This window comes from Brachybacterium sp. AOP42-C2-15 (assembly GCF_052377065.1).
Taxonomy (GTDB): domain Bacteria; phylum Actinomycetota; class Actinomycetes; order Actinomycetales; family Dermabacteraceae; genus Brachybacterium.
Genome location: NZ_JBQSWK010000009.1, coordinates 57,204 through 114,874 on the forward strand (window position 1 = coordinate 57,204; position 57,671 = coordinate 114,874).

Annotated in this window: 46 protein-coding genes and 1 tRNA gene (2 of these 47 cut by a window edge); 37 read left to right on the forward strand and 10 right to left on the reverse strand. The window is 69.6% G+C overall.

Translation table 11 applies throughout. The features are described from left to right. From lgt to pyk, 4 genes are all read left to right on the forward strand, one after another. On the forward strand, positions 1 to 778 hold the 3' portion of the coding sequence (gene lgt, locus ACT3SQ_RS06975) for a prolipoprotein diacylglyceryl transferase (protein ID WP_441444073.1). Its footprint begins 152 nt before the window's first position; only the last 778 of its 930 coding nucleotides appear in the window; its start codon lies beyond the left edge, outside the window; its stop codon occupies positions 776 to 778. A 117-nt stretch (positions 779 to 895) separates the two neighbouring features. After that, on the forward strand, positions 896 to 5,473 hold the full coding sequence (gltB, locus tag ACT3SQ_RS06980) for a glutamate synthase large subunit (protein WP_441444072.1): 4,578 nt from the start codon (positions 896 to 898) through the stop codon (positions 5,471 to 5,473). Beyond that, entirely contained in the window at positions 5,466 to 6,944 is a 1,479-nt protein-coding gene (locus ACT3SQ_RS06985) for a glutamate synthase subunit beta (protein ID WP_441444071.1), read from the forward strand. The genes gltB and ACT3SQ_RS06985 overlap by 8 nt, the downstream gene beginning before the upstream one ends. Before the next feature lie 104 nt (positions 6,945 to 7,048). Further along, complete coding sequence (gene pyk / locus ACT3SQ_RS06990) at positions 7,049 to 8,518, forward strand: pyruvate kinase (protein WP_441444070.1); 1,470 nt, start codon at positions 7,049 to 7,051, stop codon at positions 8,516 to 8,518. A gap of 137 nt (positions 8,519 to 8,655) precedes the next feature. On the opposite strand, the gene ACT3SQ_RS06995 is transcribed toward pyk, so the two are convergent. Next, a tRNA-Leu gene (locus tag ACT3SQ_RS06995) sits at positions 8,656 to 8,741 on the reverse strand. 110 nt (positions 8,742 to 8,851) lie between these two features. On the opposite strand from ACT3SQ_RS06995, the gene ACT3SQ_RS07000 reads away from it, so the two are divergent. Beyond that, positions 8,852 to 9,502 (forward strand): ANTAR domain-containing response regulator, encoded by a 651-nt coding sequence (locus ACT3SQ_RS07000; RefSeq protein WP_444600982.1) that lies wholly within the window; start codon positions 8,852 to 8,854, stop codon positions 9,500 to 9,502. A 49-nt stretch (positions 9,503 to 9,551) separates the two neighbouring features. Further along, entirely contained in the window at positions 9,552 to 10,922 is a 1,371-nt protein-coding gene (locus ACT3SQ_RS07005) for an ABC transporter substrate-binding protein (protein WP_444600983.1), read from the forward strand. Positions 10,923 to 10,976: 54 nt separating this feature from the next. On the opposite strand, the gene ACT3SQ_RS07010 is transcribed toward ACT3SQ_RS07005, so the two are convergent. Beyond that, positions 10,977 to 11,438 carry a hotdog fold thioesterase gene (locus ACT3SQ_RS07010; RefSeq protein ID WP_441444067.1) on the reverse strand — a complete coding sequence of 154 codons (462 nt, stop codon included), beginning with the start codon at positions 11,436 to 11,438 and terminating at the stop codon, positions 10,977 to 10,979. Between the two features lie 64 nt (positions 11,439 to 11,502). Here ACT3SQ_RS07010 and polA point away from each other — a divergent pair, with 64 nt between their 5' ends. From polA to aroD, 7 genes are all read left to right on the forward strand, one after another. Beyond that, a complete protein-coding gene (gene polA / locus ACT3SQ_RS07015) occupies positions 11,503 to 14,220 on the forward strand; it encodes a DNA polymerase I (RefSeq protein ID WP_441444066.1) in 2,718 nt (905 codons plus the stop codon). Between the two features lie 283 nt (positions 14,221 to 14,503). Continuing rightward, the gene (gene rpsA, locus ACT3SQ_RS07020; protein WP_441444065.1) at positions 14,504 to 16,000 is read left to right on the forward strand and encodes a 30S ribosomal protein S1; all 1,497 of its coding nucleotides are present in this window, start codon (positions 14,504 to 14,506) and stop codon (positions 15,998 to 16,000) included. Positions 16,001 to 16,121: 121 nt separating this feature from the next. Then, positions 16,122 to 16,952 (forward strand): HAD-IIA family hydrolase, encoded by an 831-nt coding sequence (locus tag ACT3SQ_RS07025; protein ID WP_441444064.1) that lies wholly within the window; start codon positions 16,122 to 16,124, stop codon positions 16,950 to 16,952. Positions 16,953 to 17,101: 149 nt separating this feature from the next. Beyond that, positions 17,102 to 18,358, forward strand: coding sequence for a chorismate synthase (gene aroC / locus ACT3SQ_RS07030; protein WP_441444063.1), 1,257 nt, complete (start codon positions 17,102 to 17,104; stop codon positions 18,356 to 18,358). 29 nt (positions 18,359 to 18,387) lie between these two features. Then, the gene (locus ACT3SQ_RS07035; RefSeq protein ID WP_441444062.1) at positions 18,388 to 18,897 is read left to right on the forward strand and encodes a shikimate kinase; all 510 of its coding nucleotides are present in this window, start codon (positions 18,388 to 18,390) and stop codon (positions 18,895 to 18,897) included. Further along, positions 18,894 to 19,976 (forward strand): 3-dehydroquinate synthase, encoded by a 1,083-nt coding sequence (aroB, locus tag ACT3SQ_RS07040; RefSeq protein WP_441444061.1) that lies wholly within the window; start codon positions 18,894 to 18,896, stop codon positions 19,974 to 19,976. Before ACT3SQ_RS07035 ends, aroB begins: the two co-directional genes overlap by 4 nt. Before the next feature lie 8 nt (positions 19,977 to 19,984). After that, positions 19,985 to 20,848, forward strand: a complete 864-nt coding sequence (aroD, locus tag ACT3SQ_RS07045; protein WP_441444060.1) for a type I 3-dehydroquinate dehydratase — start codon at positions 19,985 to 19,987, stop codon at positions 20,846 to 20,848. 10 nt (positions 20,849 to 20,858) lie between these two features. Here the strand turns inward: aroD and ACT3SQ_RS07050 are convergent, their stop codons facing one another. Next, entirely contained in the window at positions 20,859 to 21,764 is a 906-nt protein-coding gene (locus ACT3SQ_RS07050) for a trimeric intracellular cation channel family protein (protein ID WP_442331799.1), read from the reverse strand. Positions 21,765 to 21,817: 53 nt separating this feature from the next. Here ACT3SQ_RS07050 and coaE point away from each other — a divergent pair, with 53 nt between their 5' ends. Together coaE and uvrB are read left to right on the forward strand one after the other, a co-directional pair. Further along, positions 21,818 to 22,453, forward strand: a complete 636-nt coding sequence (coaE, locus tag ACT3SQ_RS07055) for a dephospho-CoA kinase (RefSeq protein WP_442331800.1) — start codon at positions 21,818 to 21,820, stop codon at positions 22,451 to 22,453. A 51-nt stretch (positions 22,454 to 22,504) separates the two neighbouring features. Then, entirely contained in the window at positions 22,505 to 24,607 is a 2,103-nt protein-coding gene (uvrB, locus tag ACT3SQ_RS07060) for an excinuclease ABC subunit UvrB (protein ID WP_441444057.1), read from the forward strand. Between the two features lie 203 nt (positions 24,608 to 24,810). Here the strand turns inward: uvrB and ACT3SQ_RS07065 are convergent, their stop codons facing one another. Further along, a complete protein-coding gene (locus ACT3SQ_RS07065) occupies positions 24,811 to 25,269 on the reverse strand; it encodes a pyrimidine dimer DNA glycosylase/endonuclease V (RefSeq protein WP_441444116.1) in 459 nt (152 codons plus the stop codon). Between the two features lie 197 nt (positions 25,270 to 25,466). On the opposite strand from ACT3SQ_RS07065, the gene ACT3SQ_RS07070 reads away from it, so the two are divergent. Together ACT3SQ_RS07070 and ACT3SQ_RS07075 are read left to right on the forward strand one after the other, a co-directional pair. Further along, positions 25,467 to 25,931, forward strand: coding sequence for a hypothetical protein (locus ACT3SQ_RS07070; RefSeq protein WP_442331801.1), 465 nt, complete (start codon positions 25,467 to 25,469; stop codon positions 25,929 to 25,931). 59 nt (positions 25,932 to 25,990) lie between these two features. Then, on the forward strand, positions 25,991 to 26,584 hold the full coding sequence (locus ACT3SQ_RS07075) for a hypothetical protein (protein WP_441444055.1): 594 nt from the start codon (positions 25,991 to 25,993) through the stop codon (positions 26,582 to 26,584). Positions 26,585 to 26,592: 8 nt separating this feature from the next. Here the strand turns inward: ACT3SQ_RS07075 and ACT3SQ_RS07080 are convergent, their stop codons facing one another. Then, the gene (locus tag ACT3SQ_RS07080) at positions 26,593 to 28,344 is read right to left on the reverse strand and encodes a bifunctional 3'-5' exonuclease/DNA polymerase (RefSeq protein WP_441444054.1); all 1,752 of its coding nucleotides are present in this window, start codon (positions 28,342 to 28,344) and stop codon (positions 26,593 to 26,595) included. Positions 28,345 to 28,367: 23 nt separating this feature from the next. Then, on the reverse strand, positions 28,368 to 29,045 hold the full coding sequence (locus ACT3SQ_RS07085; RefSeq protein WP_441444053.1) for an MBL fold metallo-hydrolase: 678 nt from the start codon (positions 29,043 to 29,045) through the stop codon (positions 28,368 to 28,370). Positions 29,046 to 29,117: 72 nt separating this feature from the next. Between ACT3SQ_RS07085 and uvrA the strand changes: the two genes are divergently transcribed. The 9 genes from uvrA (at position 29,118) to secG (ending at position 40,648) form a co-directional block, all read left to right on the forward strand. Next, positions 29,118 to 31,994, forward strand: a complete 2,877-nt coding sequence (gene uvrA / locus ACT3SQ_RS07090) for an excinuclease ABC subunit UvrA (protein WP_442331802.1) — start codon at positions 29,118 to 29,120, stop codon at positions 31,992 to 31,994. A 7-nt stretch (positions 31,995 to 32,001) separates the two neighbouring features. After that, the gene (uvrC, locus tag ACT3SQ_RS07095; RefSeq protein WP_441444051.1) at positions 32,002 to 33,939 is read left to right on the forward strand and encodes an excinuclease ABC subunit UvrC; all 1,938 of its coding nucleotides are present in this window, start codon (positions 32,002 to 32,004) and stop codon (positions 33,937 to 33,939) included. A gap of 44 nt (positions 33,940 to 33,983) precedes the next feature. After that, the gene (gene rapZ / locus ACT3SQ_RS07100) at positions 33,984 to 34,880 is read left to right on the forward strand and encodes an RNase adapter RapZ (protein WP_441444050.1); all 897 of its coding nucleotides are present in this window, start codon (positions 33,984 to 33,986) and stop codon (positions 34,878 to 34,880) included. Continuing rightward, positions 34,877 to 35,992: a gluconeogenesis factor YvcK family protein gene (locus tag ACT3SQ_RS07105; RefSeq protein WP_442332301.1), complete on the forward strand. Its 1,116-nt coding sequence runs from the start codon at positions 34,877 to 34,879 to the stop codon at positions 35,990 to 35,992. Before rapZ ends, ACT3SQ_RS07105 begins: the two co-directional genes overlap by 4 nt. Continuing rightward, a complete protein-coding gene (whiA, locus tag ACT3SQ_RS07110) occupies positions 35,976 to 36,974 on the forward strand; it encodes a DNA-binding protein WhiA (protein WP_441444048.1) in 999 nt (332 codons plus the stop codon). Before ACT3SQ_RS07105 ends, whiA begins: the two co-directional genes overlap by 17 nt. A gap of 110 nt (positions 36,975 to 37,084) precedes the next feature. After that, on the forward strand, positions 37,085 to 38,089 hold the full coding sequence (gene gap / locus ACT3SQ_RS07115) for a type I glyceraldehyde-3-phosphate dehydrogenase (RefSeq protein ID WP_299303401.1): 1,005 nt from the start codon (positions 37,085 to 37,087) through the stop codon (positions 38,087 to 38,089). Positions 38,090 to 38,234: 145 nt separating this feature from the next. Further along, entirely contained in the window at positions 38,235 to 39,437 is a 1,203-nt protein-coding gene (locus tag ACT3SQ_RS07120; protein WP_441444047.1) for a phosphoglycerate kinase, read from the forward strand. Beyond that, positions 39,434 to 40,207, forward strand: a complete 774-nt coding sequence (tpiA, locus tag ACT3SQ_RS07125) for a triose-phosphate isomerase (RefSeq protein WP_441444046.1) — start codon at positions 39,434 to 39,436, stop codon at positions 40,205 to 40,207. The genes ACT3SQ_RS07120 and tpiA overlap by 4 nt, the downstream gene beginning before the upstream one ends. A 198-nt stretch (positions 40,208 to 40,405) precedes the next feature. Further along, positions 40,406 to 40,648, forward strand: coding sequence for a preprotein translocase subunit SecG (gene secG, locus ACT3SQ_RS07130; RefSeq protein ID WP_441444115.1), 243 nt, complete (start codon positions 40,406 to 40,408; stop codon positions 40,646 to 40,648). A 104-nt stretch (positions 40,649 to 40,752) separates the two neighbouring features. Here secG and pgl read toward each other — a convergent pair whose 3' ends face one another. The 4 genes from pgl to tkt form a co-directional block, all read right to left on the reverse strand. Beyond that, the gene (gene pgl / locus ACT3SQ_RS07135; RefSeq protein WP_442332302.1) at positions 40,753 to 42,471 is read right to left on the reverse strand and encodes a 6-phosphogluconolactonase; all 1,719 of its coding nucleotides are present in this window, start codon (positions 42,469 to 42,471) and stop codon (positions 40,753 to 40,755) included. Further along, the gene (gene zwf, locus ACT3SQ_RS07140; RefSeq protein ID WP_444600984.1) at positions 42,468 to 44,021 is read right to left on the reverse strand and encodes a glucose-6-phosphate dehydrogenase; all 1,554 of its coding nucleotides are present in this window, start codon (positions 44,019 to 44,021) and stop codon (positions 42,468 to 42,470) included. The genes pgl and zwf overlap by 4 nt, the downstream gene beginning before the upstream one ends. A gap of 72 nt (positions 44,022 to 44,093) precedes the next feature. Next, complete coding sequence (gene tal / locus ACT3SQ_RS07145; protein ID WP_442332303.1) at positions 44,094 to 45,203, reverse strand: transaldolase; 1,110 nt, start codon at positions 45,201 to 45,203, stop codon at positions 44,094 to 44,096. Between the two features lie 218 nt (positions 45,204 to 45,421). Beyond that, positions 45,422 to 47,518, reverse strand: a complete 2,097-nt coding sequence (tkt, locus tag ACT3SQ_RS07150; protein WP_442332304.1) for a transketolase — start codon at positions 47,516 to 47,518, stop codon at positions 45,422 to 45,424. Positions 47,519 to 47,880: 362 nt separating this feature from the next. On the opposite strand from tkt, the gene ACT3SQ_RS07155 reads away from it, so the two are divergent. The 11 genes from ACT3SQ_RS07155 to ACT3SQ_RS07205 form a co-directional block, all read left to right on the forward strand. Then, positions 47,881 to 48,831 (forward strand): heme o synthase, encoded by a 951-nt coding sequence (locus ACT3SQ_RS07155; RefSeq protein ID WP_441444041.1) that lies wholly within the window; start codon positions 47,881 to 47,883, stop codon positions 48,829 to 48,831. Next, complete coding sequence (locus ACT3SQ_RS07160) at positions 48,828 to 49,850, forward strand: site-specific tyrosine recombinase XerD (protein WP_442332305.1); 1,023 nt, start codon at positions 48,828 to 48,830, stop codon at positions 49,848 to 49,850. Before ACT3SQ_RS07155 ends, ACT3SQ_RS07160 begins: the two co-directional genes overlap by 4 nt. 178 nt (positions 49,851 to 50,028) lie before the next feature. Beyond that, complete coding sequence (locus ACT3SQ_RS07165) at positions 50,029 to 50,901, forward strand: ParA family protein (RefSeq protein ID WP_441444039.1); 873 nt, start codon at positions 50,029 to 50,031, stop codon at positions 50,899 to 50,901. After that, positions 50,901 to 51,809, forward strand: coding sequence for a pseudouridine synthase (locus tag ACT3SQ_RS07170; protein ID WP_441444038.1), 909 nt, complete (start codon positions 50,901 to 50,903; stop codon positions 51,807 to 51,809). Before ACT3SQ_RS07165 ends, ACT3SQ_RS07170 begins: the two co-directional genes overlap by 1 nt. Beyond that, positions 51,809 to 52,915 (forward strand): prephenate dehydrogenase, encoded by a 1,107-nt coding sequence (locus ACT3SQ_RS07175; RefSeq protein ID WP_441444037.1) that lies wholly within the window; start codon positions 51,809 to 51,811, stop codon positions 52,913 to 52,915. Before ACT3SQ_RS07170 ends, ACT3SQ_RS07175 begins: the two co-directional genes overlap by 1 nt. Before the next feature lie 20 nt (positions 52,916 to 52,935). Further along, entirely contained in the window at positions 52,936 to 55,182 is a 2,247-nt protein-coding gene (gene der / locus ACT3SQ_RS07180; protein WP_441444036.1) for a bifunctional cytidylate kinase/GTPase Der, read from the forward strand. Between the two features lie 55 nt (positions 55,183 to 55,237). Then, on the forward strand, positions 55,238 to 56,044 hold the full coding sequence (locus tag ACT3SQ_RS07185) for an NINE protein (RefSeq protein ID WP_441444035.1): 807 nt from the start codon (positions 55,238 to 55,240) through the stop codon (positions 56,042 to 56,044). A gap of 70 nt (positions 56,045 to 56,114) precedes the next feature. After that, positions 56,115 to 56,405, forward strand: a complete 291-nt coding sequence (locus ACT3SQ_RS07190) for a hypothetical protein (protein ID WP_441444034.1) — start codon at positions 56,115 to 56,117, stop codon at positions 56,403 to 56,405. Positions 56,406 to 56,493: 88 nt separating this feature from the next. After that, positions 56,494 to 56,910 carry an NUDIX domain-containing protein gene (locus ACT3SQ_RS07195; RefSeq protein WP_441444033.1) on the forward strand — a complete coding sequence of 139 codons (417 nt, stop codon included), beginning with the start codon at positions 56,494 to 56,496 and terminating at the stop codon, positions 56,908 to 56,910. Next, positions 56,907 to 57,524 (forward strand): hypothetical protein, encoded by a 618-nt coding sequence (locus tag ACT3SQ_RS07200; RefSeq protein WP_441444032.1) that lies wholly within the window; start codon positions 56,907 to 56,909, stop codon positions 57,522 to 57,524. Before ACT3SQ_RS07195 ends, ACT3SQ_RS07200 begins: the two co-directional genes overlap by 4 nt. A 103-nt stretch (positions 57,525 to 57,627) precedes the next feature. Continuing rightward, positions 57,628 to 57,671 carry the 5' end (the start) of an extracellular solute-binding protein gene (locus ACT3SQ_RS07205; RefSeq protein ID WP_442332306.1) on the forward strand. The gene runs 1,351 nt beyond the window's last position, so only the first 44 of its 1,395 coding nucleotides appear in the window; the start codon lies at positions 57,628 to 57,630; the stop codon falls past the right edge of the window.

Sequence of the window (57,671 nt, forward strand, 5' to 3'; positions counted from 1 at the left end):
CATCATCTTCGTCGCGGTGATCGCCGGCATCATCGGCTCCCGCATCTGGCACGTGCTCACCTCGCCGGCGCCCTTCTTCGGACCCGACGGCGACCCGCTCGCGGTGCTCTACATCTGGCAGGGCGGACTCGCCATCTACGGCGGAGTCGCCGGTGGTGCGCTGGCAGTGTGGATCATGGCGAAGGTGAAGGGCGTCTCCTTCACCGCCCTGGCCGACACCGTCGCCCCCACCCTGATGATCGCCCAGGCGCTGGGACGCACCGGGAACTGGTTCAACCAGGAGCTCTACGGCCCGCCGCTGAACGCCTGGTGGGCCTGGGACGTCACCTGCGTGACCAACGGACAGACCATCGGCGGCTGCGTGCCCGGCACCTACCACCCCACCTTCCTGTATGAGCAGCTGTGGCTCCTCGCCGGCCTGGCCGTGCTGCTGCTGCTCAGCCGCCGCTACCAGTGGGCCGGCGGCAGGATCTTCTGGGCCTACGTCGCGATCTACTCCACCGGTCGCGCCTGGATCGACGCGATCCGCTCCGAGCCGGTGCTGATGATCGGCCCGCTGCGCATCCACACCGTGGTCGCGATCGTGATGGCGCTGGTGGGCGTCGCCATGTTCCTCCTGCTCACCCATCGCAAGCAGCAGCGTGGGGGAGAGGTCGTCGCCGCGGACGGTTCCTTCGAGCTGCCCGCGCAGACGGCGGGCAACGGCCCTGACGAGGACGAGACGGAGAAGTCCGGCACGCCTCCGTCCCCAGCCACGGATCCCTCACCCGGACCGTAGGCACCGCACCCCCGAGCGACGCAGATCGCCAGGACGGGTGGCGAGCCCCGGCACCGGGTGCTCTTCGAATCCGACGAACCCGTCACTGGCCGCCCACTCCGAAGGGCTCTCTGCGTCATGCTCCCGCTCACCTCCCGTTTCTCGTCCTTCCCCGGCCCGCAGGGCCTCTACCACCCCGACTCCGAGGTCGACTCGTGCGGCGTGGCGATGATCGCCACCCTCCGCGAGCCCGGACACCACATCGTCGAGCACGCCCTCACGGCGCTGCGCAACCTCGACCACCGCGGCGCAGTCGGCGCCGAGGAGAACACCGGCGACGGCACCGGCATCATCCTCCAGCTGCCGGACGCCTTCCTGCGCGAGGTCAGCGGGCTCGACCTGCCGCCCGCGGGCTCCTACGCCGCGGGCACCGCCTTCGTGCCGCGCGACGCCGCGGGCCGGGCCGAGGTCCTCGGCGCCGTCGAGCGGATCTCCGCGGAGGAGGGGCTGCAGCTCCTGGGCATCCGCGAGGTCCCCACCACCGACGGGCTCGTCGGCCCCTCGGCGGAGGCCGTGCGGCCGGACATGGTCCAGGTCTTCCTCGCCGATGCGGCCGAGGCGCGCAACGGGCTGGACCTCGAGCGGGCCGCCTTCGCGGTGCGGCGCCGGGTCGAGCACGCCACCGCCGGGTACTTCCCCTCCCTCTCCACGCGAGTGATGGTCTACAAGGGCATGCTCACGCCCTTCCAGCTCGACGAGTTCTACCCGGACCTGCGCGATCCCCGCCTGGCCACCCGGATCGCCGTCGTGCACTCGAGGTTCTCCACGAACACCTTCCCGGCCTGGCCGCTCGCCCAGCCGTTCCGCACCCTCGCGCACAACGGCGAGATCAACACCGTGATCGGCAACCGCAACCGGCTCCGTGCGGCCGAGGGGTCGATGGTCACCGGTGCCTTCGGCGAGGACTTCGCCCGCCTGCTGCCGGTGAACACCCCTGGAGCCTCGGACTCGGCGAGCCTCGACGAGGCGCTCGAGCTGCTCCACCTCAGCGGCCGCTCCCTCGTGCACTCCCTCATGATGCTCATCCCCGAGCCGTGGGAGAACGACGAGTCGATGGACCCGGACCTGCGAGCCTTCTACGAGTTCCATGCCGCGCTCCAGGAGCCATGGGACGGCCCGGCCGCGGCCGTCTTCACCGACGGCACCCGGGTGGGCGCGCGTCTGGACCGCAACGGGCTGCGTCCCCTGCGCTACTGGGTGATGGAGGACGACCTGGTGGTGCTCGGCTCGGAGACGGGTCTGGTGGACCTGCCGCGCAGCGGCGTGGTGCGCACCGGCCGCGTCGCGCCGGGGGAGATCTTCCTGCTCGATCTCGAGCGCGGCGAGATCGTGCCCAGCGAGGAGATCACCCGCGAGGTCGCCACCGAGCACCCGTACCGCACCTGGGTGCGCGAGCAGAAGGTCTCCCTCTCCGAGCTTCCCGAGCGCGAGCACATCACCCACTCCCGCGCTTCCGTGGTGCGCCGCCAGCAGACCTTCGGCTACACCGAGGAGGAGCTGCGCATCCTGCTCGCGCCGATGGCGTCTATGGGCGCCGAGCCGCTCGGTGCGATGGGCACGGACACCCCCATCGCCGTGCTCTCGGAGCGTCCGCGTCTCCTGTTCGACTACTTCACCCAGATGTTCGCGCAGGTGACGAACCCGCCCCTGGACTCCCTGCGCGAGGAGATCGTGACCTCTCTGGGCGTGACGCTCGGTCGCTCACGCAACCTGCTGGACGCGACCCCGCAGCATGCCCGCCAGCTGTCCCTCGACTTCCCGATCCTCGACAACGACGAGCTCGCGAAGATCATCGCGATCGACGCGAACCCGGACACCGCCGACTTCCACACCGTGCGCCTGCGCGGCCTGTACCCCGTGGGAGGCGGCACCGCGGCGCTCGAGCTGCGCCTGCACGAGATCTGTGAGGAGGCGGGCCGCGCGATCGACGAGGGCGCCACCTTCCTGGTGCTCTCGGACCGCGATGCGAACCAGGTCCTCGCCCCGATCCCGTCCCTCCTGCTCACCAGCGCGGTCCAGCACCACCTGGTGCGCACCGGGCGGCGCACCTCTGCGGCGCTGCTGGTCGAGGCGGGCGATGTGCGCGAGGTCCACCATGCCGCGCTGCTGATCGGCTACGGCGCGAGCGCGATCAACCCCTATCTCGCGATGGAGAGCGTCGAGGAGCTCGTCGAGCGCGGCGTGATCAGCGACGTGACCCCCGAGAAGGCGGTCGCGAACCTCAACAAGGCCCTCGGCAAGGGCGTCCTGAAGATCATGTCCAAGATGGGCATCGCGACGGTCGCCTCGTACCGCGGCGCGCAGATCTTCGAGGCTGTCGGTCTCGCCCACGACCTTGTGGAGGAGTGGTTCTCCGGCACCATCAGCCGGATCGGCGGCATCACGCTCGACGTGATCGCTCAGGAGAACGCGGCCCGCCACGCACTCGCCTACCCGGTGGACGGCCAGCGCCCCGCGCACCGCAGCCTCCCCGTGGGCGGCGAGTACCAGTGGCGTCGCGAGGGCGAGCCGCACCTGTTCACCCCCGAGGCGGTCTTCCGTCTCCAGCACTCCACGCGCACCCGTCAGTACGAGGAGTTCCGCCGCTACACCGACGAGGTCGACGACCAGCACGAGCGGTTGATGACCATCCGCGGCCTGCTGCGCCTGCGCACCGGGGCCCTGGAGCCGGTGCCGCTGACGGAGGTGGAGGGGGTCGACGCGATCACCCGTCGCTTCATGACCGGCGCGATGAGCTACGGCTCGATCTCCCAGGAGGCTCACGAGACGCTCGCGATCGCGATGAATCAGCTCGGCGGCATGTCCAACAGCGGCGAGGGCGGCGAGGACCCCGAGCGCCTGCGCGACCCGGAGCGCCGCAGCGCGATCAAGCAGATCGCTTCGGGCCGCTTCGGCGTCACCAGCGAGTACCTCACCTTCGCCAAGGACATCCAGATCAAGATCGCCCAGGGCGCCAAGCCCGGTGAGGGCGGGCAGCTGCCGCCGGAGAAGGTGTACCCGTGGATCGCCCGCACCCGGCACTCCACGCCCGGCATCGGGCTGATCTCCCCGCCGCCGCACCACGACATCTACTCGATCGAGGACCTGGCCCAGCTGATCCACGACGCGAAGTCCGCGAACCCGGCTGCGCGCGTTCACGTCAAGCTGGTCTCCCGCTTCGGCGTGGGCACGGTCGCGTCGGGCGTCTCCAAGGCGCATGCGGATGTCGTGCTGATCTCCGGCCATGACGGCGGCACCGGCGCGAGTCCGCTGAACTCGCTCAAGCACGCGGGCACCCCGTGGGAGCTGGGCCTCGCCGAGACGCAGCAGACTCTGCTGCTGAACGGCCTGCGGGACCGGATCACGGTGCAGGTCGACGGCCAGCTGAAGACCGGCCGTGACGTCGTGATCGCCGCATTGCTGGGCGCAGAGGAGTACGGCTTCGCCTCGGCCCCGCTGGTCGTCTCCGGCTGCGTCATGATGCGCGTCTGCCACCTGGACACCTGCCCCGTGGGCGTCGCCACCCAGAACCCGGAGCTGCGCGCACGCTTCACTGGGAAGGCGGAGCATGTGGTGACCTTCTTCCGCTTCATCGCCGAGCAGGTGCGCGAGCACCTGGCGGCCCTGGGACTGCGCTCCCTCGACGAGGCGATCGGTCGCAGCGACCTGCTTGCCCTGGCCGAGGGTGGGCATGCCGGCACCGCGCTCGGCGCCGCCAAGCGGGAGGGACTGGACCTCGCGGCGATCCTCGCCGCGCCGACCATCCACGAGGGGGACTTCCCCCGTCGTCGACGTGGCCAGGACCATCACCTGGACCGTGCTCCCGACCATTCCTGGATCGCGCAGGCCGACGCCGTGATCGAGGGGATCGAGCGCTCGATCTGCCTCCGCGACACGCTCCGCAACGTGCAGCGCAGCGCCGGCACCCTGCTCGGTCATGAGGTCACGCGCCGCACCGGCGGCGACGGGCTCCCCGACGACTCGATCGTGCTCGATCTCGACGGCACCGGCGGGCAGTCCTTCGGCGCCTTCCTGCCGCGAGGCATCAGCATGCATCTGACCGGGGACGCCAACGACTACGTCGGCAAGGGCCTCTCGGGCGGGATCATCGCTGTGGGCCACGGTGCCGGGACCTCGCCGTCGCTGACCTCCGCACCGATCGCGGGGAACACCTGCGCCTACGGAGCGACCAGCGGCCGTCTGCTGCTGGCCGGCGCGGCAGGGGAACGGTTCGGGGTGCGCAACTCCGGAGCCACCCTCGTGGTCGAGGGCATCGGCGACCACGGCGCGGAGTACATGACCGGCGGTGCGGTGCTGGTGCTGGGCCCGACGGGACGCAACCTCGGCGCCGGGATGAGCGGCGGCACGCTGTTCGTGCTGGATCTGGATCCCAGCCGCCTGAATCCGGCCGACGCCGCCGGCTTCGAGCTCAGCGCCGTCAAGGACGAGCACCGCGAGTTCGTGCTTGAGGCGGTGCGTGATCACGCCGCGCGCACCGGCTCCGACCGGGCGGCCGCGCTGCTCGCGGACGAGGAGGAGCTGTTCGGTCGGCTCACCGAGATCGCGCCGCGCGCCTTCCTCACCATCACCGCGCTCCGTGAGGATGCGGTGGCCCGGGGCAACGACCCCGATGCGAACGATGTCTGGAACGAGATACTGGAGGCCACCCATGGCTGATCCCCGCGGATTCCTGCGCTACCGAGACCGTGAGCTGCCGGCCCGCCGGCCCGTGCCGTTGCGACTGATGGACTGGCGCGAGGTGTACGAGGCTCGTGAGAAGGGCACCCTCGACGTCGTCTCCCGCCAGGCCGGGCGCTGCATGAACTGCGGCATCCCCTTCTGCCACCAGGGCTGCCCGCTGGGCAACCTGATCCCCGAGTGGAACGACCTGGTCTACCGGGAGGATTGGCGGGAGGCGAGCGAGCGCCTGCACGCCACCAACAACTTCCCGGAGTTCACCGGCCGCGCCTGCCCGGCGCCGTGCGAGTCCAGCTGCGTGCTGGGCATCAACCAGCCACCGGTGACGATCAAGAACATCGAGCTCTCGATCGTCGAGCGGGCCTTCGAGGAGGGCTGGCTCGATCCGGTCGAGCCCACCCGCCAGACCGGCCGCTCGGTCGCCGTCGTCGGCTCGGGCCCTGCGGGCCTGGCCGCCGCTCAGCAGCTCACCCGGGCCGGTCACTCCGTGGTGGTGCTCGAGCGCGACGACCGCCTCGGCGGCCTCATGCGCTACGGCATCCCCGAGTTCAAGCTCGAGAAGCGCTTCGTGGACCGACGCCTTCAGCAGATGCGCGCCGAGGGCACCCGCTTCCGCACCGGTATCGACGTGGGCGGCACGGGGGAGGGCGCCTTGAGCGTCGAGGAGCTCCGCTCCCGCTTCGACGCAGTGGTGCTCGCCACCGGTGCGAGCGTCCCGCGCGAGCTCACCGTCCCCGGCCGCGAGGCCACTGGCATCCACCCGGCGATGGAATACCTCACCCAGGCGAACCGTTTGGTGGAGGGGGACTGGATCGAGGATCCGCTCTCGGCCGAGGGCAAGGACGTCGTGATCATCGGCGGCGGCGATACCGGCGCCGACTGCCTGGGCACCGCCCTGCGGCAGGGGGCCCGCTCGGTGACGACCCTCGCGATCGGCACCCAGCCGCCGTCCGCGCGGGACGAGCGCCAGCCCTGGCCCATCCACCCGGTCCTGTTCGAGGTGTCCACCGCGCACGAGGAGGGCGGCGACCGCTCCTATCTCGCCTCGACCACCGGCTTCGAGGTCGACTCCGAGGGCGCGGTCAGCGGGCTCGAGGTCGCACGCACCCGCTTCGTCGACGGCACCCGCGTGCCCACCCCGGACACCGCGACGGTGCTGCCCGCCACGCTCGTGCTGATCGCCATGGGCTTCACCGGTGCCAGTGAGGAGGGGCTGCTCACCACGCTGGGAGTGGACATCACCTCACGCGGCAACATCGTGCACGATGCCGACTGGGCCACCAGTGTGGACGGGGTGTTCACCGCGGGGGACTGCGCACGCGGTCAGAGCCTCATCGTGTGGGCGATCGCGGAGGGTCGCTCATGCGCCGCAGCGGTGGATGAGCACCTGATGGGGGTCACGTCCCTGCCACAGCCCGTGCGCCCCGGCGAGAAGCCTGTCACAGTATGAAAGACTAGGGTTCGACACGCGATGCTGCGGCCCTTGGGCAGCGCACGCGCGCGGGCCCGCTGACTAGGGTCGCGGCCCTACATACGAACTACAGATGGGTTGACATGCGGAAAGCCAAGATCGTCTGCACACTCGGGCCGGCGACCGATTCCTACGAGCAGGTCCGAACGCTGATCGAAGCGGGGATGAATGTCGCCCGGATGAACTTCAGCCACGGAACGCACGATGATCACGCGAAGGTCTACGCGAACATCCGTCGTGCCGCGGAGGACCTCGGCAAGAACGTCGCCGTGCTGGTCGATCTGCAGGGTCCGAAGATCCGGCTCGGAAAGTTCACCGACGGCCCGCACAAGCTCGAGGTGGGCGACAGCCTCACCATCACCACCGATGACATCGAGGGCACCCGGGAACGGGTTTCGACCACCTTCAAGGGCCTGCCGGGCGACTGCCGCCCCGGCGACGTGCTGCTGATCGACGACGGCAAGGTCTCGGTGCGCGTCACCGAGGTGACCGAGACCGAGGTCGTCACCGTCGTCGAGGTCCCCGGACCGGTGTCTAACAACAAGGGCATCAATCTGCCCGGTGTCGCCGTGTCCGTGCCCGCCATGAGCGAGAAGGACGTGGCGGACCTCCGCTTCGGCCTCCGCCTCGGCGCAGATCTCGTCGCGCTGTCCTTCGTGCGTGACGCGCATGACATGGATGACGTCCTGCGGATCATGCAGGAAGAGGGCCGCCGCGTCCCCGTCATCGCGAAGATCGAGAAGCCGCAGGCGGTCCGGGCGCTGCGCTCGATCGTCGGCGCCTTCGACGGCATCATGGTCGCCCGCGGCGACCTGGGTGTCGAGATGCCGCTGGAGCAGGTCCCGCTGGTGCAGAAGCGCGCCATCGAGCTGGCCCGCCGCAACGCGAAGCCCGTGATCGTCGCCACCCAGGTGCTCGAGTCGATGATCGAGAGCCCGCGTCCCACGCGTGCAGAGGCATCGGACTGCGCGAACGCGATCCTCGACGGTGCCGATGCGGTCATGCTCTCGGGCGAGACCAGCGTGGGCAAGTACCCCTTCGAGGCCGTGCGCACCATGGCACGCATCATCACCAACACGGAGGAGAACGGCGCAGACCGCATCCTCCCGCTGGGCACCATTCCGCACACCCGCGGCGGTGCGATCACCCGCGCGGCCGCCGAGATCGGCGATCAGCTCTCCGCGCAGTACCTGGTGACCTTCACCGAGTCCGGAGACACCGCCCGCCGGCTCTCTCGCCTGCGGCCCACCATCCCCCTGCTGGCGCTGACCCCGTACCCCGAGGTCGCCCGCCAGCTGTCCCTGACCTGGGGCATCGAGTCGCACCTGGTGCCGATGCAGAACGACACCGACGCAATGGTCGGCAAGGTCGACGATCTGCTCCGCGAGCAGAAGGGCCTCCAGAAGAACGACCTGGTCATCGTCGCCGCCGGTTCGCCCCCCGGCGTCCACGGCTCGACCAACACCCTGCGCGTGCACCGCATCGGTGACCTCGACGGCACCGAGTCGGCTCGCATCGAGGCGAGCAACATCGCCGCCGGCCCGCAGGGCTGATCCAGCAGGGCTGAGCGACGTTCTGCGAGCTCGCGAGCGGTAGGAGCGCAGCGAGTCAGGAGGGCTGAGCGAGACCCTCATCACGACAATGGCGCCCGCGGCTGTAAAGCCGTCGGGCGCCATTGTGATGTTGGAACTGGTGCCGGGTGCGGGACTCGAACCCGCACGCCCTCACGGACAGCGCATTTTGAGTGCGCCGCGTCTACCATTCCGCCAACCCGGCTGGCCCCCCACGAGGGAGTGCTGGATTAGGATACCGCTGATGACCACCGGCCTCGAACGCGCGGGTGCACGCCACCTGTACGCCAGGCCCACACCGAGACACAGGGCGACATGACTGACGATATGACTTCACTTCCCGACGACGCCCAGGACGAGACTCTGCCCGGTGACGGTGCGCCGCGTCGCACTGCCGTGGTGGCTGAGGACGAGAGCCTCATCCGCATGGACATCGTCGAGACCCTCACCGAGGCCGGATTCGAGGTGCTGGCAGCCGTGGGTGACGGCGAGAGCGCCGTGGCGAAGGCCCGCGAGCTGCGCCCCGATGTGGTGGTGATGGATGTCAAGATGCCGCAGATGGACGGCGTCACCGCGGCCGAGCGGATCGGCGAGGAGAACCTGGCGCCGGTCGTCATGCTCACCGCCTTCTCGCAGACCGAGCTGGTCGAGCGCGCACGGGACGCCGGCGCGATGGCGTACGTCGTCAAGCCCTTCACCCCCGCTGATCTGCTCCCGGCGATCGAGATCGCGATCTCGCGCTTCCAGCAGATCACGCAGCTGGAGTCCGAGATCGCCGACCTCGGGGAGCGCTTCGAGACCCGCAAGCGCGTGGACCGCGCCAAGGGCCTGCTGCAGACCAACATGGGACTGTCCGAGCCGGAGGCGTTCCGCTGGATCCAGAAGACCTCGATGGATCGTCGCCTGACGATGCGCGAGGTGGCGGATGCCGTGATCGATCAGCTGGGCGGTCAGAGCAAGGACTGAGGTCACCAGGGCCGGGGTGGGCCGGGACGAGAAGGGGAGCAGCGGGGCTATGGCGATCTCACGACGTACGCTGGTGCGCGGGCTCGGAGCGGGGATGCTCGGTGCCGGCGCGCTGACGGCCTGCGGCGAAGGCGGGATGCGTCGAGGCCGCCGCCGTGCGACCACGCCCCCGCCTACCGCTGAAGCCCTCTCGGAGCCCGAGACGCCTCTGGTGATCGGCCAGATCGGTGCGAACTACGGCCGGATGGCGAAGTTCGAGGAAGCGATCGCGGTGTCGATCACCATGGCCAGGATCGACGTGAACGCGCGATGGGACGGGCTGTTCGGGTACGAGGTCGAGCTCTCCGACCGGTATGTGATGCAGGAGCCGGGGGAGGATCTCACCCCGGTCATCCAGGGCATGGCCGATTCTGGTGTGACCTGTGTGATCACCTCGATCGATGAGGAGTCGCTGATCGCGGCGATGCCGGCCCTGGTCGAGGCGGGGATTGCGGTGATCGATGTGTTCACCTCCGGACGCGATCTGCGCCAGCCCGAGGTGCAGACGGCGAACCTGCTGGTGCGGCTCTCTCCCTCGGACCTCACGATGGCGCTGCAGTATGCGGATATCGCGCTGGGCAGCACGGCGGAGAAGGCCGGGCCGCAGGGGACGATCGCCTATCTCTCGGAGGACACCCTGCAGGGCCGGAGCCTGCTCTACGAGCTCGAGCAGGAACTCGTCCCACGCAACGGGAGCGTGGTCTCCCAGCAGTTCTACGAGGTCGGGAACTTCGGTGACATCGCGGCCCGGGTGAAGGCGGTGATGGACGCTCCGCCAGCTCTGCTGAACTTCAACGGCGGTGCAGAGGCGGCGCCCTTCCTGTCGGCGCTCTACTCGGCGACCCTAGATCCCGGCCAGCGCCCCAAGGTCGAGTTCCCCAAGCGCCTCGCGCCGGCGGCGACGGTCGACTTCTCGCGGGAGCAGGTGGCGGAGGACCTCGTGCCCGAATGCCTCACCTCGGCGACCAGCTATGAACCCGGCGCAGAGATCACGAAGGAGCACCAGAATATGATGCTCAACCTCAATGCCGACTTCCTGCGCACCGGATACGCCTATTCGCAGCAGGGATACGACGCGTTCACGATGGCCTGCCTGGCAGCTCAGCATGCGCTCTCGGTCGAGGGGACCGCGCTCGCGGGGGCGATCCCGGCGATCTTGACCGGCTCGGAGGCCTGCACCGACTACGGCATGTGCCGGCAGGTGATGAGGACGGGCCTGGAGGCGGAGGAGACTGCGACGGTCGCGTACTCCGGGAGGATGGGGAAGTTCGAGCTGGGGCCTGAGTTCGACGCCCGGCTCGGAGAGCTCCGTGAGTACACTTGGTCAGAGGCCAATGTGCTGGAGCCCGGCACAGCGAAGAACTTCGAGGCGCCCGAGTAGGACGGGCGGGAGCGTGACGCGTCGCATGCCGGCCGGTCAGATCGGTGGGAGGCGTCAGCGTGGTGCGAGCAGCTGGGTGGAGACGGTGATCGTGCTCAGCAGCGTGCCCTGCTCGTCGTGCACCTCCACCAGATAGCTGGCCACCTGGCGCCCGAGGTGGAGGGCCCGGCAGGTTCCCATCACGTTGCCCTGCTTCGCCGAGCGATGGTGCAGAGCGGAGACGGAGGTCCCCACCGCCTGCGCCCCCTCGCCGTGGACCTCACGGGCCCGCAGGATCGCCGAGAAGGACGCGATGGTCTCCGCCAGTGCGATCGTCGCACCGCCGTGCAGCAGCCCGGCCGGCTGCAGGTTGCCCGTCACCGGCATGCTGATCGTCCCGCCCGAGGCATCCAGCGTCAGCAGCTCCATCCCGCACCGCTCCACCAGCGTGCCGCGCAGGAGCGGGGCGAAGTGCGCCCGCAGCTCTGGGCTGAGTGGTGGCGCGGCGGTGTGATCAGGGCGGTTGCTGTCGGTCATGGAAAGAGCGTGCCACAGCCCGGCGGGGGAGCGGGTGTCGGCACGACATGGGAGACTGCTCCCCATGAATGCGAGTGACACCGACGACCAGCGCATCCTCCTCATCGACGGGCATGCCATGGCGTTCCGCGCCTTCTTCGCCCTGCCGGCGGAGGGCTTCAGCGACGGCCGAGGCCAGGCCACCAATGCCGTGTACGGGTTCACCCGCATGATCATCAACGTGGTCGCCTCCGAGCGGCCGACGCACCTGGCGGTGGCGTTCGATCTGCCCGGCGGCACTTTCCGCGACCGCATCTATGACCAGTACAAGGGCGGTCGGGACGAGACCCCCGCCGCCTTCCATGGTCAGATCGCTCTGATCCAGCAGGTCCTGGACGCATTGGGAGTGCGCTGGCTCACCTACGAGGACTATGAGGCGGACGACATCATCGCCACCCTCGCCACGCGCGCCGAGGCGGCGGGCGACGAAGCCCTGATCGTCACGAGCGACCGCGATGCGATCCAGCTGGTCGGCGAGAAGGTCACGCTGCTCCAGCCGATCAAGGGCGTCACCGAGATGCGTCGGATGACCCCGGCGGGCGTGGTGGAGAGGTACGGCATTCCCCCGGAGCGCTACCCGGATCTCGCGGCGCTGGTGGGGGAGGCGGCGGACAATCTCCCCGGCGTCCCGGGCGTCGGACCGAAGACCGCCGCGAAGTGGATCCTCCAGTACGGCGACCTGCCCGGGGTGATCGCCCATGCCGGTGAGATCAAGGGCAAGGCCGGCCAGTCTCTGCGCGACCATCTGGAGGCTGTCGAGCGGAACCGCTTGATGAACGCCGCCTTCACCACCCTGGATCTGCCCGAGGACCCCGCGTACTACGCCCTCGGAGGCGGGGACCGCGCCCGCGTGCTCGAGGTGTTCGACGACCTCGCCTTCGGTGACACCATCCGCCGTGACCTGCCCGCCTCGTTGCTCGGAGAGTCGGTCTCGGTCGCAGCGGCAGAGGAGGAGCAGCAGGTCTCGGAGGTCCTCATGATCGAGGACGTCGCGGGGCTGCAGGAGCTGCTGGACACCGGCGGCGACATCCTCGCCCTCGATGTGGTCGAAGACGTCCGCGGCGGCGCGTTGCTGGGCCTGGCCACACCGGATGCGCGCGGCGCTGTGCAGCTGGAGCGGTTGGACTCGGAGGCCTCCTCCCTGCTCGCCTCCGCCCTTGATCGCGCCACGGAGATCCTGGTCGCCGACGCTCCTGCGGTCCGCTCGTGGCTGGGTGAGCGCGGCTACCGTCCCCAGGCACAGCTGCACGATCTCTCCCTGGCATCCTTCGTGCTGCGTCCCGGCGCCCGCACCTATGACGCGGAAGCGCTCGGCACCGAGTTCGCAGGCGTGAGCTTCGAGCCGCGTCCGCGCAAGCCCGCCCCCTCGACTCTCGCCAAGGAGGCCCCGGAGGTCCGCGCCGAGCACGTCGCCCGCGCGGCGGCCCGCCTCGCGGGAGCCGCTGCCGCGCTCCACCCGGCGGCTGAGGTGCTCGGGGAGAACCTGGCGCAGGAACCCTGGGCGCTGCGCATCCTCGATGAGCTCGAGCGCCCCCTGCAGGCGGTGCTGGAGACCATGCATGAGCGTGGGATCGCTCTCGACGGCCCGGCGGTGGCCACCTTGCGCCAGGAGTTCGAGGGCTTCGTCGCCCAGGCCAAGCGCGAAGCCGGCGAGATCGTGGGGGAGGAGGTCAACCTCGCCTCTCCCAAGCAGCTGCAGGTGGTGCTGTTCGAGACGCTCTCCCTGCCCACCACGCGGAAGATCTCCTCGGGTCACTCGACCGATGCTGAATCTCTGACCGATCTCTCCGAGACCCTGGATCCGGACTCCGCAGGGCATCGCTTCCTCTCCTGGCTGCTGCGCTTCCGCGAGATGAGCAAGCTGACCGGCTACCTGGTGGGCCTGGACAAGGCGGTGGACAGCAGCTCCCGGGTGCACACCACCTTCCAGCAGACCGCTGCGGCGACCGGGCGTCTCGCCTCCACCGAGCCGAATCTGCAGAACATCCCGGTGCGCACCTCCGAAGGGCAGCGGATCCGCGACGTCTTCGTCGCCGGGGACGGCTTCGAGACCCTGCTGACCGCGGACTATTCACAGATCGAGATGCGCATCATGGCGCACCTCTCCGAGGACGAGGGCCTGATCGAGGCGTTCAACTCCGGGGAGGACCTGCACAACTTCGTCGCCTCACGGGTGTTCGGGGTGAGTCCCGATGCGGTGGATCCGGCGATGCGCTCGAAGACGAAGGCCGTCAGCTACGGCTTGGCCTACGGGCTCTCCGCCTTCGGCCTGTCCCGCCAGCTGCGGGTCTCCCGCGCAGAGGCGACGGCTCTGCGCGACGGATACTTCGAACGGTTCGGCGGTGTGCGCGATTACCTCCAGCAGAGTGTCGAGACGGCTCGGACCACCGGCTACACCGAGACCATCCTCGGACGCCGCCGCTATCTCCCCGACCTCACCTCGGACAATCGCCAGCGTCGCGAGAACGCCGAGCGCGTGGCCCTGAACTCGCCGATCCAGGGCAGCGCCGCAGACATCATCAAGCTCGCCATGCTCGCCGTCGAGCGCCGGATGCGTGAGGCCGAGCTCTCCTCCCGGATGCTGCTCCAGGTCCATGACGAGCTGGTGGTCGAGGTCGCTCCCGGCGAGCTCGACAGGGTCCGGGAGATCGTCGAGGACGGCATGGACTCGGCGTATGAGCTGTCGGTGCCGCTCGAGGTCGGGATCGGCATCGGCCGCACCTGGCGCGAGGCAGCACACTGAGGAATCAGGACCTGACCGGCAACTGCGAAAGCAGCGGCGAGAGGCGCGGCGGGAGAAGCGGGGAGAGGAGCAGGACGGAACTCACATCCGCCACTCGCGTTCCGGACCGTCCTGCCCTCGCGGTTCATCGTCCGGGCTGTTAGGCTTTCGAAGGTCTGTGGCCGAGCCGTCACCGTCGTGTTCACCACGTCGAGCACGGCACGGGCACCGACAGGTCCTCTCCGGAGGGCTTGCACGTCCATCGACCCTACTCATTTCCTGTCCCGACGGAGTCCTTACCTACATGACCGACACCACGACCCCCCAGATCGCCATCAACGACATCGGCGGCGCCGACGAACTCATGGCAGCCATCGATGCGACCATCAAGTACTTCAACGATGGCGACATCGTCGAAGGCACTGTGGTGAAGGTCGATCACGACGAGGTCCTCCTGGACATCGGCTACAAGACCGAGGGCGTCATCCCCTCGCGCGAGCTGTCCATCAAGCACGACGTCGACCCCGGTGAGGTCGTCGAGGTCGGAGACGAGATCGAGGCCCTGGTTCTCCAGAAGGAGGACAAGGAAGGCCGTCTGATCCTGTCCAAGAAGCGCGCCCAGTACGAGCGCGCCTGGGGCACGATCGAGCAGATCAAGGAAGACGAGGGCGTCGTCACCGGCCGCGTCATCGAGGTCGTCAAGGGCGGCCTCATCGTCGACATCGGCCTGCGCGGCTTCCTCCCCGCCTCCCTCGTCGAGATGCGTCGCGTCCGCGACCTGCAGCCCTACGTCGGCCAGGAGATCGAGGCGAAGATCATCGAGCTCGACAAGAACCGCAACAACGTGGTCCTGTCACGCCGTGCCTACCTCGAGGAGACCCAGTCCGCGGTCCGCTCGGACTTCCTCCAGACCCTCCAGAAGGGCCAGGTCCGCGAGGGCGCTGTGTCCTCCATCGTCAACTTCGGCGCCTTCGTCGATCTCGGTGGCGTCGACGGCCTGGTGCACGTCTCCGAGCTGTCCTGGAAGCACATCGACCACCCCTCCGAGGTTGTCGAGGTCGGCCAGAAGGTCTCCGTCGAGGTGCTCGACGTGGACATGGACCGCGAGCGCGTCTCCCTGTCGCTGAAGGCGACCCAGGAGGACCCGTGGCAGCTCTTCGCCCGCACCCACGCCATCGGCGAGGTCGTCCCGGGCAAGGTCACCAAGCTGGTTCCCTTCGGTGCGTTCGTGCGCGTCGAGGACGGCATCGAGGGCCTCGTGCACATCTCCGAGCTGGCTCAGCGCCACGTGGATCTGCCCGAGCAGGTCGTCACCGTCGACCAGGACGTCTTCGTCAAGGTCATCGACATCGACCTCGAGCGTCGCCGCATCTCGCTGTCGCTCAAGCAGGCGAACGAGGGCGTCGACCCCGAGGGCGACGACTCGACCTTCGATCCGGCGCTCTACGGCATGGCTGCGGAGTACGACGCCAACGGCGAGTACAAGTACCCCGAGGGCTTCGACCCGGAGACCAACGAGTGGCTCGAGGGCTACGACGCCCAGCGCGAGGTGTGGGAAGGCCAGTACGCGGCCGCCTACGAGCGCTGGACCGCTCACAAGGCGCAGGTCGTCGAGGCAATCAAGGCTGACGAGGAGTCCGCGAACGCTCCGGCGGCCGCCTCCACCTCGTCCTCCTCCTCCTCCACGGAGTCCGCGGCCCCCGCGTCGCAGTCCTCCTACCAGTCGAGCTCCTCGGACGAGGGCACCCTCGCCTCCGACGAGGCCCTGGCCGCCCTGCGCGCCAAGCTCACCGGCAACTGATCCGTTGCTGATCGGCTGATCAGCGATCGACATCGACGACGGGCGTCACCTTCGGGTGGCGCCCGTCGTCGCGTCTCGGGCCACGTCGCGCCCAGTGGCGGTGGTACGGCAGACTGGTGCCATGACCACCGCGCTCGATGACCACCCGATCCACTCCTGGCTCACCGACATGGACGGCGTGCTCGTCCACGAGGATGCCGCACTGCCCGGGGCAGCTGACTTCATCGCTGCGCTGCAGCAGTACGGCCGCCCGTTCCTGGTGCTGACCAACAACTCGATCTTCACCCCGCGGGATCTGCGGGCGCGGCTCTCTCGCAGCGGCATCGACATCCCTGAAGCCGCGATCTGGACCAGCGCCCTGGCCACCGCTCGCTTCCTCGCGGAGCAGCAGCCGGGCGCGGCCGCCTATGTGATCGGCGAAGCGGGCCTGACCAGCGCCATGCACGAGGAGGGGTTCATCCTCGCCGACTCCGATGTCGACTTCGTGGTGCTGGGGGAGACCCGCACCTACTCCTTCGAGGCGATCACCCGCGCGATCCGCCTGATCGCGCGAGGGGCGAAGTTCATCGCCACCAATCCGGACGTCACCGGACCCAGCGCTGAGGGGCCGCTGCCGGCCACCGGCTCGGTCGCGGCGATGATCACCGCCGCCACCGGGATCCAGCCGTACTACGTCGGCAAGCCCAACCCGCTGATGATGCGCACCGCTCTGAACCGGATCGGCGCCCATTCGGAGACCTCGATCATGATCGGGGACCGGATGGACACGGATGTGAAGTCCGGTCTCGAGGCCGGGATGCGCTCGTTGCTGGTGCTCTCGGGATCGACGCAGGCGGACGAGATCATCCGGTATCCGTACCGGCCCACTGCGGTGCTCGACGGCATCGCGGACGTGGTTCCACTGGTCGGAAGGCTCACCCCGATGGAGTCCGTGGAGCTGGGCGAGGACTGAACGCACCGCAGCGGCACGGACGGGATGGGCCAGGGCCGATGTGAGCAGAGAGCGGCCGGGGCCGGTGCGTCGCGGGTCATTCCTCGCCTGCGCTCCCACCGCACGGACATGGACCCTTCGTGCCAGCGCGTCATGACAGAATGAACGCCATGTTGCGCTGGTTCACCGCCGGGGAATCCCACGGCCCCTCCCTGATCTCCCTGCTCGACGGCGTCCCCGCCGGTATCGAGCTGACCAGTGACGACCTGAAGGACGCGCTCGCGCGTCGTCGGCTCGGACACGGCCGTGGCAGCCGCCAGAAGTTCGAACAGGATGTGCTCACCATCCACGGCGGGCTGCGTCACGGACTGACCCTCGGCTCCCCGCTCGCGATCGAGGTCGCGAACTCGGAGTGGCCGAAGTGGGAGAAGGTCATGAGCGCCGACCCGGTGGCCCGTGAGGACCTCCTGGTCGATGCCGGCACCGGGGACGAGCGCGAGATCGCGCGCAACCGTCCGCTCTCGCGGCCGCGCCCCGGGCACGCCGATCTCTCCGGGATGCTGAAGTACGGCTTCGATGAGGCCCGCCCGATCCTCGAACGTGCCAGCGCACGCGAGACCGCTGCCCGAGTGGTGGCGGGTCGCGTCGCCGCCGCGCTGCTCGAACAGGCTGCCGGGATCCGGCTGGTGTCCCACACCCTGCAGGTGGGGAGCGTGCGAGTCCCCGATGAGGCGCCGCTGCCCACCCCGGACGATCTCGCTGCTCTGGACGCCGATCCGCTGCGCTGCTTCGATCGCGGTTCGTCCGCGGCGATGATCGCGGAGGTCGACGCGGCCAAGGCCGACGGTGACACCCTCGGCGGCGTGGTCGAGGTGCTGGCCTACGGAGTGCCCGTCGGCCTCGGCTCCCACACGCAGTGGGATCGCCGCCTCGACGGCCGGCTGGCCCAGGCGATGATGTCCATCCAGGCGATGAAGGGCGTGGAGATCGGTGACGGGTTCGCCACCGCCGGTCGGCGCGGCTCCGAGGCGCATGACGAGATCCTCGCCACCGGCGATTCCGACTCCGGCGCATCGAGGACGTTCCCCCGCGTGACCAACCGCGCCGGCGGTCTCGAGGGTGGCATGAGCAACGGCCAGGTGATCCGCGTGCGCGGCGCTCTGAAGCCGATCTCCACCGTTCCCCGTGCACTGCGCACGGTCGACGTCTCCACCGGCGAGCAGACCACCGCGAACCATCAGCGCTCCGACACCTGCGCGGTGGCGCCCGCCGCAGTGATCGCCGAGGCGATGGTGGCGCTCGCCCTGGCGGACGCGCTGCTCGAGAAGACCGGTGGTGACTCCGTCGCCGAGATCCGCGCCCACCTGGAGGGGACGAACGCTCTGCAGTCGGCACTGACTGACCGCCGACCGGGCCCCGCCTCGTGACGGGCCCGCTCGTCATCCTCATCGGTCCGATGGCAGCGGGCAAGACCAGCGTGGGTCGCGCTCTCGCCTCCCGGCTGGGTGTCGACTTCGCCGATCTGGACGCGCTGATCGTCGAGGCCGCGGGCCGCAGCATCCCCACACTCTTCGCGGAGGAGGGCGAGCCCGCCTTCCGCGAGCTCGAGTCCCGGACCCTCGCCCGCGCGCTCACCGAATGCGACGGGGTGCTCTCCCTGGGCGGCGGCGCCCCCGTGCATCCGGCCTCTGCTGAGCTGCTGCGGGGCCGGCCGGTCGTGCTGCTCGAGGTCGAGGAGCACATCGCGGCCCGGCGCCTCTCCTACGGCGCGGGCCGACCGATGCTCGCGGGCAAAGACCCCATGGTGCGCTGGCGAGAGCTCGCTGAGGAGCGCGGCGGCAACTATCGCGATGTGGCGGCGCACCGCATCGATTCCGGTCACGGCAGCCCTGCGCGCGTGGCCCGCACGATCATCCGCACCCTGCAGCTTCCCCTGCCGACCGACCCTGAGAAGGAGACCGCATGAGCACCACCGTCATCCCGGTGACCACCCCGACCGGCGGCTATGACGTGCACGTCGGCCGCGGCCTGCTGGCCGAGCTGCCCGCTGTGCTGCCCGAGCGTGCGCGCAGGGTCGTGATCATCCACCAGCCGAGCCTGCGCGAGGTGGCGGAGCAGGTCCGATCGATCGTCGCCGAGACCGGACGAAAGGCCTTCGCCGCCGAGGTTCCCGATGCTGAGGAGGCCAAGACGGCGCAGGTCGCCGGGTTCCTCTGGGGCGTGTGCGGACAGGCGGAGATCGGCCGGGGAGACCTGGTGATCGGCCTGGGCGGAGGCGCCGCCACCGATCTGGCGGGCTTCGTCGCCGCGACCTGGCTGCGGGGCATCGACGTGCTCCAGGTCCCCACCACGGTGTCCGCGATGGTGGATGCCGCCGTGGGAGGCAAGACCGGCATCAACACCTCCGAGGGCAAGAACCTGGTCGGTGCCTTCCACCCGCCGATCGCAGTGCTCGCCGACCTCGATGTGCTCGCCGCTCTCGCAGCCAACGACGTCGCGGCCGGCCTCGCGGAGACGGTGAAGGCCGGATTCATCGCGGACGAGCGGATCCTGGAGATCGTCGAGGCAGATCCGGCGGCGGTCCTCGATGTGTCCAGCGATGCGTTCCGCGAGGTGATCGAGCGTGCCATCCGGGTCAAGGCGCGAGTCGTCTCCGCGGATCTGCGGGAGTCCGGTGAACGCGAGATCCTCAACTACGGGCATACGCTCGCCCATGCGATCGAGCGCAATGAGCGCTACCTGTGGCGCCATGGAGCCGCGGTGAGCGTGGGGATGATGTTCGTGGCCGAGCTCTCCCACCTCGCCGGGAAGCTGTCCGAAGCCGATGTGGATCGTCACCGCACGATCCTCACCTCGCTGGGGTTGCCCACCACCTATCGCGACCGCCAGTGGCCGAAGCTCGAGGACGCCATGAAGCGGGACAAGAAGACCCGTGCCGGGCTGCTGCGCTTCGTGGTGCTCGACCGGATCGGGGTGGTCTCCCGGATCGAGGGACCCGACCCGGCCCTGCTGCTGTCCGCCTACGCCGCCATCACCGAGGAGTGAGGACCGAGATGAACCACGAGACCACGCCCGAGAGTGAGAGCTCCAGCCCCGACAGCGTCACCGCGCCGGGGACCGACGTGCGTCGCCGCACCGCCACGGTGCGCGGCATCGAGCTGGGCCGCGCACGGCCGGAGATCATCGTGCCCCTGGTCGAGCCCGACGAGGAGACGCTGCTGGAACAGGCCGCGGCTGCCGTGGGCACCCGGGCCCGGATCGTGGAATGGCGCCTGGACCGCTTCCGGCCGGACCTCGAGGACGTCTCGGACCATCGCGATGCGGTGCTGGCCGCTCTGCCCCGCCTGCGGGGACAGCTGGGGCCGGACAAGGCGCTGCTGGTCACCTTCCGCACCGCAGCTGAGGGCGGAGCCAGGGCACTTTCGGACCGTGACCTGGGAATCCTGCTCGAGAGCCTGATCGGCGGCCGCCGCGCGGGCACCCAGGCCGCGGTCGACCTGGTGGACATCGAGACCTCACGCGATCCGGGGACCGTCTCCCGGGTGATCTCCGCCGCGCACCGTCACGGCACCGTGGTCGTCGGCTCGTTCCACGACATGGACTCGACCCCGTCGGAGGAGACGCTGGTGGAGATCCTGCGCTCCCAGCGCCGGCTCGGGGCCGACGTCCCGAAGATCGCCGTCACCCCGCGCAGCCCGCGGGACGTCCTCACTCTGCTCTCGGCGAGCCTCACCGTTGCCGAGGACCTCTCGGGCCCGCACATCGCGATCAGCATGGGACCGCTGGGTGCGAGCAGCCGCGTCGCGGCCGAGACCTTCGGCAGCGCCGCGACGTTCGCGACCGTCGGCGCCGGCTCGGCCCCCGGGCAGCTCGCCGCGGAGGATGTCTCCCGGATGCTCGAGCTGCTGCGTCCCTGAGCAGAGCTCCTCAGAGTCGTTCCGGGCCCTCGGGGCCGTCGTCGTCGCGTGCGCGGCGCTCGTGCTCGGTCGTCCCCGGCAGCTCCTCGACGTCGGCGTGGGGGAAGATGCGGTCCTCGTAGCCGCCGGCGTCGAGGTCGTCCGCGAAGGAGTCCTCGGCCAGATCATCGGTGCCTGCATCGACCACCGGGATCGTCCCGGTCTCGTGCGCGACACGCTCCCGCTCGCTCTTGCGCGTTCGACGCACCAGCTGCTTGAGCTGGGACGCGGACATCGTCACCTGCCATTCGCTGTGGCCGGGCAGCGTCCAGCGGCGCCAGGCGGCGACCCCGGCGAGCAGGGACCCGATCGTCACCGCCACCAGCACCGTCCCCGAGGGCAGGCCGAGCGCGAAGACGCCCCAGGTCAGCACCGCGGTGACCAGGGCTCCAGTGGCATACAGCGGACCGCCGCCGAAGATCGCCGGGATCCGTCCCACCAGCACGTCGCGGATCACCCCGCCGCCCACGGCGCTCGTGACGCCCAGCAGGATCGCGGGCAGCACGTCCAGACCGTAGGCGAGCGACTTCGCGGTGCCGGTCGCCGCCCACAGCCCCATCGCGGCGATGTCCAGCACCGTCACTGTGCGCCGCCACCAGGGTCCGTCGGTGGAGATGAAGAAGGAGAAGCCCGCGCCTGCCAGGGCGCAGGTCAGATACCAGGGGCCCGAGAAGGCGGCCGGGACGCCGAGATCGAGGATCAGGTCGCGCACGATGCCGCCGCCGAGCCCGGCGGCAATTCCGATGATCGCGAAGCCCACCGCATCGAAGTTCAGCCGGGAGGCCAGCGCCCCGGCGGCAACGCCCATCACGAAGACCCCCACCAGATCCAGGATGCGCAGGAAGTCGTTGGTCACGAGCAGCTCGAGAGGGTCCACAGGTTCGACGGTAGTACGCGCCGGGCAGGAGCGGCGGACCGTACGATCTGGTCATGACCACGCTCACCACCCCGCTGCGCCTGGGGCTCACCGGCGGCATCGGCTCCGGCAAGTCGACTGTCGCCGCGATCTGGGGCGAGGCCGGCCACCGGGTGATCGACCTCGATGCCCACTCCCGCGCCGTGCTGGACGTGCCCGGCGACGGCGTGGAGGAGGCGATCGCCCGTTTCGGCGAGGAGCTCCGCACCGAGAGCGGCACGATCGACCGGGCGGCGATGGCGCGCCTGGTGTTCGCCGACGCCGCCGCCCGGGTAGATCTCGAGCACATCGTGCTATCCCGGGTCGATGAGGCGGTGGCCCGGGAGGAGCAGGAGGCGGCCCGGGCGGGGGAGCGGCTCGTCATCCACGACAGCCCTCTTCTGCTCGAGATGCACCACGACGCGGACTACCGCTCGGTCGTCGTGGTGCTCGCCCGGCGCGAGGACCGCATCTCCCGGGTGATGCGTGACCGCGGGAAGGATCGCGCCTATGTCGAGGCGATCATGACCGCGCAGGTCACCGACCTCGAACGGATCCGTCGCGCCGATCGTCTGGTGCTGAACACCGCGGAGCGGGAGACCCTCTCGGTCCGCGCCCTGCACGCCCTGCAGACGGTCCTCGCCGAGCTCGAGGATTCCGCCCTGCGCTGACGCCGCCGGGCGGGCATGTCGTCCGTCGGCCCTGAGTCGTAGGCTCGGGGGATGCGTCCCGTCACCGATCTGGTCCGCTCCGAGCATCCCTTCGAAGTCGTCTCCGAGTACACGCCCTCGGGTGATCAGCCGACCGCGATCGCCGACCTCACCCGCCGCATCAACGATGGCGAGCAGGATGTGGTGCTGCTGGGCGCGACCGGCACCGGCAAGTCCGCGACCACGGCCTGGCTGATCGAGCAGGTGCAGCGGCCCACCCTGATCATGGCGCACAACAAGACCCTCGCCGCCCAGCTCGCGAGCGAGTTCCGTGAGCTGCTCCCGCACAACGCGGTGGAGTACTTCGTCTCGTACTACGACTACTACCAGCCCGAGGCGTACGTCCCCCAGTCGGACACCTACATCGAGAAGGACTCCTCGATCAACGCCGAGGTGGAGCGGCTGCGCCACAGCGCCACCAACTCCCTGCTCACCCGGCGCGACGTGGTCGTGGTCTCCTCCGTCTCCTGCATCTACGGCCTGGGCACCCCGCAGGAGTATGTGGACCGGATGGTGCAGCTGAAGGTCGGTCAGGAGCTGGACCGGGACGAGCTGCTGACCCGCTTCGTGGACATGCAGTACGACCGCAACGACATCGCCTTCGAGCGCGGGACCTTCCGGGTGCGCGGCGACACCGTGGAGATCATTCCGATGTACGAGGAGCTCGCGATCCGCATCGAGTTCTTCGGGGACGAGATCGACGCGATCTATACCCTGCATCCGATGACGGGAGAGGTGATCCGCCAGGAGGACCACATCCACATCTTCCCCGCCTCCCACTACGTCGCCGGACCTGAACGGCTCTCCCGTGCGATCGGCACCATCGAGATCGAGCTCGCCGAACGGCTCGAGGAGCTCGAGCATCAGAACAAGCTGCTCGAGGCGCAGCGGCTGCGCATGCGCACCACCCACGACCTCGAGATGCTGCGCCAGATGGGCTCCACCAACGGGGTGGAGAACTACTCCCGCCACCTCGACGGCCGTGCGCCCGGCACGGCCCCGAACACCCTCATGGACTACTTCCCCGAGGACTTCCTGCTGGTGATCGACGAGTCCCATGTGACCGTCCCGCAGATCGGCGCGATGTACGAGGGGGACCGCTCCCGCAAGCGCACCCTGGTCGACTTCGGCTTCCGCCTGCCCTCGGCGCTCGATAACCGGCCGCTCACCTTCTCCGAGTTCACCAAGCGCACCGGTCAGACGGTCTACCTCTCCGCCACTCCCGCCGCCTATGAGCTCGGGAAGTCCGACGGCGTGGTCGAGCAGATCATCCGGCCGACGGGCCTGGTCGACCCGGAGGTGATCGTCAAGCCCGTCAAGGGCCAGATCGACGACCTGCGCGAGGAGATCGAGAAGCGGGTCCAGCGCGATGAGCGGGTGCTGGTCACCACGCTCACCAAGCGCATGGCGGAGGATCTCACCGACTTCTTGCTGGAGAACGGCGTGCGGGTGCAGTACCTGCACTCGGACGTCGACACCCTGCGCCGGATCGAGCTGCTGCGCTCCCTGCGGCTGGGGGAGTACGACGTGCTGGTGGGCATCAACCTGCTGCGCGAGGGCCTGGACCTGCCCGAGGTGTCGCTGGTCGCGATCCTCGACGCGGACAAGGAGGGCTTCCTGCGCTCCCGCACCTCACTCATCCAGACGATCGGCCGCGCCGCCCGCAACGTCTCCGGCCAGGTGCATATGTACGCGGACCGGATCACCGACTCGATGGAGTCCGCGATCGAAGAGACCAACCGGCGCCGCGAGAAGCAGGTCGCCTACAACCTCGAGCACGGCATCGACCCCACCCCGCTGCGCAAGCGCATCGCGGATGTCACGGACATGCTCGCCCGCGAGGACATCGACACCGACACCCTGATGTCCACCGACTACCGCTCCGGCAAGGAGCGAGTGGCCCGGGATCGCGCCCGGGCCAACGCCGTCGACGCGGTCAAGGGACGCAGCGTGGACCTCGGCGATGATCCGGTGGGCGCGCTGACCGGCATGATCGATGAGATGACCGCCCAGATGCACCAGGCGGCGGAGAACCTCCAGTTCGAGGTCGCGGGCCGGCTGCGGGATGAGGTGCAGGAGCTCAAGAAGGAGCTGCGGGCGGTGCAGCGCTCCTGAGAGACGCGGTGCGTGCCATACCGGAGAGATCCTTCCGAAACGGTGGCTGATGGGTGCCGCTATCCCACACTGAGCGTCCTATCGGAAGGATGCTTCCGAAGTGCGCAGAGGAGGGGCTCTCGTCTGGTTGCGGCACGGCAGATCTCACCAGATCCGAAGTGTGCTTCTGATGTACAGCCGAGGTGCCTCGAGCGACCCCGCAGTCAACGCTCGCGACGTTCGGGCTCACGCTCCCATGACTCGACAAGTCCTGGAATGACCTCGAACAGCGGATGCACCTCGGGCTGATGGAGCTGACGTTCCTGCTCCCACAACACAGGGCTTCGGCGCTCGAGCTTCGCGAGCAGATGCGTCCACTCGAGCGCGAGCTGGCCGTCCGTCACCGGAATAGGAGCTGGTTGCACGCCCGCTCCCGGCGGGAGATCGATGCGCGTGAGATCGAAGCGGTAGCCCCGCTCGGTCGCTTCCTGCGCGACGGCTGCGAGATAGGCGCCGACGGCGGCGACCGGCTCGGAATGCGCCCGGAACCGCTCCAGCTGCGGGTGCGCGCGGTAGCCCCGTGTCCGTCCAGCGAGCACCGCTTGGGCCAGCAACGATTCCCGCCAGCAGCCGGTGAGGCCCTGGCGATCGAGGTGGCGGGGGTGCAGTGACCACAGACGCATGCACCCATCGTCTCGCATGGATGGTGCGCCTGCGCCTGACCCGTCGAAGGTCATCCACCGCGCCGACGATCGTCGGCGGCGGAAGGCGGTGTCCGCCGGTAGCGTCGTGACCACGTCGACGGCGCGAGTCGACGGCGCGGCCTGCCCTCCCGCACCGAGCACGTCGCGCCACCTTCACGTGATCGAGGAGAATGCCCATGTCCAAGCCCCCAGGTTCTCGGATCCTGACCCACGCCGTCAGCACCGCCGTGACGATCGGCGTCGGAATGATCCCGCTGCACCGCTTGCCACGCCCGGTGCAGACCGGCTACATCGTGGTCCCCGCCGCCGCCACATCGGCCATCATGCTGCTCGCGTTCCAGCACTATGCATCCCGCTCATCCGTGGCCCGACGTGCGGACAGGATCACTGACGAGCCGTCTCGCGGGTCGAGCATGTCGACCGTCTCCCAGTGCGCCCTGTCCCTGGCCTTCGGCGGCGTGGTGGCCGGAGCCGGGGCAGCGAGCATCTGCCTGGACCGCGGGATCGAGAACCTGCTGCGCCGACGGGGTGTGCCCGCTCCCCGCGTGATGATGGGGCTCGCCTCCGGGGCACTGATGCTGGGAGTGAATGCGCTCGGGGACCGCGTGCCCTCGAGCCCGGAGGACGAGAACGCCAGCTGACGATCCGACCGGAGCTCTGACGAGAGCGCATAGGGCCCGGCCCGCGTAGGCTCGACGCCATGCGCGGCGAACAGATCGGCGACCTCGAACAGCACCTTCTGGCCCTCGACGACACCGGCTTCGGGAACACCGAGGGCACCTCCGGGCGCACCCTGCAGCCCTTCAGCATCGCTGCGGCCGAGGGCGCGAGGCAGCTGCTCCGTAAAGCGCTGCTCGCGCTGGCCGACGGTGACGAGGGACGTGCCGCGCGACTCATCGGCCGCGCCGCGCGCCTTCCCCACGACGACCACGAGGATGCGGATCCCGGATATCTCGCCGCACACATGATGCTGTTCGATCTCGTCACCACCGAGATGGAGGAGTCGGTGACCGAGGATGGCAAGGACGATCTCGGCTGGCTTGAAGGCGCCATCGACGTGCTCCGCACCACCGCAGGGCCCGGGCGCTCAGATCTGCGCGACACGCTCCAGGTGATCAGCACCGACTACGAGATCACCGCAACGGAGATGTCCATGATCCGGCCCCTGCTCACCGAGTACACCGAGGGTGACTCGCCCTGGGGGCGGCGGGAACCGGCCGAGGTCCTCGAGCGTCGGATCCGCGCGATCCTGCAGACCTGCCTCGACTACCTCGAAGCTCTCGACGCGCACTGAGCACGAGCTCACTTCTCCGCCGAACGCTCGCTGATCGTCAGGTCCAGCGGGAAATCGATCGGACTGCCGGGGAACAGCAACCTGCCGGCGGCATTCGCGGATTCCCGGATCGCTTCGGCGGCGGCCTCCGCCTGCTCGGCCGGGGCGTGCACGATCACCTCGTCGTGCAGGAAGAACGCCAGGTGCGCCCTTCGTGCGAACACCGGGCCGGAGGGCGCGGCCGCCTGGGACTCCGCCACCTCCGGGAGCGCCGCGAGCTGGAGCCGCAGCGCCGCCATCCAGGACAACGCCCACTCTGCGGCGGTGCCCTGGACAACGAAGTTCCGGGTGAACCGGCCGCGGTCCCGGGCGGAGCGCCGCGCCGCCTCCTGCTGACCGACCCCCGCATCGACCTGGTTCGCGGCGCGCTGCGCCTGCGACCAGGCCTCCTCAGGTGCGGGGGAGGAGCGTCCCAGCCAGGTGGTGACCGTCCCGCCGCGCTCTCCGGTCGCGGCCGCGCCGTCGACCAGCGCCATCGCGTCAGGGAAGTTCCGCCGCAGCCGCGGCACCACCCTTCCGCTGTCCCCGGTGGTGCCCCCGTAGAGCGCTCCGAGCACGCCGATCTTCGCCTCCTGCCGCGTGGTGACAATCCCGGCGTCCACGATCCCGGAGTAAAGATCCTTGCCGGCCCCCGCAGCGATCATCGCCCGATCCCCGGACATCGCGGCGAGCACCCGCGGCTCCAGCTGGGCGACATCCGCGCTCACCAGACGCCAGCCCGGATCGGCGCGGAGCGCCGGGCGCAGCTGGCGCGGGATCTGCAGGGCACCACCGCCGCTGGAGGCCCAGCGCCCGGTGACCACCCCGCCGGGCACATAGACGGGGCGATATCGACCCTCATGCACCCATTCATCGAGCCAGGTCCAGCCGTTGGCGGTGAGCAGGCGGGACATCTTCTTGTACCGCAGCAGCGGCTCGATGGCCGGGTGCTCATGCTGCTGCAGCTCCCACTGCGAGGTGGAGGGCACATCGATCCCAGCCCGGTGCAAGGCCCGCAGCAGCTTCGGCGGGGAGTCCAGCGGCACCAGCGGGTCACCGAGAGCGGCCCGCACCTCGGCCCCGGTCTGCACCATCTGCGCTGGCGGCGTGCCGGGGGAGGGGCGTGGCCCGAGGGCGGCGGTGAGGATCCGGTCGTGATGGGCCACGTCCCAGGGAATCCCAGCGGCCTGCAGCTCGGCGGCGATCAGCGCCCCGGCCGACTCCGCGGCGATCAGGAGACGCAGCCGTGCCGGATCGCTCGCGGTGTCGATCGCGGTGCGCTGACGGACGAACTCGGCCAGCGTCTCCTCCGCGTCGGAGGGGACGCCGCCGGAGCGCGGAGAGGCGACATCGAGCTCGAAAAGGGTGGCGCCCTGAGCCTTCACCGGCTCGTGGGGGTCCAGCGGCGTGTCCCAGCCCGTCGCAGCGCGCAGCGCCTGCGCGAATTGGACGAGCTCCGAGTGACAGAGGATCCGGTGGATCAGCCGCAGGTCATGACATCGCTCGAGGGTCACCCCAGCGGCGAGCAGTCGTGGATACCAGGCTGCCGCGTCGCTCCAGACCCAGCGCGGGGCATGCTCCGCCTCGTACCGGGTGACCAGCGCAGTCAGCCCGTCGGCCGCCACCTCCTCCACCCCGAGCGGCCTGCCTTGCCCATCGAGTGCCACGAGCCGTGTGCGCCCGCCAGCGCCGCGACCGAGGACGCACCACGTGGGCGGGACGGCAGGCAGGGAAGAGGGCACAGACGCCGGTGACGAGGGAGGGGTCACCAGCCCCGCTCACGCCAGGCCGGCAGCGAGGGGCGCTCGGCGCCGAGCGTGGTGTCATCCCCGTGGCCCGGGTACACCCACGTCTCGTCCCCGAGTCGGTCGAAGATCCGCTCCTCGACGTCGTCCATGAGCTGCGCGAAGCGCTGCGGATCCTGCTCCGTGTTGCCCACCCCGCCCGGGAACAGAGAATCTCCGGTGAAGAGGTGATCGCCCTCATCCCCGGCGCGCAGCAGCACCGCGACCGAGCCCGGGGTGTGGCCCCGCAGGTGGATGATCTCGACCTGCTGCTGCCCGAATCGGAGCACGTCACCGTGGGCGAGGGGGAGGTCGATCCGTTCCGTGATCTCCTTGGCATCCGCCTCCCCGGCGGCCGTGCGGGCACCGGTGGCGCCCATCATCTCCGCGAGCGCCCCCACATGGTCGTGATGGCTGTGCGTGGTCACGATGAGGTCCAGCACGTTGTGCTCCCCACCGGCGGCGACCATGCGGCGCAGCGCGTCGGGATCCGCAGCGGCGTCGATCAGCAGCTGAGCTCCCGAGGCCCGACAGGTCAGCAGGTAGGCGTTGTTGTTCATCGGGCCCACGGAGAGCTTGCGGATCTGCAGGTGGCGGAGGTCGCGCACCATCGGCTCGCCTCCGGGTTCAACGTGTCCGGTGTACTCGTGATCGCTCATGGGCCCAGTATGTCGTCCACCTCTCCTCCGAACAACTGTTCGAAGGTGGGTGTTCGCCTCTAGAATGGTCCGGTGACTGAATCTCTGGTCGTCCGTGGTGCGCGCGAGCACAACCTCAAGAACATCGACATCGACATCCCCCGCAACAAGCTGGTGGTGTTCTCCGGCCTGTCCGGGTCGGGCAAGAGCTCCCTGGCCTTCGACACCATCTTCGCCGAGGGACAGCGCCGCTACGTGGAGTCGCTCTCCGCTTATGCCCGGCAGTTCCTGGGTCAGATGGACAAGCCGTCCGTCGACCTCATCGAGGGGCTGTCCCCTGCGGTGTCGATCGATCAGAAGTCGACCAACCGCAACCCCCGCTCGACGGTCGGCACCATCACCGAGATCTACGACTACCTGCGTCTGCTGTTCTCCCGCACCGGCGAGCAGCACTGCCCCGTCTGCGGTGAGAAGGTCAGCTCCTCCTCCGCGGAGCAGATCGTGGACACCCTCCTCGGCGAGGAGCCCGGCACCCGGTTCCAGCTGCTGGCCCCCGTGGTCCAGGGCCGCAAGGGCGAGCACGTGGACCTCCTCAGCTCGCTGCGCTCCCAGGGTTTCGCCCGCGCCCGCATCGACGGGGAGAACCGCCGGCTCGACGAGGAGATCACCCTCGACAAGAAGTTCAAGCACACCATCGAGGTGGTGGTGGACCGCCTCGCCGCGAAGCCGGACTCCCGCCGCCGCCTCACCGACTCCGTCGAGACCGCGCTGCGGCTCGCCGAGGGGATCCTGTCCGTCGACTTCGTGGACCTGGACGAGAAGGATCCGGACCGGATCCGCCGCTTCTCCGAGAAGCGCGCCTGCCCCAACGACCACCCGCTCGCGATCGACGACATCGAGCCGCGCACCTTCTCGTTCAACGCGCCCTACGGCGCCTGCCCCGAGTGCACCGGGCTCGGCCAGCGGCTCGAGGTCGACCCCGAGCTCGTGATCCCGGATGAGGACCTCACCCTCGCCGAGGGCGCGATCGCGCCCTGGACGATGGGCTCCACCGACCGTCACCTCGAGGTGATGGCCGGCCTCGCCGAGGAGCTGAGCTTCTCGATGGACACCCCCTGGCGTGCCCTGCCCGAGCGGGCGCAGGAAGCGCTGCTGCACGGCAAGGACCACAAGGTCCACGTGAAGTACCGCAACCGCTTCGGCCGCGAGCGCACCTATTCGACCGGCTTCGAGGGTGTGATGCACTTCCTCGAGCGGCGCCACTCCGACACCGAGTCGAACTGGGCCAAGGACCGCTACGAGCAGTTCATGCGCGAGGTCCCGTGCCCGGCCTGCAAGGGTGCCCGGCTGCGACCCGAGGTGCTCGCCGTGACCGTCGGCGGGCGCTCCATCGCCGAGGTCACCGAGATGTCGATCCGTGAGGCGCACGCCTTCCATGACAGCCTCGAGCTCGGGGTGCGGGAGGCGCAGATCGCCGACGAGGTGCTGCGCGAGATCCGCTCCCGGCTCGGCTTCCTGCTCGACGTGGGCCTGGACTATCTCTCCCTCGCCCGTGCCGCCGGCACCCTCTCCGGCGGTGAGGCCCAGCGCATCCGCCTGGCCACCCAGATCGGTTCCGGCCTGGTGGGCGTGCTGTATGTGCTCGACGAGCCGTCGATCGGCCTGCACCAGCGCGACAACGAGCGGCTCATCGTCACCCTCGAGCGGCTGCGCGATCTGGGCAACACCCTGATCGTGGTCGAGCATGACGAGGACACCCTCAACGCCGCGGACTGGGTGGTGGACATCGGCCCGCTGGCCGGCGAGCACGGCGGCGAGGTCGTCTACTCCGGCCTGGTGGAAGGGCTCAAGCAGCACGAGACCAGCCTCACCGGCCGGTACCTCTCCGGAGCGCTCGAGATCCCGCTGCCGGAGTCCCGCCGAGAGATCGACAAGGAGCGGATGCTCAAGGTCGTCGCCCCACGCGCCAATAACCTCGTCGGGCAGGACGTCTCCTTCCCCCTCGGCGTGCTCACCGCCGTCACCGGCGTCTCCGGCTCCGGAAAGTCGTCACTGGTCAACGACATCCTCTACGCGGTGCTCGCCAAGGAGCTGAACCGCGCCCGGATCGTCCCCGGCCGCCACAAGCGGGTCGCCGGCCTCGAGCACCTCGACAAGGTCGTGCACGTGGACCAGTCGCCGATCGGCCGCACCCCGCGCTCGAACCCCGCCACCTACACCGGGGTCTGGGACCGGGTGCGCACCCTGTTCGCCCAGACCAACGAGGCGAAGATCCGCGGGTACACCGCCGGGCGCTTCTCCTTCAACGTCAAGGGAGGCCGTTGCGAGGCCTGCTCCGGCGATGGCACGTTGAAGATCGAGATGAACTTCCTGCCGGACGTCTACGTCCAGTGCGAGGTCTGCAAGGGCCAGCGCTACAACCGCGAGACCCTCGAGGTGAAGTTCAAGGACAAGAACGTCGCCGAGGTGCTGGGCATGTCCATCGCCGAGTCGCTCGAGTTCTTCGACGCGGTCCCCGCGATCCGCCGCCAGATGCAGACCCTCGTCGACGTGGGCCTGGGCTACGTCAAGCTCGGCCAGTCCGCGACCACCCTCTCGGGCGGCGAGGCGCAGCGGGTGAAGCTCTCCTCCGAGCTGCACAAACGCTCCAACGGACGCACCATCTACGTGCTGGACGAACCCACCACGGGCCTGCACTTCGAGGACGTCCGCAAGCTCCTCGAGGTGCTGAACGGCCTGGTCGACAAGGGCAACTCGGTGATCGTCATCGAGCACAACCTCGACGTCATCAAGACCGCCGACCACGTCATCGACCTCGGCCCCGAGGGCGGTTCGGGCGGCGGCCGCATCGTCGCCACCGGCACCCCCGAGCAGGTGGCGGAGACCCCGGGCTCCTACACCGGGCACTTCCTCGCCCCGATGCTCGCCACGGGACGAGCAGGCCGCACCCCGAGAAGCACCGAGCGCTGAGCACACCGTGGCAGATCCGGCGACCTACCGTCCCGCCACCGGGACCATCCCGACCCGGCCCGGGGTGTACCGCTTCCGGGACGAGCACGGCCGGGTCATCTATGTGGGCAAGGCGAAGAACCTCCGCCAGCGCCTGGTCAACTACTTCCAGGATCTCGCGGTCCTCCACGAACGCACCCGGCGGATGGTCACCACCGCCGCGAGCGTCGAATGGACCGTGGTGGGCACCGAGGTGGAGGCGCTCACCCTCGAGTACACCTGGATCAAGGAGTTCGACCCGCGTTTCAACGTCAAGTTCCGCGACGACAAGTCCTACCCGTACCTGGTGATCACGATGGGGGAGCAGGTGCCCCGGGTGCACATCACCCGTCGGCCCCGCGCCAAGGGTGACCGCACCTTCGGGCCCTACCCGCAGGTGGGCGCGATCCGCGAGACCCTCGACCTGATGCTGCGGGTCTTCCCGATCCGGTCCTGCACCGCAGGGGTGTATCGCCGCGCCGAGCGCGCCGGGCGGCCCTGCCTGCTGGGCTTCATCGGCAAATGCGCCGCCCCCTGCGTCGGAGACATCTCCGAGGACGAGCACCGCCGCCTCGCCGAGCAGTTCGCGGACTTCATGGCCGGCAACACCTCGAAGTACACCCGCCGCATCGAGCAGCAGATGAAGGGCGCCGCCGCGGCGATGGACTATGAGACCGCCGCGAGCCTGCGCGACGACCTCAAGGCGCTGAACAAGGTCATGGAGAAGAACTCCGTGGTGCTCTCCGACGCCACCGACGCGGACCTCGTGGGCCTCGCGCAGGACGAGCTCGAAGCCTCCGTGCAGGTCTTCCATGTGCGCGGCGGCAGGATCCGCGGCCAGCGCGGCTGGACCGCGGAGATTCTCGACGAATCCACCGGGCCCGACCTCATCGAGCGCGCGCTGACCACCCTGTACGCCGAGAGCCCGGCACCCAAGGAGGTGCTGGTCCCGATCCTGCCCCGGAACCGCGAGCAGGTGCTCGAGCTGATGGGCCCGCGAACTGACCTGCGGGTCCCGCAGCGCGGCGAGAAGAAGGACCTGCTGCTCACCGTCGGCGAGAACGCGACCGAGGCGCTGCGGCTGCACCGTCTGAAGCGCACCGGCGATCTCACCGCCCGCACCAAGGCGCTCGAGGACCTGGGGGAGGCGCTCGACCTCGCCGAGCCGCCGCTGCGGATCGAGTGCTTTGACATCTCCCATTCCCATGGCACCAACGTGGTCGGGTCCCAGGTGGTCTTCGAGGACGGCCTGCCCAAGAAGAGCGAGTACCGCCGCTACGCCGTCAGCGGCGAGGCAGCCCGCGACGACACCGCCTCCATGTACGACGTCATCTCCCGGCGGCTCAAGCACCACCTGGACCCGCCCGAGCCGGCAGAGGAGGAGCAGGGACGGTACCGGCGCTTCGCCTACCCGCCCTCGCTGATCCTGGTCGACGGCGGCCCGCCCCAGGTCGCCGCCGCCCAGCGTGCCTTCGACGACCTCGGCATCACCGACATCGCCCTGGCCGGCATCGCCAAGCGGCTCGAAGAGATCTGGCTGCCCGGGGACGACTACCCGGTGATCCTGCCGCGCACCAGCGAAGCGCTCTTCCTGGTCCAGCGCCTGCGTGACGAGGCGCACCGCTTCGCGATCACCTACCACCGATCCAAGCGCGGTCGCGCCATGCAGGCCAGCGCCCTGGACGGCATCCCCGGGCTCGGCCCCGCCCGTCGACGGGCGCTCCTGGATCGCTTCGTGACCGTCTCCGCGATCCGTGCGGCGAGCGAGGAGGAGCTGGCTCGGGTCAACGGGATCGGACCCGCGTTGGCCGCGCAGATCGCGCTCGCGCTACGATCCGACCAGGGGGACCAGGCGCAGGCAGTCCTCGAGGACGGCGAGCTCGCTGTCACCGTGGACATGGCGACCGGCGAGATCCTCGACCGCTGACCAGCTGCACCCACCCCCTGTCCCCGACCCCGGAAGGAGCGCTCGTGACCGAGGAGCCCGTACTGACCCCCACCACTGACACCCGGGGTGACGTCGTCATCATCACCGGCCTCGCCGGTGCCGGGAGGGAGACCGCCGCCCACGCCCTGGAGGACATGGGCTGGTACGTCGTCTACAACATCGCGCCGCAGCTGATCGGGACGCTATATGAGCTGCGCGCCACCGCCGTGGGCCGCGAGAACCGCTTCGCCGTGGTCGTCGACCCCCGCTCCGGCCCCTTCTTCAGCGAGCTCTCCGATGTGGTCGCCGATCTGCGCAAGGCCGATCTGCGCCTGCGCCTGGTGTTCCTCACCGCCGACGAATCCACGCTCGTGCGTCGCTTCGACTCGGTGCGCCGTCCCCACCCGCTGCAGGGGGAGGAGGGCGTGCTGGAGGGAATCCGCCGGGAGCGCGAGATGCTCGCCCCCTACCGGCGGATGGCAGACCTGGTCATCGACACCTCCCCCCTGAACGTGCACCAGCTCACGATGAAGATGCGCACCGTCTTCGGCACCAGCGAGGAGCAGCAGCTCACCGTGACGATGCTCTCCTTCGGCTTCAAGTACGGGATCCCGCTCGAAGCCGATCACGTCAGCGACGTCCGGTTCATCCCCAACCCCTACTGGGTCCCTGAGCTCCGACCGAAGCGGGGCACCGACCCCGAGGTGGCGGATTTCGTCCTGAAGGACGCCAACGCGCAGGAGTTCGTGGACCGCTACCTCGAGATGATCCGTCCGGTGCTGCGTGGCTACGGCGCCGAGAACAAGCACTTCACCACGCTCGCGATCGGCTGCACCGGCGGCAAGCACCGCTCGGTCGCGGTCTCGGAGAAGATCGGCGAGGAGCTGCGCCGCAGCGGCCACGCCGTACGGATCCGCCACCGCGATCTGGGGCGCGAATGAGCATCGCACCGCGCGCCCGGGGATCTCGCCTCCGGGGCGCGGATCGCTCCGCCAGTGCGCGGCGGGGTCGGCGCGGCGATCCGCAGCGCCCGTTGCGGGTGGTCGCTCTCGGCGGCGGTCACGGCCTGGCCGCGAACCTGCGCGCCCTGCGGCTGTTGGCCGATGACATCACCGCCGTGGTGACCGTCGCCGACAACGGCGGCTCCTCCGGACGGATCCGGACCGAGATGCCGGTGCTGCCCCCCGGGGACCTGCGGATGGCGCTCGCGGCGCTCTGCGAGGACTCCGACTGGGGCTCCATCTGGGGCGATGTGATCCAGCACCGCTTCGCGACCGATGGCGAGCTCGACGGGCACGCCCTGGGCAACCTCCTGATCGTCGCGCTGTGGCAGATCCTCGAGGACCCGGTCGAGGCGCTCGATCAGATGGCAGAGCTGCTCGGCGCCAGAGGACGGGTGCTGCCGATGGCCCTGGACCCCCTCGATATCGAGGCCCAGGTGCGCGGCGCCGACGGCACTCTGCGCACGGTCTCCGGTCAGTGGCAGGTCGCGACCGCGGAGGGAAGGGTCGAGGACATCCGGCTGATCCCCGAGCGGCCACGGGTCCCGCAGGACGTGATCGACGCGCTGGGCCGCGCAGACTGGATCATCGTCGGCCCCGGCTCCTGGTACACCTCCGTGCTGCCTCATCTGATGATCCCCGAGATCGCCGAGGCGATCCGCACCAGCCCCGCCCGGCGCTGCATCACCACCAACCTCTCGGTGGGGTCGCAGGAGGCAGAGGGCATGACCAGCCTGGACATGCTCGATGTGCTCCTGGAACGAGCCCAGGGGTGCCGCTTCGATGCGCTGCTGGCGGATCCCACTACCCTCGAGGACGCCCTCGAGCTGGCGGAGGCGGCCCAGGCCCGCGGGATCCGCACCCTGCTGCGCCAGGTGAGCGTGGGGGACGGTACACCGCACCATGACCCGGTGCGGCTCGCCGCCGCGTACCGTGATCTCTTCGACGACGCCTACGGCGATGTCGAGCCCGACCATGAGGGCACCGAGCACCGCATCACGGGGGCACAGCCCCCCACCATCGAGGAGGACTTGCATGGCTCTGACGGGTGAGGCGAAGGAGGAGCTGAGCCACCTCGAGGTGAGCCGGCCCTCCGCCCGCAAGGCAGAGGCTGCAGCGATGCTCCGCTTCGCCGGCGGATTGCACCTGGTTGCCGGGAAGGTGGTGGTCGAGGCGGAGCTGGATTCCGCCGCGGTCGCCCGGCGTCTGCACGGGATCATCGCCGACATGTACGGCCACCGGGCCGAGCTCGCGGTCCTGGCCCCCTCCGGCATCCGCCGCACCACTCGCTACATCGTGCGGGTCGAACGCGAGGGCGGCATGCTCGCGCGGCAGACCGGCCTGCTCGATGCCCGCGGCCGACCGGTGCGGGGGATGCCCCCCTTCGTGGTCGGCGGGGCGACGGTCGACGCGGAGGCCGCCTGGCGCGGAGCCTTCCTGGCCCGGGGGATGCTCACCGAGCCGGGACGCTCCTCAGCGCTGGAGCTGTCCTGCCCGGGCCCCGAGGTCGCGCTCGCGATGGTCGGGGCCGCCCGCCGGCTGGGCGTCGCCTCCAAGGCGCGCGAGGCACGAGGGACCGATCGCGTGGTGCTGCGGGACGGAGACGCGATCTCCATGCTGCTGACCCGCATGGGGGCGCACGAGACCGTCAAGAGCTGGGAGGAGCGCCGCACCAAGCGAGAGGTCAAGGCGACCGCGCATCGACTGGCGAACTTCGACGACGCGAATCTGCGCCGCTCCGCCCGCGCGGCGGTCGCTGCCGGGCAGCGGGTGCAGCGGGCGCTGGAGATCCTCGGTGATGAGGTCCCCGAGCATCTGCAGGCGGCGGGCCAGCTTCGCCTCGAGCACCGTCAGGCGAGCCTCGAGGAGCTCGGCCGTCTGGCGGATCCGCCCCTCACCAAGGACGCCGTGGCCGGGCGGATCCGGCGCCTGCTCGCCACTGCGGACAAGCGCGCGGAGGATCTGGGCATGCCCGGAACCGACCACGGAGTGGACGAGGACCGATTACCCCCGTCACCGGACCCAGGACGTTGATAAGATCGTCGTGGTCGTCGGTCACTTCCGGCGCCGTCCGAGCGTACAAGGGCGTGCGCACCATGTCAGTACCGGAATTTCGCAGTTCTCTGCGAATCTAGGAGGAACCCTTGACCATCAAGGTTGGAATCAACGGATTCGGCCGCATCGGCCGTAACTTCCTGCGCGCCGCACTCGAGCAGAAGGCCGACATCCAGATCGTCGGTGTGAACGACCTCACTAACAACGCCGCGCTCGCGAATCTCATCAAGTACGACTCGATCGGTGGCGTGCTGCCCTACGACGTCTCGTACGACGACGACTCGATCACCGTCGGGGAGAACACCATCAAGGCGTTCGCCGAGCGCGATCCCAAGAACATCCCGTGGGGCGAGATCGGTGCGGACGTCGTCATCGAGTCCACCGGCATCTTCACCGACGCCGAGAAGGCCAAGGCCCACATCGAGGCCGGCGCCAAGAAGGTCATCATCTCGGCCCCCGGCAAGAACGAGGACGGCACCTTCGTCATCGGTGTGAACGAGGGCGACTACGACCCCGCGAACCACCACATCATCTCCAACGCGTCCTGCACGACCAACAGCCTCGCCCCCGTGGCCAAGGTGCTGAACGACGAGTTCGGGATCGTCAAGGGTCTGATGACCACCGTCCACGCCTACACCTCGGACCAGGTGCTGCAGGACGGCCCCCACTCGGACCCCCGCCGTGCACGTGCGGCCGCGCTGAACATCGTCCCGACCACCACCGGTGCGGCCAAGGCCGTGGCGCTGGTGCTGCCGGAGCTCAAGGGCAAGCTGGACGGCTACTCGCTGCGCGTTCCGGTCCCCACCGGCTCGATCACCGACCTCACCTTCGAGGCATCGCGCGAGGTCTCCGTCGAGGAGATCAACGCCGCCATCAAGAAGGCTGCAGAGGGCCCGCTGAAGGGGATCCTGCGCTACACCGAGGATCCGATCGTCTCCAAGGACATCGAGGGCGATCCGCACTCCTCGATCTTCGACAGCCAGCTCACCAAGGTGAACGGCAACCTGGTGAAGGTCTTCACCTGGTACGACAACGAGTGGGGCTTCTCCAACCGCCTCGTCGAGCTCTCGCAGCTCGTGGGCAAGTCCCTCTGATCCACCGGTCGTCGTACTGACGACCCGGATCACCCCGGAGCCCACCGGTCACCACCCCGAAGGGTCGGTGGCCGGTGGGCTCCGGTCGTCTCACGAGTCCGCGCCGAGCGATGGCGCGTTCGCCCGAACCTGAAGGAGCACCATCGTGCTGAAGACCATCGACTCGCTCGGAGAGCTGCGCGGCAAGCGCGTGCTCGTCCGGGCTGATCTGAACGTCCCGCTGGACGGGACCACCATCACCGATGACGGTCGCATCCGCGCCGCCCTGCCCACCCTCACCCGGCTGGTCGAAGCCGGTGCACGGGTCGCCGTGATCTCCCACCTCGGCCGCCCCAAAGGCGCACCGGAGGACAAGTACTCCCTGAAGCCGGTCGTGGGCCGTCTCGGCGAGCTGCTGGGCCAGGACGTCGCCTTCGCGACGGACACCGTCGGCAGCTCCGCGCAGGAGGTCGTGGCCGGGCTTGAGGATGGCCAGGTGGCCGTGCTCGAAAACCTGCGGTTCAACCCGGGGGAGACCTCGAAGGACGAGTCGGAGCGGCTCGCCTTCGCCGAGCAGCTCGCCGCCCTCGGTGATGCCTTCGTCTCCGACGGCTTCGGCGTCGTCCACCGCAAGCAGGCCTCCGTGTACGAGCTCGCCACCCTGCTGCCCTCGGCCGCCGGTGAGCTGGTGCTGCGTGAGGTGGAGTCCCTGCGCAAGGTCACCGATTCTCCGGAGCGCCCCTTCGTGGTGGTGCTCGGCGGTGCGAAGATCGCCGACAAGCTCGGAGTCATCGACAGCCTGCTGGGCAAGGCCGATCGCATCCTGATCGGCGGCGGCATGGCCTACACCTTCCAGAAGGCGCAGGGCTACGAGGTCGGCAAGTCGCTGCTCGACGAGAGCAAGCTCGACGTGGTGCGCGAGTACCTCGAGCGCGCCGAGAAGAACGGTGTCGAGCTGGTCCTGCCCGTCGACACGGTGGTGGCACCCGAGTTCTCCGCCGACGCGCCCGCGACGGTGGTCCCCTCCTCCGAGATCCCCTCGGATCAGGAGGGCATGGACATCGGCCCGGAGACGGCGAAGCTGTTCGGCGAGAAGATCGCCGATGCAGCGACCGTGTTCTGGAACGGCCCGATGGGTGTCTTCGAGTTCGAGAGCTTCGCCAAGGGCACCTCGAGCGTCGCGGATGTGCTCTCGAAGGCTCCCGGCTATACCGTGGTCGGCGGTGGCGACTCCGCCGCCGCGGTCCGCATCCTCGGATTCGACGAATCCCTCTACTCGCACATCTCCACCGGCGGCGGCGCGAGCCTCGAGCTCATCGAGGGCAAGGACCTGCCGGGCATCTCAATCCTCGAGGAGGACTCCAAGTGACGACCCGTACCCCGCTGATGGCGGGCAACTGGAAGATGAATCTCGACTGGAAGCAGGGCCTGTCCCTGGTCGAGGAGCTGGGAGAACAGCTCAAGGGTCTCGACACCTCGGTCGTCGAGACCGTCGTGCTCCCCCCGTTCGTGGACCTGCGCACCGTGCAGGTCGCCGTGGACGCCGGCAAGCTGCCGATCGCCTACGGCGCGCAGGACATCTCCGAGCACGAGTCCGGTGCCTACACCGGCGAGGTCTCGGGGCAGATGCTGAAGACCCTGGGCTGCACCTATGTCGCCGTCGGCCACTCGGAGCGTCGCCAGTACCACGGCGAGGACGAGCAGGTCACGAACGCTAAGGTTCGGGCAGCCTTCGCCGCGGGGCTCACCCCGATCCTGTGCGTCGGAGAGCCGCTCGAGGAGCGCAAGGCCGGGAACCATGTCCCGTTCACCCTCGCGCAGCTCACGGGCGGCATCGAGGGTCTGACCGCCGAGCAGGCGGCGAAGATCGTCATCGCCTATGAGCCCGTGTGGGCGATCGGCACCGGCGAGGTGGCCAGTGCAGACGACGCGCAGGAGGTCTGCCAGGCGATCCGCGAGGCGCTGCGCGAGCTGCACGGCGATGTCGTCGCCGACGCGGTCCGCGTCCTCTACGGCGGCAGCGTGAAGTCGTCCAACGTGGTCGAGCTGATGGGCAAGGCCGATGTCGATGGCGCCCTCGTCGGCGGAGCCTCGCTCAAGGCCGAGGAGTTCGCCAAGATCGCGGGCTTCCAGGGCTGAGCGACGTACTGCGAGCTTGCGAGCGGTAGAAGCTCAGCAGGTTCAGCGCAGGCTGAGCGACGTACTGCGAGCTTGCGAGCGGTAGAAGCTCAGCAGGCGAGAGCCTTGCCACGCGGGCCGGACCCAGTATGGGTCCGGCCCGTGCCGTATGCTGGATCAGTCCGTCGTACCCCGTGGAAGGTGCCTGCACTCGTGGATCTGCCCCTGCTGAAGCTCATCCTTCAGGTCATGCTGGCCGTCCTCGGTCTGCTCACGATCATGTTCGTCCTGCTGCATAAGGGACGTGGCGGCGGGCTCTCCGATATGTTCGGCGGCGGTGTCTCCTCCAATGCGAGCGCCTCTGGGGTGGCCGAGCGCAATCTCAACCGCCTCACGGTGGGTGTCGCGGTCAGCTGGGGCGTGTGCGCAGTCGGCCTGGGCATCGTGGAGAAGCTGCTCTGAGCCTTCGCCTCCGGTCTCTCAAAGGCCGCTGAGTCGTATGAGAAGGGCCGGTCACCATGGTGGTGACCGGCCCTTCTCGCGTTCTCAGCGTCCCGTGGGACTGCTCATTGCGGCAGCTGCCCGGCGGCGGCGGCGTCGAGGAACCAGGTCGTCGACTCCAGGCCGCGCACTGCCGAGGCAGGGACTTCCCAGGGGTTGATGTCCTGGTGACCGTCGCGCACCGCGCCGGCCTTCTCCTCGCCGGCGACCAGCAGTGCCACATGGCGGGAGGAGTTCAGCACCGGCCACGTCAGCGAGATCCGCTCCGAGGGCGGCTTCGGCGAGTCGGTGACCCCGATCGCGCTCGCTGCCACCTGTCGCTGATCCGGATGCTCGGGGAACAGCGAGGCGATATGACCGTCAGGTCCCACGCCCAGCATCACCACATCGAAGAACGCCCGGCCGCGGGTGCGGAACGGCTGATCGCCGCCCATCTGGTCCAGCTGCTGCCCGTACCAGGCGGCGGCGTCGTCCAGTGACATGCCGTCCGCGGGGGAGGGCATCACATGGATGTTGCGGGCCGGAAGCCCGGACTCGGCCTGGAGCGGCGCGAGCAGCGAGTCACGCACCGCCACCTCGTTGCGATCCTCGGAGTCCGAGGCCACGAAGCGTTCGTCGCCCCACCACAGGTGCAGGCGGCTCGCATCGACCCCTGCGGCGTCCAGCGCTGCGGGCAGCGCAGCGGCGGTCTTGGTGCCGACCGTCCCGCCGGTGAGCACCAGGTGCGCGAGCGGACGCTCCTCGAGGGCGGCTGCGAGCTGCTTCGCGGTGTGCTCTGCGGCAGCGGCCGCGACCCCGTCCGCGTCGGGCAGCACCTGGTCGACGGGATCGGGCTTGCCCCCGGCGAAGGTGGCGGTGTCATCGATGCTGCTGTACGTGGTGGCGAGCACCTCGCCGTAGACCTCGTCGGGGTCCAGTCGGCGCAGCTCCTCGGTGATGAGCTCAGCGAGCGTGCGGCGCGGCATGGTGACGTGCTGTCCGGTGTCGTCACCGGGGAGCTTCATCACGATCGAGGCGTCATCGACCCGGGTGAGGTCGATGGTGCCGTCCTGGCGGACCAGACGGACGCTGTGCACACCCGCATAGTCGACGTCGCCGCCGTTGGGGGGCAGCACCTCCGCCTCGACCCCGAGGGCGTGCTCGAGCCAGCCGGCCATGAGCACCACCGAGGGGTTGTCGACCGTGCCGGCGACCTCCACCTTGGTGGGGGTCGAGATCGGCGGGACCTCGTAGGCGCTCGCGACCAGTCCGCGCCAGCGGGTCAGCCGCGCCCAGGCGAAGTCGGAGTCGCCGCTGGCGTAGCCGCGGCGCAGCCGCTTGAGGGTCCCCAGCGGGTCCTGGCAGGCGGCGGAGTCGGTGATGCGACGCTGGGACATCGAACCCAGCACGTCATGGATGGGGGAGGACGGAGCATTCTCCGGCCACCAGGTCACGATCGGGGCATCGGGGAGCAGCAGCGCCATCACCAGGGTGTCCAGCGACCACAGCACGTCCCCGCGGGCACGCAGGATCACGATCTCCCCGGCGCCGGCGTCACGGCCCACCCGGATCTCCGCGTCCAGGCCGGAGTTCTCAGCCTCCGGCTCCGCATCGACCACGATCACCCGGGCAGGATGCTCGTGGCTGGCGGCGATGGCCGCCTCGAGCGGCTCCTCGACATCGCCGGTGGCGACGATGATCAGGGTGAGGACCCGGCCGATGGTGTTCGCGCCGAACGTCTCCCGCATCTCGATCATCTGCTTGTTGATCGCCGATGCGGTGGTGTCGGTCAGGGTGGTGATCACGGTCGCCTCCAGGTACGCCCGTCGAGGGCGAGCATCTCGTGCGCGGTATCGGGGCCCCAGGTGCCGGGGCGGTAAGGAGCGGGGTCGAGGTTCTGGGCCCAGAACTCGGTGATGGGGTCGAGGATCTTCCAGGAGAGCTCGACCTCCTTCTGCCGCGGGAACAGCGGCGGGTCCCCGAGCAGCATGTCCAGGATCAGCCGCTCGTACGCCTCCGGTGACTCCTCGGTGAAGTTCATGCCGTAGGCGAAGTCCATGGTCACGTCCCGCACCTCCATCTGGGTGCCGGGGACCTTCGAGCCGAAGCGCATGGTGACGCCCTCATCGGGCTGGACCCTGATGACGATCGCGTTCTGACCCAGATCCGCGGTGTCCGTGGAGCGGAACGGCAGGAACGGGGCACGCTTGAAGACGACTGCGATCTCGGTGACGCGGCGGCCCAGCCGTTTGCCTGCACGGAGGTAGAAGGGGACACCGGCCCAGCGGCGGGTGGCGATGTCCAGGCGCATCGCGGCGAAGGTCTCGGTGGTGGAATCGGCGGGGATGCCGTCCTCCTCGAGATAGGGACGCACCTGCTCGCCTCCCTGCCAGCCGCCCACGTACTGGCCGCGAGCGGTGTGCGCCGCCAGATCCTCCGGCAGCTCGACGGCGGCGAGGACCTTCTCCTTCTCGGCACGCCGATCGGAGGCGCGGAAGGTGACGGGCTCCTCCATCGCCGTCAGCGCGAGCAGCTGCAGCAGGTGGTTCTGGATCACGTCTCGGGCGGTGCCGATGCCGTCGTAGTACCCGGCACGGGAACCGATGCCGATGTCCTCGGCCATCGTGATCTGCACGTGGTCGACATAATTCGCGTTCCAGATCGGCTCGAACATCTGGTTCGCGAAGCGCAGCGCCAGGATGTTCTGGACCGTCTCCTTGCCCAGGTAGTGATCGATGCGGAAGACGTCCTCGGGACGGAACGCCTTCTCCACCACGTCGTTGAGCTCGCGGGCGGAGGCGAGGTCGTGCCCGAAGGGCTTCTCGATGACGACTCGGCGCCAGGAACCGTCGCGGGGGGTGTTGAGCCCCGAGTCCGCGAGCTGGCCGCAGACCTGCGGGAAGGCGTCCGGCGGGATCGAGAGGTAGAAGGCGTGGTTACCGCCGGTGCCGCGAGTGCGATCGAGCTCGCCGACCACCTCGGTCAGCTTCTCGAAGGCGGCGCTGTCATCGAAGGTGCCGGTGACGAAGCGGAGCCCGCCGCGGAGCTGCTCGAAGACGCTCTCGTCGAAGCCGGTGCGGGAGTGCTCGGAGACGCTCTTGCGGACGTAGTCGGCGAAGTCGTCATCGGACCACTCCCGACGACCGAAGCCGACCAGCCCGAAGCTGGGCGGCAGCAGGCCACGATGGGTGAGGTCATAGATGGCGGGCAGCAGCTTCTTGCGGGCGAGGTCGCCGGTGACGCCGAACATCACCATCGAACTGGGCCCGGCGATGAGCGGGAGACGGCGGTCGCGGGGATCGCGCAGCGGATTCGGCGCGTCAGCCCCGGCAGGGGGAGTGGAGGAGTCGGTCACGTTCGTCCTTTCTAGGACACGGAGCAGAGGAGCACGGCCCGCCCATGATGCGGGACCGTGCTCCTCGAAGAGTCAGGCGCGGGCGGACTCGACGGAGGCGGACACCGTGGCCAGGAGCTCGTTCCAGGCCTTCTCGAACTTCTCGACGCCCTCGCGCTCGAGCAGTGCGAAGACCTCGACCAGGTCGACCCCGGCGCCGGCGACGCGCTCGAGCGTCGCGACGCCCGCGACAGCGGCCTCGGCGGACAGCGGAGCCTTCAGCTCCGAATGGTCTGCGGCGGCCTCGATGGTCTTCTCCGGCATGGTGTTGACGGAGGGATCCGCGACCAGGTTGTCGACGTACAGGGTATCGGCGTAGTCGGGGTTCTTCACGCCGGTGGATGCCCACAGCGCCCGCTGGACGTTCGCACCCTTGAGCGCGGTGAAGCGCTCAGAGCCGAAGGCTTCGAGGTAGGTGCCGAAGGCGGCCTGTGCGTTCGCGACGCCGGCCTGGCCGCGCAGAGCGGTCGCCTCCTCGGTTCCCAGGGCCTCGAGCCGCGCGTCGATCTCCGAGTCCACGCGGGAGACGAAGAAGGAGGCGACAGAGTGGATCTTCGCGAGATCCTTGCCCGCTGCCGCGGCCTGCTCGAGACCGGTGAGGTAGGCCTCGATCACGGCCTGATAGCGCTCGACAGAGAAGATCAGGGTGACGTTGACGCTGATGCCCTCGGCGATCACTGCGGTGATGGCCGGCAGGCCGGCCTCGGTGGCGGGGATCTTGATCATCACGTTCTCGCGGCCGACGACCTCGAAGAGGTGCTTGGCCTGCTCGATCGTCTTCTCGGTCTCGTGGGCGAGGCGGGGATCGACCTCGATGCTCACGCGGCCGTCGAAGCCGTGCGAGGACGCGTAGATGTCGGCGAAGAGATCGGCGGCGCTGCGCACGTCATCGGTGGTGAGCACCTCGACGATGGCGTCAACGTCCTTGCCCTCCGCCGCGAGGCGGGCGATGTCTGCGTCGTACTCCGAGCGGCCGGAGATCGCAGCCTGGAAGATCGACGGGTTCGTGGTCACGCCGACGATGTTGCGGCTGTCGATGAGCTCCTGGAGGTTCCCGGAGGACATCCGCTGACGCGAGAGATCGTCGAGCCAGATCGAGACTCCGGCATCGGAGAGGGCCTGGGTGTTGGTGTTCTGAGCCATGGTGTTCCTTCCGGGCGCTGTGCGCCCTGTGTCGAACTGGTGTCGCCCGGTGCAACGGTCTCAAGCGCCGGATCCTTCCCCGAGGTGAGGGAGGGAACCTCTGGGTCCGCGGTCGGCGGCGGGACGGGCGGAGGGAGAAAGGGGAGGGGAGAGGAGAGGATGGGGAGAGGAGGGGAAGAGGAGCGGGGCGGGACCCGGAGGCCCCGCCCCGCGGAGGATCAGGCCCCGGCTGCGGCGAGGGAGTCCTTCGCCGCTGCGACCACGGCCTCGGCGGTGAAGCCGAACTCCTTGAAGAGAGTGCCCGCATCGGCCGATGCACCGTAGTGCTCGAGCGAGACTGCACGCCCATGGGTGCCCAGGAAGCGGTACCAGGGCATCGCGATGCCGGCCTCGACGCTCACGCGTGCGGTGACCGACGCCGGGAGCACAGACTCCTTGTACTCCTCGTCCTGCTCGTCGAACCACTCGACGGACGGCATCGAGACCAGGCGGGCAGGGATGCCCGCCGCCTCGAGCTGGGTCTGCGCCTCCGCGGCGTACTGCAGCTCGGAGCCGGTGCCGATGAGGATCACCTGCGGCTCCGCCGAGGCCTCCTTCATGATGTAGCCGCCCTTGACGAGGTTCTCCGCGCCCGCGTACTCACTGCGGTCGAAGGTCGGCATCGCCTGCCGGGAGAGGATCAGGCCGACCGGGCCGTGATCCCGCTCGAGCAGCGCCTTCCAGGCCTGCGCGGTCTCATTCGCATCCGCGGGGCGCACGATCGACAGGTTCGGGATCGCGCGGTACGCGGCCAGGTGCTCGACCGGCTGGTGGGTGGGGCCGTCCTCGCCCAGACCGATGGAGTCATGCGTCCACACATACGTCGCGGGGACCTTCATGAGCGAGGCGAGGCGCACCGCGCCGCGCATGTAGTCGGAGAACTGGAAGAAGGTGCCGCCGTACGGGCGGGTGAGCCCGTGCAGCGAGATCCCCGAGAGGATCGCGCCCATCCCGTGCTCGCGGATGCCGAAGTGCAGCGTGCGGCCGTACTTGTCGCCGGAGAACTCGGAGGAGCTGAGCTCCTCGGGGAGGAAGGACGACTCGCCCTTCATCGTGGTGTTGTTCGAGCCGGCGAGGTCGGCGGAGCCGCCCCACAGCTCAGGCATGACCGGTGCGAGGGCCTCGAGGACCTTGCCGGAGGCGGCGCGGGTGGCGAGGCCCTTGGCGTCGGCCTCGAAGCTCGGGAACGCCTCGGCGAAGCCCTCGGGCAGTTCACGTGCCTGGAGCCGGTCCAGCAGAGCAGCCTTCTCCGCGTTCGCGGAGCGCCACGCCTGGTAGCCCTTGTCCCACTCCGCCTTCGCAGAGACCGCGCGCTCAGCGAGGGCGCGGGTGTGGGCGAGGACATCCTCGTCGACCTGGAACTGCTGCTCCGAGTCCAGGCCCACGGCCTTCTTCAGGCCTGCGACGCCCTCGGCACCGAGCTTCGCGCCATGCACCGAGTGGCTGCCGGCCAGCTCGGGGATCGGCCAGCCGATGACGGTGCGCAGTCGGATGAAGGTCGGCTTGTCGGTGACCTTCTGAGCTTCGAGGATCTCGGTCTTCAGGGCCGCGACGTCTTCGAGGTACTCGGTTCCGCCCTGGGTCCAGTCCACGGTCCGCACGTCCCAGCCGTAGGCCTCGTAGCGCGCGGCGGTGTCCTCGGTGAAGGCGATCGAGGTGTCACCCTCGATGGAGATCTCGTTGTCGTCCCACAGGACGATGAGGTTGCCGAGCTGCTGGGTGCCGGCGATGGAGCTGGCCTCGCTGCTGACACCTTCCTGGAGGTCGCCGTCGGAGGCGATCACATAGGTGAAGTGGTCGAAGGGGCTGGTGCCCTCAGCGGCCTCGGGGTCCAGCAGGCCGCGCTCGCGGCGCTGCGCCATCGCGAAGCCGACCGCCGAGGAGATGCCCTGGCCCAGCGGACCGGTGGTGATCTCCACGCCTGAGGTGACGAAGTTCTCCGGGTGGCCCGGGGTCTTCGAGCCCCAGGTGCGCAGCTCCTCGAGGTCCTTCTTCTCGAGGCCGAAGCCGCCGAGGAAGAGCTGGATGTACTGCGTGAGGCTGGAGTGACCGGCCGAGAGCACGAAGCGGTCGCGGCCCAGCCACGACGGATCCTTCGGATCGTGCCGCATCACGTCCTGGTAGAGCAGGTAGGCGGCCGGAGCGAGGCTCACAGCGGTGCCCGGGTGCCCATTGCCGACCTTCTCGACCGCATCAGCGGCGAGGACGCGCGCGGTGTCGACCGCACGCTTGTCGAGTTCGGTCCAGCCCTCGGGGGCCTTGAAGTTCTCCGTCATTATCGGGTGCTTCCTTTCGCCGGTGTGCAGCCGCTCGGCCGCGTGGATCGACAGGCCTCGGCGGGCGGTCCCGGCAGCACGTCCTGCGACGTGCGGGTTCCCTGTGCGAGGCGACAGCGTCCAGCTTAGTCGGGCGGGGTCCATGACGCTCGTCCGTCCAGCCTGTTGCCGAGCGTGTCCCAGCGGCTTCGCACACGATCCTCCGCGGTCGCGGTCGCGCCTGCCGCCCGGGGTGCATGGCGGGGTGGGCGACACGGTGCGGGTTCTCACCTCTGGCACTGGTGCCGCCCGGAGGGGCCACCGCCTAGACTGTGGGGGTTCACGCGGCTGCCTTGCCGCGCTCAGAGGAAGGACGGTGGGCGGTGACCGCCACCCAGGGAGCTTCGGTCCAGCATGCACGCCGGGGAGGTGGACGGGCCCCGCAGTCCGCGCGCTCCGTGATCCGCAGCTATGTGGCGCTGACCAAGCCGCGCATCATCGAGCTGCTGCTGATCACCACGATCCCCACGATGTTCCTCGCCGCAGGCGGGTTCCCCTCGCCGTGGCTGATCCTGAACACCATGATCGGCGGGTACCTCGCTGCGGGCGGGGCCAACGCTCTGAACATGTACCTCGAGCGCGACATCGACGCGAAGATGAAGCGCACCCGCAACCGACCGATCCCGTCCGGCGCAGTCTCGCCGCGCGCCGCCCTGATCTTCGGCATCACGATCTCGATCGTCTCCGCGCTCTGGCTGGGCCTGCTCGTGAACTGGGCCTCGGCCGCGCTCGCGGTCGGTGCGATCCTGCTCTACGTCGTCTTCTACACGATGATCCTCAAGCGCCGCACCAGCCAGAACATCGTCTGGGGCGGGATCGCCGGGTGCATGCCGGTGCTGATCGGCTGGGCCGCCGTGACCGGCACGGTGTCCTGGACCGCAGTGCTGCTGTTCCTGGTGATCTTCTTCTGGACCCCGCCGCACTACTGGCCGCTGGCGGAGAAGTTCGCCGCGGACTACGCCAATGCCGGCGTGCCGATGCTCCCGGTGGTCGCCTCGAAGACGACCGTGGCCCGTCAGATGATCATGCACACCGCTCTGATGATCGCCTCGAGCCTTGCGATCATCCCGCTGGGATCGACCGGCTGGGTGTACGGCGTCGCCGCGGTCGCCTCCGGGCTGTGGTTCGGCTACCTCGTGATCCGCTACGCACTGCGCGTGCGCCGTGGTCTCACCGGCAAGGCCCTGAGCCCGATGACCGTCTTCCACGGCTCGATCACCTATCTCACCGTGCTCTTCGTCGCCCTCGCGATCGATCCCTTCGTCACCCTGTGACCAGCGGCGGTCCGGGACCCGACGGGGAGCCGGAACCCGCTGGCGAGCCGGAACCCGCCGGCGAGCAGATCCTGCGTCCCGCTGACCGTCGGACCCTCGAGCAGTATCTGAGCCACCTGCGCATCGAGCGCGGGCTCTCCTCGAACACCCTGGACGCCTACCGCCGCGACCTCACCCGCTATCTGGCCGACCTGGCCCGGCGGGACGTGGATCCCACGGCCGCGGATCCGCAGCAGCTGGGGGCCTGGCTGCAGTCCGTGCGCACCGGTGCCGACGGCGGAAGCCCGCTCTCCGCCGCCTCCGCCGCCCGTTCCCTGGCCGCGGTCAGAGGGCTGCACTCGTTCCTCGACGCCGAACGCGTCTCCACCACCGGCGATCCCTCGCGCCTGGTCCCGTCTCCGACGCTGCCCAAACGGCTTCCGCACCCGCTCAGCATCGACCAGGTCGAAACGCTCATCGATGCCGCCGGCCGCCCCGGCACCGGGCGGGACGCCACCGAGCGGGCGCTGCGCGATCGCGCGCTGCTCGAGGTGCTCTACGGGCTGGGCGCCCGGATCTCAGAGGCGACCGGACTGGATGTGGACGACATCGATCCCCAGGAACGGGCCGCGGTGCTGCGCGGCAAGGGCGACAAGCACCGGGTGCTCCCGGTGGGCCGTTTCGCGCTGGCGGCGCTCGAGGCGTACCTGACCCGCGGCCGTCCCACGCTCGCGGCGCGGGGGAGCGGCTCCCCGGCGGTGTTCCTGGGCTCCCGTGGGACCCGGCTCACCCGGCAGGCCGCCTGGCAGGTGGTGCGGCGCGCGGCGGAGGAGGCCGAGCTGATGGATCTGGCGGAGCCGATCAGCCCTCACACCCTGCGCCATTCGTATGCCACCCACCTGCTGCACGGCGGCGCAGATGTGCGCAGCGTGCAGGAGCTGCTGGGACATGCCTCCGTCACCACCACGCAGCTGTACACGCAGGTCACCGTCGACACCCTGCGCGAGACCCACGCCTCCGCCCACCCCCGGGCTCAGTGAGGGGCTTAGACTTGTCCGGCGCGACGTCCCTGCCGGGCCCGATCCCTCGGGGACGACCTGTGCGGGACGCGGACGGCATGGTGCAGCCGTCGTTCCCCGGACCACGCTCGGATCAGTTCCGAACGGTCACGGATCGTTCCGCACCACCAGACCACGACGCCGACGACAGGACACCGACGTGAGCCCGACCTCCTCCCAGCAGCTGGACATCGATCTCGGCCCGACCGGCCGACCGATGCCGGAGCTCCCGGAGCCGGCCCCGCTCGACTCCCATGGGCCGGCACGCATCATCTCGATGGTGAATCAGAAGGGTGGGGTGGGGAAGACCACCAGCGTGATCAACCTCGGGGCGGCCCTGGCCGAGCTCGGGCGCAAGGTGCTCCTGGTGGACCTGGACCCGCAGGGTGCGCTCAGCGCCGGTACCGGGGTGAACCCCTACGACCTCGACGTGACCGTGTACAACCTGCTGATGGAGCGTGGCCATGACGTGCACGACGTGATCCAGGAGACCTCGACCGAGAACCTCGACGTGCTCCCGGCCAACATCGACCTCTCCGCCGCCGAGGTCACCCTGGTCAACGAGGTGGCCCGCGAGATGGCCCTGGCACGCGTGCTGCGCCCGGTGGCGGATGAGTACGACGTCATCATCATCGACTGCCAGCCGTCGCTGGGCCTGCTGACCGTGAACGCACTGGCGGCGAGCCATGGCGTGATCATCCCGCTCGAGGCGGAGTACTTCGCCCTGCGCGGCGTGGCCCTGCTGGTGGAGACGATCGAGAAGGTGCAGGACCGGATCAACCCCCGGCTCGAGCTCGACGGCATCCTGATCACCATGTTCGACCCCCGCACCCTTCATTCACGCGAGGTGTGCCAGCGGGTGGTCGGCGCCTTCCCGGACAAGGTCTTCCACACCACGATCAACCGCACCGTGAAGTTCCCCGACGCCTCGGTGGCGGCCGAGCCGATCATCTCCTTCGCCTCCTCCACCAAGGGCGCTGACGCGTACCGCCAGCTCGCCAGGGAGCTCATCTCCCGCGGTTCGGCGGCCTGATGGCCGCCGATCGGCGCGGCGGGCAGCGCCCCGGTTCCTCGGGCCGCTCCAGCAGCCAGCCTCAGCGACGTCGCAGCGCCTTCACGCCGCCCAAGCGGGTGCGGCTGCGCGACGAGGCGGGCACCCCGGTGGCGCCGGCCAAGGATCCGGACGGCCTCGCCCCCGAGCCCCATCGCGAAGAGGGCGAGAGGCTGCAGAAGGTCCTGGCCCGAGCCGGTTTCGGCTCCCGCCGGGCCTGCGAGACCCTGATCTCCACCGGTCGCGTGCGGATCGACGGGGTCATCGTCCAGGAACAGGGAGTGCGGATCGATCCCACCACCCAGGTGGTGCATGTCGACGGTCGCCGGCTCCAGCTGGACCAGACGAAGCTGACGCTGGTGCTGAACAAGCCGCGCCACGTGGTCTCCGCGATGAGCGATCCGGAAGGCCGGCGCAACCTCGCCGAGTTCACCGCCGGCCACTCCCAGCGGCTCTATCACGTGGGCCGGCTCGATTACGAGACCGAGGGCCTGCTGCTGCTGACCAATGACGGCGAGCTCGCCCACCGCCTGACCCACCCCAGCTTCGAGGTCGAGAAGACCTACGTGTGCCGCTTCGAGGCACCGGGCGGCGCTCCCCGGGGCCTGGTGAAGTCCCTGCGCGAGGGAATCGAGCTCGAGGACGGTCCGGCCCGTGCCGACCGGGCCCGGGTGCTCGCCCAGGACGGTCATGAAGCGGTGGTCGAGGTGACCCTGCATGAGGGGCGCAACCGCATCGTGCGGCGCATGTTCGCCGCGCTGGGATTCGAGCTGACCGCGCTGGTCCGCACCCGGATCGGCCCGGTGCTGCTCGGCGATCTCGACTCGGGCAGCACCCGGGAGCTGACGGGCCGTGAACTCGGCACCCTGATGGCCGAGGTCGGGCTGTGATGTCGCTGGTGCCCTCTCCGGTCCGGATCATCGGCACCGGGCTGATCGGCGGCTCGCTGGGCATGGCGCTCGGCGCCGCGGGAGCCAGCGTGCAGGTCGAGGACGTCTCCCCGGGCACCACGGCGCTCGCGGTCGAGCTGGGGGTGGGGCATGTCGCCGACCCCGCCGGGCCCGACCCGCGGCTCGTGGTCATCGCAGCCCCACCCGACGCGACCGCCCAGCTGGTCGTCCAGGCCCTGCGCACCTGGCCGCAGGCACTGGTCACCGATGTGGCCAGCGTCAAGGGGATCGTCCTCGAGGGCATCACCCAGGCGGTCGAGCCCGAGGAGCTCACCCGATACATCGGGGCCCATCCGATGGCCGGACGTGAAGTCTCCGGCGTGATCTCGGCCCGTGGCGATCTGTTCCGCGGGCGACCCTTCGTGGTCGTGCCCCACCCGAGCACCCGCCCCGAAGCGATCAGCCTCCTCCAGGGCATCGCCACCGCAATCGGCTCGGTGCCGGTGGTGATGGGCGCCGACGAGCACGACACCGCAGTGGCTCACGTCTCGCATGTGCCGCAGGTGCTCTCGAGCCTGCTGGCGACCACGCTGCTGGAACCGGGGGAGACGGCCCTGGGACTGTCCGGGCAGGGTCTGCGCGACTCCACTCGCATCGCCGACTCCGACCCGAGGCTGTGGGTCGAGATCCTCGGCGCCAACGCTGAGGCGGTCAGCGAGGTGCTCGACGGGGTGCGCGGCCGGCTGGACGAGATCCTGGCCGCCCTCGCCACGATGACCGGGGACCCGGACCCCGCCGTCGGCTCCCGCCGCGCCCTCGCAGAGCTCATCGCCGACGGGAATCGCGGGGTGCGGCGCATCCCCGGCAAGCACGGCGGAGCCTCCGACTCCTTCTCGACCGTGACGGTGCTGGTGCCGGACCGTCCCGGCGAGCTCGGTCGGCTGTTCACCGAGATGGGGGAGATCGGGGTCAACCTCGAGGACTTCCACCTCGAGCACAACTACGGGCGCCAGGTGGGCCTCGGACACCTCTCCGTGGACGCCTCCCGTGAGGAGCTGCTCACCCGAGAGCTCTCCGCACGCGGTTGGACCGTCGCGGAGTCCTGAACGCCCCGTATCCTTGCCGGATGCACACCAGCGCGCCGCACGACCCTTCCTCCCTCGCGAACACCGGCCCCGCCCGCGGCATCGCCATCGCGATCGACGGACCGGCCGGCTCCGGCAAGTCCACGGTCTCCCGCTATGTCGCCGATGCGCTCGAGGGCGGCATCCTCGACACCGGCGCGATGTACCGCGCCGTGGCCTGGGACTGCCTGGACCGCGACATCGACCTCACCGATCGTGAGGCTGTCGCCCAGGCCGCCGAGGAGCTCGAGCTCGAGCTCGGCACTGATCCCGAGGGCGCGACCGTCGTGGTGCGAGGCACCGACATCACCGCCGAGATCCGCAGCGAGCGGATCTCCCAGCGCGTCAGCGACGTCGCCACCAACACCCTGGTGCGCGCGATCCTGCAGCAGCGTCAGCGCGAGCTGCTCTACGCCACCGCCGACGAGCGCGGCTTCTGCGTCGCCGAAGGCCGCGACATCACCACCGTGGTCGCCCCCGACGCCCAGGTGCGCGTGCTGCTGATCGCCTCCGACGAAGAGCGGATGCGCCGCCGCGCCGCCGAGCTCGACCTCGAGGACAACGAGGACACCCGCGCCCGGATGGCCGATCAGGTGCTGCGCCGGGACCGGGACGACTCCACCGTCTCGGAGTTCCTCACCGCCGCCGAGGGGGTCGAGACCCTCGACACCACGGGCCTCGACATCGCAGACGTCGTCGAGCGGGTGCTGATGCTCGTCGCCGCGGCCGAGACCGCGCAGGAGGAGGCCGAGCACGGCAAGCCCGAGCCCGTCCGGCGTCGGACGACCACCTCGGAGGGCGCGTCGGCCGACGGTCCCACCGATGCGGACATCGAGAACGCGCTGCGCGCCGGCCTGTCCGACTACGAGCTCGATGACGAGGACCTGGCCCTGCTGACGGGGGACGAGTCCGAGGAACTGATGCCCGAGATCCAGCGGAACCTTCCGGTGGTGGCGGTGGTGGGCCGTCCCAACGTGGGCAAGTCCACCCTGGTCAACCGCATCCTCGGCCGCCGCGAGGCGATCGTCGAGGACCGCCCCGGGGTGACCCGCGACAGGGTCTTCTATGAGGCTGAGTGGGCGGGCAAGGACTTCTGGCTGGTCGACACCGGCGGCTGGGAGGACCGGGTCCAGGGCATCGCCTACAGGGTCGCCGAGCAGGCCGAGGTGGCCGTCTCCCTCGCCGACGTCGTGATGTTCATCGTCGATGCGAATGTCGGTGTGACCACCACCGATGAGCAGCTGCTCAAGGTGCTCCGCAAGGCCAAGGTGCCGCTGGTGCTGGTGGCCAACAAGGTCGATGACCAGCGCGGCGAGATCGAGGCCGCCGGGCTGTGGAACCTGGGCCTGGGGGAGCCGCATGCGGTCTCCGCCCTGCACGGGCGCGGATCCGGCGACCTGCTGGACGCCGTGCTCGCCGCGATGCCCGAGGAAGGCCGTGGGACGCCCGCCGACCGCGGTCCCCGCCGGGTGGCCCTGGTGGGTCGTCCGAACGTCGGCAAGTCCTCGCTGCTGAACCGGCTCGCCAAGGAGCAGCGCGTCGTGGTCGACGATGTCGCCGGCACCACTCGGGACCCGGTGGACGAGAAGATCACGCTCGGTGGCAAGGAGTGGACCTTCGTGGACACCGCCGGTATTCGGCGCCGGGTGCTCCAGTCCCAGGGCGCCGACTACTACGCCTCGCTGCGCACCCGCTCCGCCCTGGACCGGGCCGAGGTCGCGGTGGTGCTGCTGGAGGCCTCCGAACCGATCTCTGCTCAGGACTTGAAGATCATCGACATGGTCCTGGAGTCCGGGCGCGCCCTGGTGCTCGCCTTCAACAAGTGGGACCTGTTGGACGAGGAGCGTCACAAGACGCTGGAGCGGGAGATCGAGCGTGATCTCGCACACGTCTCCTGGGCTCCTCGGGTGAACATCTCCGCCGAGACGGGCCGCCACGCCGACCGCCTGGTGCCCGCGCTCGAAGCTGCGCTGGAGTCCTGGGACCGGCGCATCGCCACCGGCCGGCTCAACGCCTTCCTGGGCCAGCTGGTGGCCGCGCATCCCCACCCGGTGCGCAGCGGCAAGCAGTCCCGCATCCTGTTCGCGACGCAGGCACGAACCAGGCCGCCGCGCTTCGTCATCTTCGCCAGCGGCTTCCTCGAGCACGGCTATCGCCGCTTCATCGAGCGCCGTCTGCGCGAGGACTTCGAGTTCACGGGCTCACCGATCGTGATCGGCGTGCGGATCCGCGAGAAGCGCCGCCGCTGACAGCCGGGTCCAGCCGAGGTGCATCACCACGGCTGCACCACGTATCGTGTCCGCCATGAGCAATCCCGGTGACAACGGCTCCTGGAACACCCAGGGGAACGACTTCGATGCGCAGCAGGGTGGCCAGGATCCCTATGGCCAGCCGCAGCAGGATCCCTACGCGCAGCAGCCGCAGGACCCCTACGCGCAGCCGCAGCAGGATCCGTGGGCGCAGCCGCCTGCGGAGCCTGCAGCCCAGCAGGATTCCTTCGGTCAGCAGACGCCGGGCGCGCAGCAGTACGGACAGCAGGACCCCTACGGCCAGCCGGTCCCCTCCGCCTCGGATCCCTATGGCCAGCAGCCTGCCGCCGGGCAGGACCCGTACGCCCAGCAGCCTGCCGCCGGGCAGGATCCGTACGCCCAGCAGCCTGCTGCGGGGCAGGACCCGTTCGGCCAGCAGCCCGCTGCCGGGCAGGACCCGTACGCCCAGCCGTCTGCCGGCTCCGCCTCCGATCCGTACGGGCAGCCGCAGCAGAACTGGTCGCCGGCGGCGGGCTCCGGCCCCTCCGCCTCCGATCCCTACGCGCAGGGCGGCGCCGGCTACGGCCAGCCCAGCGCCGGCCAGGCTCCCGCCGCCGGTGGCGCAGCACCCCAGGGTGAGCCTCAGAGCCGCCTGGTGGTGGGCCTGCTCGGCATCTTCCTCGGCGGATTCGGGGTCCACCGCTTCCTGCTGGGGTACACCACGATCGGCATCATCCAGATCGCGGTCACCGTCTTCACCTGCGGCATCGGCGCCTGGTGGGGGCTCATCGAGGGCATCATGGTGCTCGCGAAGTCCCCGACCTTCGAGCGTGACGCCCACGGTCGCCCGCTGAAGGACTGAGCTGCTGGACCGAACCTGCTGAAGGACGGCCCGCCCGTCCCCACGCCTGAGCGACAAGGATCCGCGAGCTATGAGTTACCACCCCCAGGGCCCGTTGCCGGACCGCAGCAAGATCCAGTCCAGCGCGATCATCCTGATCATCGTCGGCTTCCTCTGCGGAGGCACGATTCCGGCGATCTTCGGGATCATCGCCCTGGTGCAGATGGACAGTGATCCGTACTCCGCTCAGAAGATGAACAAGGTCGGGTGGATCCTGTTCTGGGTGATGCTGGTGCTGATCATCCTGTTCTTCATCGTGTACGTGGTGTTCATGGTGCTCATCATGGGCGTGGCCACGCTGCCGATCCTGATGGGCGGCTGACGCCGCCAGTTTCCTGGGAGGAGCTGCCATCGCGACCCCGGACTTCGTCCTGTCCCTGCGCGAGCGGGTCGGGCACGAGCTGCTGTGGATGCCCGGCGTCACCGCCCTGGTGCTCGATCGGGAACGGACCTCGCTGCTCGCCGTGCGGCGCGCGGATGACGGCGCCTGGACCCCTGTCACCGGGATCATCGACCCCGGCGAGGAGCCGGCCCGCGCGGCGGTGCGCGAGGTCGCCGAGGAGGCGGGCATCCCCTCCACCGCGCGGCGACTGCTCGACGTTCGCACCCTGCCACCCATCACCTATGGCAATGGCGACCAGGCCCAGTACCTGGACCTGTGCTTCCTGTGCGAGGCCGACCGTGACTCCAGGCCGTACCCCGCTGATGGTGAGAACACCGAGGCGCGCTGGTTCCCCGTGGATGCCGCACCGCCGATGAACGCACGCTTCACCGAGCAGCTCCGATGGGCGCTCGAGGACCGTCCCGAAGCGCGGTTCCGCCGGTGAGGCGCCTCGACCCGCTGCCCGGCACCCGGGTGAGGATCTCGCTGACCGACCAACCCGGCGACACTGCCGTGGTGAGGGTCATCGCAGTGCCCCGGCGTGACATGACGCGAGGCGGCCAGCTCAGCGTTCCGTTGCAGCCCTTCGCCGAATCGATCCTGGTGGACGTCTCGGTCGGGGGGACGGCCCTCCTGCCCGGCACGTGGGTCCAGCACGAGGTGCTCGAACGCGGCACTCCGCTCGCCCCCACCCCGGTGACAGCCGCGGATCTGCGGCCGCCTGCCGTGATCAGCGGTTCCCCGGAGCAGGCGAGCCTGCACTGGGGAGAGACGGTCTGGCCGCTGGACCTCGGTGGCGTGGTGGCGATCCCCGCGGCCTCCCGGGCAGATCCCCACCCGCTGTCCCGCCTGCGTCGGCTCACGCTGATCGCCGCCGGGCGCCGTGAGGAGATCGGGTTGACCCTGTGGCGTGATCCCGCCTTCGAGGTCCCCTGGCAGGACGTGCGGCTGCTGCCGCGGGCCGCTTCCTGGTTCGAGCTCGCCCAGGTCCCACCCGGGATGCGCTACGCCGACGCCGAACACGCTCAGGGCGTCGGCCGGGCTCGGCCCCGCGCCTGAGCCGCTCGTCCCGCCCGGACGACGGCGCGCCGAGCGGGGTCTTTGCGAGACGTACGTCACAGGCTAGTGTCGAACGTCCGTAGCCCTCGACGAGGAGGCATCCGTGGCCCCCGACCCCCCGCACCGGCTCGTGCCGGACCGTCGCAG

Excerpts from the sequence above, each read along its gene's own strand:
- gltB (WP_441444072.1), top strand. The coding sequence starts at position 896 with ATGCTCCCGCTCACCTCCCGTTTCTCGTCCTTCCCCGGCCCGCAGGGC.
- ACT3SQ_RS06985 (WP_441444071.1), top strand. The coding sequence starts at position 5,466 with ATGGCTGATCCCCGCGGATTCCTGCGCTACCGAGACCGTGAGCTGCCG.
- pyk (WP_441444070.1), top strand. The coding sequence starts at position 7,049 with ATGCGGAAAGCCAAGATCGTCTGCACACTCGGGCCGGCGACCGATTCC.
- ACT3SQ_RS07000 (WP_444600982.1), top strand. The coding sequence starts at position 8,852 with ATGACTGACGATATGACTTCACTTCCCGACGACGCCCAGGACGAGACT.
- ACT3SQ_RS07005 (WP_444600983.1), top strand. The coding sequence starts at position 9,552 with ATGGCGATCTCACGACGTACGCTGGTGCGCGGGCTCGGAGCGGGGATG.
- ACT3SQ_RS07010 (WP_441444067.1), bottom strand. The coding sequence starts at position 11,438 with ATGACCGACAGCAACCGCCCTGATCACACCGCCGCGCCACCACTCAGC.
- polA (WP_441444066.1), top strand. The coding sequence starts at position 11,503 with ATGAATGCGAGTGACACCGACGACCAGCGCATCCTCCTCATCGACGGG.
- rpsA (WP_441444065.1), top strand. The coding sequence starts at position 14,504 with ATGACCGACACCACGACCCCCCAGATCGCCATCAACGACATCGGCGGC.
- ACT3SQ_RS07025 (WP_441444064.1), top strand. The coding sequence starts at position 16,122 with ATGACCACCGCGCTCGATGACCACCCGATCCACTCCTGGCTCACCGAC.
- aroC (WP_441444063.1), top strand. The coding sequence starts at position 17,102 with ATGTTGCGCTGGTTCACCGCCGGGGAATCCCACGGCCCCTCCCTGATC.
- ACT3SQ_RS07035 (WP_441444062.1), top strand. The coding sequence starts at position 18,388 with ATGGCAGCGGGCAAGACCAGCGTGGGTCGCGCTCTCGCCTCCCGGCTG.
- aroB (WP_441444061.1), top strand. The coding sequence starts at position 18,894 with ATGAGCACCACCGTCATCCCGGTGACCACCCCGACCGGCGGCTATGAC.
- aroD (WP_441444060.1), top strand. The coding sequence starts at position 19,985 with ATGAACCACGAGACCACGCCCGAGAGTGAGAGCTCCAGCCCCGACAGC.
- coaE (WP_442331800.1), top strand. The coding sequence starts at position 21,818 with ATGACCACGCTCACCACCCCGCTGCGCCTGGGGCTCACCGGCGGCATC.
- uvrB (WP_441444057.1), top strand. The coding sequence starts at position 22,505 with ATGCGTCCCGTCACCGATCTGGTCCGCTCCGAGCATCCCTTCGAAGTC.
- ACT3SQ_RS07065 (WP_441444116.1), bottom strand. The coding sequence starts at position 25,269 with ATGCGTCTGTGGTCACTGCACCCCCGCCACCTCGATCGCCAGGGCCTC.
- ACT3SQ_RS07070 (WP_442331801.1), top strand. The coding sequence starts at position 25,467 with ATGTCCAAGCCCCCAGGTTCTCGGATCCTGACCCACGCCGTCAGCACC.
- ACT3SQ_RS07075 (WP_441444055.1), top strand. The coding sequence starts at position 25,991 with ATGCGCGGCGAACAGATCGGCGACCTCGAACAGCACCTTCTGGCCCTC.
- ACT3SQ_RS07085 (WP_441444053.1), bottom strand. The coding sequence starts at position 29,045 with ATGAGCGATCACGAGTACACCGGACACGTTGAACCCGGAGGCGAGCCG.
- ACT3SQ_RS07105 (WP_442332301.1), top strand. The coding sequence starts at position 34,877 with ATGAGCATCGCACCGCGCGCCCGGGGATCTCGCCTCCGGGGCGCGGAT.
- whiA (WP_441444048.1), top strand. The coding sequence starts at position 35,976 with ATGGCTCTGACGGGTGAGGCGAAGGAGGAGCTGAGCCACCTCGAGGTG.
- tal (WP_442332303.1), bottom strand. The coding sequence starts at position 45,203 with ATGGCTCAGAACACCAACACCCAGGCCCTCTCCGATGCCGGAGTCTCG.
- tkt (WP_442332304.1), bottom strand. The coding sequence starts at position 47,518 with ATGACGGAGAACTTCAAGGCCCCCGAGGGCTGGACCGAACTCGACAAG.
- ACT3SQ_RS07170 (WP_441444038.1), top strand. The coding sequence starts at position 50,901 with ATGGCCGCCGATCGGCGCGGCGGGCAGCGCCCCGGTTCCTCGGGCCGC.
- ACT3SQ_RS07175 (WP_441444037.1), top strand. The coding sequence starts at position 51,809 with ATGTCGCTGGTGCCCTCTCCGGTCCGGATCATCGGCACCGGGCTGATC.
- der (WP_441444036.1), top strand. The coding sequence starts at position 52,936 with ATGCACACCAGCGCGCCGCACGACCCTTCCTCCCTCGCGAACACCGGC.
- ACT3SQ_RS07185 (WP_441444035.1), top strand. The coding sequence starts at position 55,238 with ATGAGCAATCCCGGTGACAACGGCTCCTGGAACACCCAGGGGAACGAC.
- ACT3SQ_RS07190 (WP_441444034.1), top strand. The coding sequence starts at position 56,115 with ATGAGTTACCACCCCCAGGGCCCGTTGCCGGACCGCAGCAAGATCCAG.
- ACT3SQ_RS07195 (WP_441444033.1), top strand. The coding sequence starts at position 56,494 with ATGCCCGGCGTCACCGCCCTGGTGCTCGATCGGGAACGGACCTCGCTG.